At 74.3% G+C, this 44567-nt stretch carries 41 protein-coding genes (1 of these 41 only partly in view); 15 read left to right on the top strand and 26 right to left on the bottom strand.

The features are described from left to right. The 4 genes from WAB14_RS06265 to rimP form a co-directional block, all read right to left on the bottom strand. A partial coding sequence (locus WAB14_RS06265) for a translation initiation factor IF-2 N-terminal domain-containing protein (protein WP_340268438.1) occupies positions 1-300 on the bottom strand: 300 nt, incomplete at its 3' end. A gap of 88 nt (positions 301-388) precedes the next feature. Next, on the bottom strand, positions 389-709 hold the full coding sequence (locus WAB14_RS06260) for a YlxR family protein (RefSeq protein WP_340268436.1): 321 nt from the start codon (positions 707-709) through the stop codon (positions 389-391). A 137-nt stretch (positions 710-846) separates the two neighbouring features. After that, positions 847-1824: a transcription termination factor NusA gene (gene nusA, locus WAB14_RS06255; RefSeq protein WP_340268434.1), complete on the bottom strand. Its 978-nt coding sequence runs from the start codon at positions 1822-1824 to the stop codon at positions 847-849. Next, the gene (gene rimP / locus WAB14_RS06250) at positions 1824-2321 is read right to left on the bottom strand and encodes a ribosome maturation factor RimP (protein WP_340268432.1); all 498 of its coding nucleotides are present in this window, start codon (positions 2319-2321) and stop codon (positions 1824-1826) included. The genes nusA and rimP overlap by 1 nt, the downstream gene beginning before the upstream one ends. 120 nt (positions 2322-2441) lie before the next feature. Between rimP and WAB14_RS06245 the strand changes: the two genes are divergently transcribed. Beyond that, on the top strand, positions 2442-3545 hold the full coding sequence (locus WAB14_RS06245; protein ID WP_340268430.1) for a hypothetical protein: 1104 nt from the start codon (positions 2442-2444) through the stop codon (positions 3543-3545). Between the two features lie 20 nt (positions 3546-3565). Here the strand turns inward: WAB14_RS06245 and WAB14_RS06240 are convergent, their stop codons facing one another. Next, positions 3566-4390 (bottom strand): TSUP family transporter, encoded by an 825-nt coding sequence (locus tag WAB14_RS06240; protein ID WP_340268428.1) that lies wholly within the window; start codon positions 4388-4390, stop codon positions 3566-3568. Continuing rightward, positions 4387-6177: a proline--tRNA ligase gene (locus WAB14_RS06235; RefSeq protein WP_340268517.1), complete on the bottom strand. Its 1791-nt coding sequence runs from the start codon at positions 6175-6177 to the stop codon at positions 4387-4389. The genes WAB14_RS06240 and WAB14_RS06235 overlap by 4 nt, the downstream gene beginning before the upstream one ends. A gap of 199 nt (positions 6178-6376) precedes the next feature. On the opposite strand from WAB14_RS06235, the gene WAB14_RS06230 reads away from it, so the two are divergent. Further along, positions 6377-7255, top strand: coding sequence for a hypothetical protein (locus WAB14_RS06230; protein ID WP_340268426.1), 879 nt, complete (start codon positions 6377-6379; stop codon positions 7253-7255). A 106-nt stretch (positions 7256-7361) separates the two neighbouring features. Here the strand turns inward: WAB14_RS06230 and WAB14_RS06225 are convergent, their stop codons facing one another. The 4 genes from WAB14_RS06225 to dxr all read right to left on the bottom strand — a co-directional run bounded on the left by WAB14_RS06225 (position 7362) and on the right by dxr (position 12244). Beyond that, complete coding sequence (locus WAB14_RS06225) at positions 7362-8210, bottom strand: GNAT family N-acetyltransferase (protein WP_340268424.1); 849 nt, start codon at positions 8208-8210, stop codon at positions 7362-7364. Between the two features lie 289 nt (positions 8211-8499). Continuing rightward, the gene (gene ispG, locus WAB14_RS06220; RefSeq protein ID WP_340268515.1) at positions 8500-9648 is read right to left on the bottom strand and encodes a flavodoxin-dependent (E)-4-hydroxy-3-methylbut-2-enyl-diphosphate synthase; all 1149 of its coding nucleotides are present in this window, start codon (positions 9646-9648) and stop codon (positions 8500-8502) included. Between the two features lie 38 nt (positions 9649-9686). Beyond that, positions 9687-11039: a M50 family metallopeptidase gene (locus WAB14_RS06215; protein ID WP_340268422.1), complete on the bottom strand. Its 1353-nt coding sequence runs from the start codon at positions 11037-11039 to the stop codon at positions 9687-9689. Positions 11040-11071: 32 nt separating this feature from the next. Next, complete coding sequence (dxr, locus tag WAB14_RS06210) at positions 11072-12244, bottom strand: 1-deoxy-D-xylulose-5-phosphate reductoisomerase (protein WP_340268420.1); 1173 nt, start codon at positions 12242-12244, stop codon at positions 11072-11074. 128 nt (positions 12245-12372) lie between these two features. On the opposite strand from dxr, the gene WAB14_RS06205 reads away from it, so the two are divergent. The 7 genes from WAB14_RS06205 to WAB14_RS06175 all read left to right on the top strand — a co-directional run bounded on the left by WAB14_RS06205 (position 12373) and on the right by WAB14_RS06175 (position 19684). Then, positions 12373-13404 carry a trypsin-like serine peptidase gene (locus WAB14_RS06205; protein ID WP_340268418.1) on the top strand — a complete coding sequence of 344 codons (1032 nt, stop codon included), beginning with the start codon at positions 12373-12375 and terminating at the stop codon, positions 13402-13404. 68 nt (positions 13405-13472) lie between these two features. Then, positions 13473-14852 carry a 4-aminobutyrate--2-oxoglutarate transaminase gene (gene gabT / locus WAB14_RS06200; RefSeq protein WP_340268416.1) on the top strand — a complete coding sequence of 460 codons (1380 nt, stop codon included), beginning with the start codon at positions 13473-13475 and terminating at the stop codon, positions 14850-14852. Continuing rightward, positions 14849-16204 carry a transaminase gene (locus WAB14_RS06195; RefSeq protein WP_340268414.1) on the top strand — a complete coding sequence of 452 codons (1356 nt, stop codon included), beginning with the start codon at positions 14849-14851 and terminating at the stop codon, positions 16202-16204. The genes gabT and WAB14_RS06195 overlap by 4 nt, the downstream gene beginning before the upstream one ends. A gap of 75 nt (positions 16205-16279) precedes the next feature. Next, positions 16280-16666, top strand: coding sequence for a DUF2510 domain-containing protein (locus WAB14_RS06190; protein ID WP_340268412.1), 387 nt, complete (start codon positions 16280-16282; stop codon positions 16664-16666). Between the two features lie 168 nt (positions 16667-16834). Next, positions 16835-17827 carry a hypothetical protein gene (locus WAB14_RS06185; protein ID WP_340268410.1) on the top strand — a complete coding sequence of 331 codons (993 nt, stop codon included), beginning with the start codon at positions 16835-16837 and terminating at the stop codon, positions 17825-17827. A 4-nt stretch (positions 17828-17831) separates the two neighbouring features. Next, entirely contained in the window at positions 17832-18983 is a 1152-nt protein-coding gene (locus WAB14_RS06180; RefSeq protein WP_340268408.1) for a sensor histidine kinase, read from the top strand. Beyond that, positions 18980-19684 carry a response regulator gene (locus WAB14_RS06175; RefSeq protein ID WP_340268406.1) on the top strand — a complete coding sequence of 235 codons (705 nt, stop codon included), beginning with the start codon at positions 18980-18982 and terminating at the stop codon, positions 19682-19684. The genes WAB14_RS06180 and WAB14_RS06175 overlap by 4 nt, the downstream gene beginning before the upstream one ends. Positions 19685-19687: 3 nt before the next feature. Here WAB14_RS06175 and WAB14_RS06170 read toward each other — a convergent pair whose 3' ends face one another. From WAB14_RS06170 to WAB14_RS06145, 6 genes are all read right to left on the bottom strand, one after another. Further along, positions 19688-20965, bottom strand: coding sequence for a saccharopine dehydrogenase family protein (locus WAB14_RS06170; RefSeq protein WP_340268404.1), 1278 nt, complete (start codon positions 20963-20965; stop codon positions 19688-19690). Between the two features lie 12 nt (positions 20966-20977). Continuing rightward, entirely contained in the window at positions 20978-21784 is an 807-nt protein-coding gene (locus WAB14_RS06165; protein WP_340268402.1) for an ABC transporter permease, read from the bottom strand. Then, positions 21781-22725, bottom strand: coding sequence for an ABC transporter permease (locus tag WAB14_RS06160; RefSeq protein WP_340268400.1), 945 nt, complete (start codon positions 22723-22725; stop codon positions 21781-21783). Before WAB14_RS06160 ends, WAB14_RS06165 begins: the two co-directional genes overlap by 4 nt. 3 nt (positions 22726-22728) lie before the next feature. Further along, positions 22729-23901, bottom strand: a complete 1173-nt coding sequence (locus tag WAB14_RS06155) for an ABC transporter ATP-binding protein (RefSeq protein ID WP_340268398.1) — start codon at positions 23899-23901, stop codon at positions 22729-22731. After that, entirely contained in the window at positions 23898-25163 is a 1266-nt protein-coding gene (locus tag WAB14_RS06150; protein WP_340268396.1) for an ABC transporter substrate-binding protein, read from the bottom strand. The genes WAB14_RS06155 and WAB14_RS06150 overlap by 4 nt, the downstream gene beginning before the upstream one ends. 79 nt (positions 25164-25242) lie before the next feature. Beyond that, positions 25243-26715 carry an aminobutyraldehyde dehydrogenase gene (locus tag WAB14_RS06145; protein WP_340268394.1) on the bottom strand — a complete coding sequence of 491 codons (1473 nt, stop codon included), beginning with the start codon at positions 26713-26715 and terminating at the stop codon, positions 25243-25245. A gap of 147 nt (positions 26716-26862) precedes the next feature. Here WAB14_RS06145 and WAB14_RS06140 point away from each other — a divergent pair, with 147 nt between their 5' ends. From WAB14_RS06140 to WAB14_RS06130, 3 genes are read left to right on the top strand one after another with little or no spacing between them, the layout of a single operon-like run. After that, positions 26863-27348, top strand: coding sequence for an Lrp/AsnC family transcriptional regulator (locus WAB14_RS06140; protein WP_377002433.1), 486 nt, complete (start codon positions 26863-26865; stop codon positions 27346-27348). Then, positions 27345-28781, top strand: a complete 1437-nt coding sequence (locus WAB14_RS06135) for an aspartate aminotransferase family protein (protein WP_340268390.1) — start codon at positions 27345-27347, stop codon at positions 28779-28781. The genes WAB14_RS06140 and WAB14_RS06135 overlap by 4 nt, the downstream gene beginning before the upstream one ends. A 2-nt stretch (positions 28782-28783) precedes the next feature. Continuing rightward, the gene (locus tag WAB14_RS06130) at positions 28784-30166 is read left to right on the top strand and encodes an NAD(P)/FAD-dependent oxidoreductase (RefSeq protein ID WP_340268388.1); all 1383 of its coding nucleotides are present in this window, start codon (positions 28784-28786) and stop codon (positions 30164-30166) included. A 28-nt stretch (positions 30167-30194) separates the two neighbouring features. Here the strand turns inward: WAB14_RS06130 and WAB14_RS06125 are convergent, their stop codons facing one another. Next, positions 30195-31532, bottom strand: coding sequence for an FG-GAP repeat domain-containing protein (locus tag WAB14_RS06125; RefSeq protein WP_340268386.1), 1338 nt, complete (start codon positions 31530-31532; stop codon positions 30195-30197). Positions 31533-31622: 90 nt separating this feature from the next. Further along, positions 31623-33113, bottom strand: a complete 1491-nt coding sequence (locus tag WAB14_RS06120; protein WP_340268384.1) for an NAD-dependent succinate-semialdehyde dehydrogenase — start codon at positions 33111-33113, stop codon at positions 31623-31625. A 72-nt stretch (positions 33114-33185) separates the two neighbouring features. Here WAB14_RS06120 and WAB14_RS06115 point away from each other — a divergent pair, with 72 nt between their 5' ends. Continuing rightward, a complete protein-coding gene (locus tag WAB14_RS06115) occupies positions 33186-33590 on the top strand; it encodes a pyridoxamine 5'-phosphate oxidase family protein (RefSeq protein WP_340268382.1) in 405 nt (134 codons plus the stop codon). A 29-nt stretch (positions 33591-33619) separates the two neighbouring features. Here the strand turns inward: WAB14_RS06115 and WAB14_RS06110 are convergent, their stop codons facing one another. Next, on the bottom strand, positions 33620-34156 hold the full coding sequence (locus tag WAB14_RS06110; protein ID WP_340268380.1) for a DivIVA domain-containing protein: 537 nt from the start codon (positions 34154-34156) through the stop codon (positions 33620-33622). Beyond that, on the bottom strand, positions 34153-35259 hold the full coding sequence (gene rlmN / locus WAB14_RS06105; protein WP_340268513.1) for a dual-specificity RNA methyltransferase RlmN: 1107 nt from the start codon (positions 35257-35259) through the stop codon (positions 34153-34155). The genes WAB14_RS06110 and rlmN overlap by 4 nt, the downstream gene beginning before the upstream one ends. A gap of 100 nt (positions 35260-35359) precedes the next feature. Between rlmN and WAB14_RS06100 the strand changes: the two genes are divergently transcribed. Then, positions 35360-37789 (top strand): phosphoketolase family protein, encoded by a 2430-nt coding sequence (locus tag WAB14_RS06100; RefSeq protein WP_340268378.1) that lies wholly within the window; start codon positions 35360-35362, stop codon positions 37787-37789. A 234-nt stretch (positions 37790-38023) separates the two neighbouring features. On the opposite strand, the gene WAB14_RS06095 is transcribed toward WAB14_RS06100, so the two are convergent. The 5 genes from WAB14_RS06095 to rpsB all read right to left on the bottom strand — a co-directional run bounded on the left by WAB14_RS06095 (position 38024) and on the right by rpsB (position 42302). Then, positions 38024-38935, bottom strand: coding sequence for a phosphatidate cytidylyltransferase (locus WAB14_RS06095; protein ID WP_340268376.1), 912 nt, complete (start codon positions 38933-38935; stop codon positions 38024-38026). Position 38936: 1 nt separating this feature from the next. Next, entirely contained in the window at positions 38937-39494 is a 558-nt protein-coding gene (gene frr / locus WAB14_RS06090; protein WP_340268374.1) for a ribosome recycling factor, read from the bottom strand. A 39-nt stretch (positions 39495-39533) separates the two neighbouring features. Then, positions 39534-40253: a UMP kinase gene (gene pyrH / locus WAB14_RS06085; RefSeq protein WP_340268511.1), complete on the bottom strand. Its 720-nt coding sequence runs from the start codon at positions 40251-40253 to the stop codon at positions 39534-39536. 157 nt (positions 40254-40410) lie between these two features. Further along, the gene (tsf, locus tag WAB14_RS06080) at positions 40411-41241 is read right to left on the bottom strand and encodes a translation elongation factor Ts (protein WP_340268372.1); all 831 of its coding nucleotides are present in this window, start codon (positions 41239-41241) and stop codon (positions 40411-40413) included. Between the two features lie 86 nt (positions 41242-41327). After that, positions 41328-42302, bottom strand: coding sequence for a 30S ribosomal protein S2 (gene rpsB, locus WAB14_RS06075; protein ID WP_340268370.1), 975 nt, complete (start codon positions 42300-42302; stop codon positions 41328-41330). A gap of 344 nt (positions 42303-42646) precedes the next feature. Between rpsB and WAB14_RS06070 the strand changes: the two genes are divergently transcribed. Beyond that, entirely contained in the window at positions 42647-43240 is a 594-nt protein-coding gene (locus WAB14_RS06070) for a peptidoglycan DD-metalloendopeptidase family protein (protein ID WP_340268368.1), read from the top strand. Positions 43241-43660: 420 nt separating this feature from the next. On the opposite strand, the gene whiG is transcribed toward WAB14_RS06070, so the two are convergent. Further along, on the bottom strand, positions 43661-44567 hold the 3' portion of the coding sequence (gene whiG, locus WAB14_RS06065) for an RNA polymerase sigma factor WhiG (protein ID WP_340268366.1). The gene runs 26 nt beyond the window's last position; 907 of the gene's 933 nt are visible here — the last part of the coding sequence; the start codon falls outside the window, past its right edge; it ends in the stop codon at positions 43661-43663.

Here is a 44567-nt window from a genome sequence, read left to right as displayed (position 1 = left end):
GGCCGGACGGGCGCTCGGCGCCGGGGCGTCCGCGGCGGGCGCGGCCGGAGCCGGTGCGCTCGGCGCCGCCGGGGCGCTGGGGGCCTCGGGGGCGGCCGTCGGGGCAATGGCCGCCTTCGCGGGAGCCGCGGGCTTGGCCGGGGCGCCGTCGAAGTTCTCGCGGACCTTGCGCACGACGGGGGCCTCGATGGTCGAGGACGCCGCCCGCACGTACTCCCCGTTGTCCTGAAGCCAGGACAACAGGGCCTTGCTCGTCAGTCCGAGCTCCTTCGCGAGCTCGTGGACGCGGACCTTTGCCACTTCTCTCCTGTCTCGGTCCGGAGCCAGGAGGGCACACGGACCGTCGTTACCGAGGGCTGTTCATCGCAGCGCGCTCATGGGGTGCTCATCACTCGTCGACCCGCTTCCGGTCTCGTGGTGCGGGGCGGGGTCGCCCCTTGTCGTCGTGCTCCGTGCGGACCTGCTCGACCGCCCACGTGCGGGCGGTCGCCGTCACCAGGTCCGTGCCGACCGGTCCGGTCGCGCGGAGGGCCCGCGCGAACGCCTTGCGGCGTACGGCGAGCCCGGCGCAGCCGGGGTCCCGGTGGAGCCAGGCACCGCGCCCGGGGAGCCGCGCACCGGGATCGGGGACGACCTGGGGCCCTCCCTCGACCTCGGCCAGGACGAACCGGGCGAGGACCGACCTCGGCGCGGGGCGGCGGCAACCCACGCACGTGCGCACGGGTCCGGCCGACGTGGGGTCGTCCAGGGGTGTCGTGCGCTCGGGCAGGGCGGCAGTCGCACCTGTCGAGGCCTCCGCAAGTGTAGCGCCGTCCGGCTCCGGGGCCGACCGGGTCGCCGGGCGGGTCACGACGCGGGTGCGGCCTCGTCGGAGCGGATGTCGATCCGCCAGCCCGTCAGCCGCGCCGCGAGGCGGGCGTTCTGGCCCTCCTTGCCGATGGCGAGGGACAGCTGGTAGTCGGGGACCACGACGCGGGTCTGCTTCGCGGCGGCGTCGACGACCTCGACGGACAGGACCTTGGCGGGCGACAGGGCCGCGGCGACGAACCGGGCGGGGTCCTCGTCGTAGTCGACGATGTCGATCTTCTCCCCGCGCAGCTCGCTCATGACCGCCCGGACCCGTTGGCCCATCGGGCCGATGAAGGCGCCCTTGGCGTTGAACCCGGGACGGCCGGCCCGGACGGCGACCTTGCTGCGGTGCCCCGCCTCGCGTGCGACGGCGGCGATCTCGACGGTCCCGTCCTCCAGCTCCGGCACCTCGAGGGCGAACAGGCGCCGCACGAGGTTCGGGTGGCTGCGCGAGAGCGTGATCTGGGGGCCCTTGAGCCCCTTCGCGACGCCGACGACGTAGCAGCGGACCCGGTTACCGTGGCGCAGGTCCTCCCCCGGCACCTGCTCCGCCGGCGGCATGACGCCCTCGACGTCGCCGAGCCGGACGCGGATGTAGCGGGGGTCCCGGCCCTGCTGGACCTCGCCGGAGACGATGTCGCCCTCCCGCCCGCGGAACTCGCCGAGGACGCGCTCGTCCTCCGCGTCGCGGATGCGCTGGAGGATGACCTGCCGGGCCGTCGAGGCCGCGACGCGGCCGAAGCCTGCCGGCGTGTCGTCCCACTCGCGGACCACCTCGCCCGCGTCGTCGACCTCCTGCGCGAGCACGGTGACGCGCCCGGTGCGGCGGTCGAGGTCGATGCGGGCGTGGGTCTCGGCGCCCTCGGTGCGCTGGTAGGCGAGGAGGAGCGCCTGCTCGATCGTCGCGATGAGCACCGGCAGGGGGATCTCGCGCTCCTGCTCGATGAGGCGCAGCGCCTGCATGTCGACGTCCATCAGGCCTCCTCCGTCCCGGTGCGCCGGAACTCGACCTGGACGAGCCCGCGGCGCACCCGCGACCACGACAGAACCGTCGCGACGCCGTCCACCTCCACGTGCACCCCGTCGTCGTCGACCGCGACGAGCCGGCCGGTCACCGGGTCGGCGCCGTCCTGCTCGACCCGCACGAGCCGGGACCGGGCCCGCAGCCAGTGCCGGCGTTCGGTCAGGGGCCGGTCGACGCCAGGCGTCGTCACCTCGAGCGACCACGGCCCGGGACCGACCGCGTCGGCCTCGTCGAGCACGGTCCCGACGGCGCGCGACACCTCGGCGACACGGTCGAGGTCGACCGCCCCCACCTCGTCGGCGGGGAGGTCGACGACGACCCGCACGAGCCGGCGGCGGCCGACCGTCTGCACGGCGACGTCCTCCAGCTCGAGGCCGGCGCCGGAGACGACGGGCGCCAGGAGGGGCGCGAGCCGCTCCCGGTGGGAGGACGGGGACGAGGGGGGCACGGTGGACGGCTCCGGGGCTCGGGGACGGGGTGGACACACTATCCGTCGCGGCACGCCCGGACCGCCGCGCACGGGCTGCCGGAGCGCGAGGTGGTGCGACGCGTCTGCGAGCATCGGGCCGTGCCCGACGTGCTGCCCGGACCGCCGGACCGCCGCAGCGTGCTGCGGGCCGGTGCCCGGGGTCTCGTCGCCGGGCTCGGGGCGCTCGCGACGGGCGGGCTCGCCGCGTGCTCCGGTGACGTCGGGTCCCCCGGTGAGGTGCTGCGTGACCTCGGACTGCGTGGCGAGGCGGGTCCCCCGGCGCCGAGCGCCCGCGAGCTCCGACGGCGCGACCTCGTGACGGGGACGAGGGCGTGCCTCGACGCCCTCGACGCGCTCGCGGCGGCGGGCACGACGACGCTCGCCGGCCGCTGGGCCGGTGGCGGCGCCGCGACCGAGGCCCTGCGTGGCGTCCACCGGGAGCACCTCGCGCTCCTCGACCCCGCCGTCGCGGCGCCCGGGGCGGAGAGGACGTCGCCGTCGCCCGGCCCGTCGACGGCCGCCACGGGCGCGCCGACGCCGGCCGCAGGCCCCTCGACGCCGCCGGTCACCCCGACCGAGGCGCCCGACGTCCTCGCGGTGCAGGCCGCGGAGGCGACGTCCGCGGCCGTCGCGGAGCGGGCGGACGTCGACGCGGACACCGACCTCGCCGTCGTGCTCGCCCGGGTGGGAGCCGCCCGGGCCGCGCAGGCCGGCGCGGTCGGCGACGACCTGGGGCCACCGGGGTCGGGCTGGCCCACCGCAGCAGTGCCCGACAGCGCCCGCGAGCCGCTCGTCGCGACGCTGCAGCACCTGCTGGCCCAGGAGCACCGGGCGCGGTGGTCGTACGCCGTCGTGCAGTCGTGGTCGACGGACCGCGCCGACGCCGCCGCGGCGGCCCGCGGCGCGCACACGGCGGCCGTGGCGGAGCTGCTCCTCGCGGTCGAGCTGCTGGGCGCGGTGCCCGTCGCGCCGGAGGCCACGTACCCCACGGACCTCGACGGCGACCCGGTCGGCGGCCCGGCGGACGCGACGGCGCTGGCGCTGCGCCTGCAGGACGCCCTGGCGACCGCGGCGGGCGCCGTGCTCGTCGCCGCGGTCGACAGCGGCGTCGCGGACTGGGTCGCGGCCGCGGTCCGGGCGCTCGCGCTCGCCGAGCGCGGTCGCTGGTCGTGGGGCGGGGGGCCTGTCGCCTTCCCCGGCTGACGGGCTGAGCGGGGCGCCGGTCAGAGCCCGGCGACGACGTCCCACGCGAGCCGGGCCGCGAGCAGGCCCACCACCACGAGGAACACGGCCCGCACGAAGGCCGAGCCACGTGCGATGGCGGTGTGCGCACCGAGCCAGCCACCGGCGAGGTTGGCGGCGCCCATGAGCACGCCGAGGGTCCACAGGGGCGCACCCTGCAGCGTGAAGACCACGAGCGCCGCGAGGTTCGTCACGGCGTTGGCGATCCGGGCGAGACCCGTCGCGTCGAGGAACTGGTACCCCGCGAGACCGACGAGCGCGAACACGAACAACGTCCCCGTGCCGGGGCCGAAGATCCCGTCCCACACCCCGACGCCGATACCGATGCCGGCGAGGAGCGCGGCGAAGGACATCGAACGGACGCGGTGCCGCTCGACGAGGCCGAGCCGGGGCCGCGCGACCGTGACGACCCCGATGACGACGACGAGCACGAGGACGAGCGGCGTGAAGAGACCGGGCGGGACGAGGGCCGCGAGCGCGGCGCCGAGGCCCGACCCGACAGCCGCGGCGGCCGTGAGCACCCCGACGGCGCGCGGGCGCCGCGGCAGCCGGCGGGCGTACGTCACCGCGGCGGCCGTGGTCCCCCACACCCCCGACAGCTTGTTCGTCGCGAGGACCTGGACGGGGGTGGCCCCCGGCAGCGCGAGCAGCAGCGCCGGGAGCTGGACGAGCCCGCCCCCGCCGACCACGGCGTCGACCCAGCCGGCGACGAGCGCGGCGAGGACGAGCAGCGCGACGGCCTGCCAGCCGACGTCGGGCATGCCCGGCCAGCCGGCGAGGACGCCGGCCGCCGTGGCGGCGCTCACCCGAGCTCGGCGACGACGTCGTCGAGGGCGACGTCGCGGCGCTCGCCCGTCCGGCGGTCGACGACCTCGACGTAGCCGTCGGCGAAGCGCTTGCCCACCACGACGACCGTCGGGAGCCCCACGAGCTCGGCGTCGTTGAGCTTGACGCCCATGCTCGCCTTCCGGTCGTCGAGGACGACGTCGAGGCCGGCGGCGTCGAGGTCCGCGGCGAGGCGTTCGGCGCCCTCGGCGACCGCCGGGTCCTTGCCCGCGACGACGACGTGGACGTCCGCGGGCGCGACGGCCCGCGGCCACACGAGGCCCTTGTCGTCGTGGGTGGACTCGGCGATCGCCGCGACGGCGCGGCTGACGCCGATGCCGTAGGAGCCCATCGTCACGACGACGCTCTTGCCGTTCTCGTCGAGGACCGTGAGCCCGAGCGCCTCCGCGTACTTGCGGCCGAGCTGGAACACGTGGCCCATCTCGATGCCGCGGGCGGACTCCAGGGTGCCGCCCCGCTCGCCGGCGCACTGCGGGCAGGGGTCGCCGTCGCGGACCTCGGCGGCCTCGATCGTCCCGTCGCCGCCGACCTCCCCCGCGGCGGGGAAGTCGCGGCCGGCGACGAGGTCGAAGACGTGACGGCCGTCGGCGTCGGCGCCGGTGAGCCACGCGGTCCCGACGACGACGCGCGGGTCGAGGAGGTAGCGGATGCCGCTGCCGCCGCGCTCGGCGCTCGCGGTCCCGAGGACGCCGGGGCCGATGTAGCCCTTGGCGAGGACCGGGTGCTTCCGGAAGTCGTCGTCGGTGAAGGCGTCGACCGTCGCGGGCTCGACCGCGGCGGCGAGGCGCTTGGCGTCGACCTCGCGGTCGCCCGGGACGCCGATCGCGAGCGGCTCGCGCGTCCCGTCGGGGTGGACCAGGACGACGAGGACGTTCTTCAGCGTGTCGGCGCCGGTCCACGGCCGGTCGTCGCGGGGGAACGCGGCGTTCGCGTGGTCGACGAGCGTCTGGATCGTCGGCGTGCCCGGGGTGTCCTCGACGTGGGCGGCCGGCAGCGCGGCGAGCTCGTCGGGGGTCGCGGCGGGCGGGGCGACCGTCGTCACCGCCTCGACGTTGGCCGCGTAGTCGCACGCGGTGCAGCGGACGTACGTGTCCTCCCCCACCGGGCTCGGGGTGAGGAACTCCTCGCTCGCACTGCCGCCCATGGCACCCGACACCGCCTTGACGACGACGAAGTCGAGCCCGAGCCGGTCGAACGTGCGGAGGTAGGCGTCGCGGTGCGCCCGGTAGCTCGCGTCGAGGCCCTCGTCGGAGGTGTCGAAGGAGTAGCTGTCCTTCATGACGAACTCGCGGCCACGGAGGATCCCGGCGCGCGGGCGCGCCTCGTCGCGGTACTTCGTCTGGATCTGGAACAGGTAGAGCGGCAGGTCCTTGTAGCTGCTGTAGAGGTCCTTGACGAGCAGCGTGAACATCTCCTCGTGCGTCGGCCCGAGGAGGTAGTCGCCTCCCTTGCGGTCCTTGAGCCGGAAGAGGTTGTCGCCGTAGTCGTCCCAGCGGCCGCTCGCGGCGTACGGCTCCTTCGGCAGCAGCGCCGGGAAGTGGACCTCCTGCGCGCCGATGGCCTCCATCTCCTCGCGGACGATCGCCTCGACCTTGCGCAGCACCCGGTAGCCCAGCGGCAGCCAGCTGTACACGCCCGGTGCGGCCCGGCGGACGTAGCCGGCGCGCACGAGGAGCTTGTGGCTCGGGACCTCGGCGTCGGCCGGGTCGTCGCGGAGGGTGCGGAGGAAGAGGGAGGACATGCGCATGAGCACGGCGGCGAGGGTACCGGCGGGTGGCGGCAGGTCCCGGTCCGGCCACAGCGCAGGACCGGGCGGTCTGCCCGGCTGTCGACCTGCGGCTCCGCCGCCGATTTCCTGCGCCATGGCCTGTGGACGAGTGCGCAGCGCACCTTGTCCCCTTGTGGACGGACCCTCGAGTCGGCACCGGAACCCGCACGCTCGCACCGTGAGCACGCCCGTCACCGTCGTCGCCGCGCTCGGCACCGCCACGTACCCGGAGCTCATGGAGCACGTCTCACGTCGGTCGCTCCGCACCGCCCTGTCGCGGGGCGAGGTGGTGCGGGTCCGGCGAGGGCGCTACGCCCTGCCCAGCGCGACCGGCGGTGTGCGACGCGCCCTCGAGCTCGGCGGTGCCCTGTCCGGGCTGAGCGCCGCGGAGCACCACGGCTGGGGCGTGCTGCACCGGTCGAGCGGGACGGAGGTGACCGTCCCACCCACCGCCTCGCGACTCGTGCCGGGCGGGGCGACGCTCCGGTGGGGCAGGCTGTCGTCCCACGAGCGACGCGACGGCGTCACCGACCCCCTGCGCACCGTCCTCGACTGCGCCCGGACCCTCCCCGTGCCCGATGCGCTCGCTGTCGCCGACTCGGCTCTGCGCCGGGGCGACGTCCGGCGCCGCGACCTCCGCCGCGCCGTCGAGGAGCTGGCCGGCCGTCGCAGCGGGCGCGCCCGGCTGGTGCTGACGCACGCGAGCAGCCGCGCGGCCAACGCCTTCGAGTCCGGCCTGAGGGGGTGGTGCCTCGTGGCGGGGCGGAGGTCGCTGCAGCCGCAGGTCGAGATCAGGTCACGACACGGCGACGTCGCCGTCGTCGACCTCGCGGACGTCGACGCCGGCGTGGTGCTCGAGGCTGACGGCTACGACACCCACGGCACGCGTCGAGCCTTCGCCCTCGACCTCGCACGGCACGACTGGCTGCAGACCGACGGCTGGGCGACCCGCCGGTTCGCGTGGACCCACGTGATGTTCGACGGCCGCTTCGTGGTCCGTCACGTGCTCGGGGCGTACACCGAGGCAGCAGCACGGCAGCGGGGTCGTCGCCGATGACACGGCCGCGTCGGCGGCCACAGCGCAGGACCGGGCGAGCAAGTCGGCGCCTGGCCTGCGGCAGCGGCTGACGGTTCCTGTGCTGTGGCCCCTGCGGGCCCTGACATCACAGCAGGACGGTCGCGAAGCAGCCGTGCCTGACGAAGCCCACCCGCTCGTACACGCGGATCGCGCGCTGGTTGTAGTCGTTGACGTACAGCGAGGAGCGCGCCCCGAGGTCGCGGCGCACGGCTTCCACCACAGCGGCGACCGCGGGCACGGCGATGCCCTCGCCCCGCCGGTGCGGCGCCACCCACACCCCCTGGATCTGGGCCACCGCACCCGTCACCGCCCCGAGCTCGGCCTTGAACACGACCTCGGGCACGCCGTCTGCCCCTGGCTCCAGCAGGATGAACGAGCGACCGAGCGAGACCATCTCCGCGACGCCCGCCTTGTACCCGGCGCCCCCGTCGATGCCCAGCGGGGAGTAGCCGATCTCCTCGGTGAACATCGCGACGGACGCCGGGAACAGGGTGTCGAGCTCCGTCGGACGGGTCCGCCGGACCTCGGGGTGGGGCTCCACCTCGGCCCGCTCGCACACCATGAGCGGCTGCTCGCCGCGCACCTCCCGTGCAGGGCCCCACGTGCCCTCCAGCCCGGCCCACAGCCGCAGGACGTCGTCGCGCGGGCCGAACAGGGAGGAGCTGCGACGCGGTCCCTGCCGGGCCCTCGCGGCGAAGGCGTCGGCGGCCTCGCCGTGCGCCGCCACCGGCACCATGTTCGCGCCCACCCAGCAGAGCGAGACGAGGTCCCCTGCCTGGTGGTAGCCCCAGACCTCTGCCCGGCCGGCCTCCCCGAGCAGTCCCCCCACCAGCCGGGAGCTGACGAACGCGTGGGAGACGGGGTCGGTGGCGCAGAGGTCGACGGCGGCCTCGAGGTCCCGGGCCCCCAGCACGCGCACCGACGAGCGAAGCACGCCGCCATCCTCACCCACCGGCGCCCCGCAGGCGACGCCGCGGGCGCGCTCCAGGCGCGTCGCGACCGAAACGTGACCCCGTCGCCCTTTATCGCCCGGGCGTCGACCCGCGCCACGCACCGGAGGACGATCCCGCTGCGCGGAGGTGTGTCATGAGCCCGTTCGCTCACCGGACCGTCATGACTCCGACGAGGAGGTGACGGCCCACCTGGGCCCGCCGCTCCTCGACACGTCCCTCCTCGTGCTCGACCTCGCGACCCTCGCCGTGCTCGACCCGACGGCGTGAGCCTCAGGAGACGCTGACGACCGGGGAGCCCTGGGGCGCCTCGCCGCCCTCGGGGTCGACGCCCATCTCCTCTGCGATCCGCATCGCCTCCTCGATGAGGGTCTCGACGATCTGCGACTCCGGGACGGTCTTGATGACCTCGCCCTTGACGAAGATCTGCCCCTTGCCGTTGCCGGAGGCGACGCCGAGGTCGGCCTCGCGGGCCTCGCCGGGACCGTTGACGACGCACCCCATGACGGCCACACGCAGCGGCACGGTCATGCCCTCCAGGCCTGCGGTGACCTCGTCGGCGAGGGTGTACACGTCGACCTGGGCGCGCCCGCACGACGGGCACGACACGATCTCGAGCTTGCGGGGGCGCAGGTTGAGCGACTGCAGGATCTGCGTGCCCACCTTGACCTCCTCGACCGGGGGCGCGGAGAGCGAGACGCGGATGGTGTCGCCGATGCCCTTGCTCAGCAGGGCGCCGAAGGCGACGGAGGACTTGATGGTGCCCTGGAACGCGGGCCCGGCCTCGGTGACGCCGAGGTGGAGCGGCCAGTCCCCGCGCTCGGCGAGCATCTCGTAGGCACGGACCATGACGACCGGGTCGTTGTGCTTGACGGAGATCTTGAAGTCGTGGAAGTCGTGCTCCTCGAAGAGGGAGGCCTCCCACACGGCCGACTCCACGAGCGCCTCCGCCGTCGGCTTGCCGTACCTCTCCAGGAGGCGCTTGTCGAGGGAGCCGGCGTTGACGCCGATGCGCAGCGAGACGCCGGCGTCCTTCGCGGCCGCGGCGATCTCCTTCACCTGGTCGTCGAACTTGCGGATGTTGCCGGGGTTCACCCGCACCGCGGCGCAGCCGGCGTCGATCGCCGCGAAGACGTACTTCGGCTGGAAGTGGATGTCGGCGATGACGGGGATCTGCGACTTCCTCGCGATGACCGGCAGCGCCTCGGCGTCGTCCTGGGACGGGCACGCGACCCGGACGATGTCGCAGCCGCTCGCGGTGAGCTCGGCGATCTGCTGCAGGGTGGCGTTGATGTCGGTCGTGGGCGTCGTCGTCATCGACTGCACGCTGACGGGGGCGTCGCCGCCGACGAGGACGCTGCCGACCTTGATCTGGCGCGACTTCCGGCGGGGGGCGAGGACGGGTGCGGGGGCTTCGGGCATGCCGAGGCTGACGGTCACGCCCCCATTGTGGCCCCGGCTCAGCCCGTGAGCCTGATCGGGTTGACGACGTCGGCGTAGATGAGGACGACGGCCATGCCGAGGAGGACCACCGCGACGCCGTAGGCGACCGGCAGGGCCTTCGCGACGTCGACCGGTCCCGGGTCGGGCAGGTTGCGGGCGCGGGCCCACGTCTTCTTCGTGCCCTCCCACAGCGCCCCCGCGACGTGGCCGCCGTCGAGGGGCAGCAGCGGGATGAGGTTGAAGACGAAGAGCGCGACGTTGAGGCCGGCGAGGATGGCGAGGATCTGGGCGACCCGCTCACGAAGGCCGAACTCGCCCGCCGGGTCCTCCAGCGCCGCGACCTCGCCGGCGAAGCGACCGACACCGACGACGCTCACGGGTCCGTCCGGGTCCCGCTCCCCGCCGCCGAAGGCGGCCTGCCCGACGCCGACCATGTACTGCGGGAGCCGCGCCACGACCCCGACGGTCCCGACGACGGCGTCGGCGACCTGGCCGGGCACGCTCGTGAGGGGCTGCCGCACGGTCGCCTGCACCGGGGAGACGCCGAGGAAGCCCGCGCGGACGGTCGCGAAGGACCCGTCGGCCTCCTCGACCGGGAGCCCGTCCTCGTCGCGCGCGATTACGTCGGCGACGATGGGGGTCGCCTGCAGGGTGAGCTCGCGGCCGTCGCGCTCGACGCGCACGTCGACACGCCGGCCCCCGGACAGCCGGATCTGCTCGCTGACCGCGTCCCACGTCGGCGTCGGGACCCCGCCGATGGCGAGGAGGGTGTCCCCCGGGCGGAGCCCCGCCGCCGCGGCCGGGGCCGCGGGGTCCGACGGCGAGCACTCGGCGTCCGCCGGGGCGTCGACCGGCAGGACGCACCGCGACACCGTCTGCACCTGCGTCGTGAGCGTCGGCACCCCGAAGCCGCTCACGACGACGGTGAGGAGGACGACGGCGATGAGGAGGTTCATGACGGGGCCGCCGAGCATGATGACGAGCTTCTTCGGCACGCTGAGGCCGTAGAACGTCCGCTTCTCGTCGCCGGGGCGCAGTTCCTCGAGGGACTCCGCACGGGCCTGCTCGACCATGGAGGCGATGGGGTTGCTCGACGCCGAGCCGACCATGCCGGCGGGCGTGCCGGGCCTCGGGGGGAACATCCCGATCATCCGGATGTAGCCGCCGAGGGGGATCGCCTTGACGCCGTACTCGGTCTCGCCGCGGCGCCGTGACCACAGCGTCGGGCCGAAGCCCACCATGTACTGGGTGACGCGCACCCCGAAGCGCTTGGCGGGGACGAGGTGGCCGACCTCGTGCAGGGCGATGGACACGGCGATGCCCACCACCATGGCGAGCACCCCTGCCGTGTAGGCGAGCGCATGGTCCACGAGCGTCTCCCTGCTCTGCTGCCGCCCTCCGTTCACACGGGCGGGCGGACCCCCAGTGTCTCAGCCGCGCGGGCCCGTGCCCACGTGTCGGCCGCGACGACGTCGTCGACGTCGCGCGGCTCCCCGAAGCCCTGGTCGGCGGCCACGGAGAGAACCTCGGCCACCGTGTCGACGATCTGGAGGAACCCGCAGTTCCCGGCGAGGAACTGCTCCACCGCCACCTCGTTGGCGCCGTTGTAGACGGCGGGCGCGACACCCCCCGCCGCACCGGCCTCGCGCGCCAGACGGACGGCGGGGAACGTGTCGTGGTCGACCGGCTCGAAGGTCCACGCCGTCGCCGTCGTCCAGTCCAGTCCCGGCGCGGCGTCCGGCACCCGGTCCGGCCAGCCGATGCCGAGCGCGATGGGCAGGCGCATGTCGGGAGGGCTGCACTGCGCGAGCGTCGAGCCGTCGGTGAACTCCACCATCGAGTGGACGACCGACTGGGGGTGGACGACGACGTCGACGCGCTCCATTGGCACGTCGAAGAGCAGGTGCGCCTCGATCACCTCGAGACCCTTGTTGACGAGGGTCGCGGAGTTCGTCGTCACGAGCGGGCCCATGGCCCACGTCGGGTGGGCGAGGGCGGCCTCCGGCGTCACGTCGGCGAGGGAGGCGCGGTCCCGGCCGCGGAACGGACCGCCGGAGGCGGTGAGGACGAGCCGGCGCACCTCCTCGGCGCGCCCGCCGCGCAGGCACTGGGCGAGCGCGGAGTGCTCGGAGTCGACGGGGACCACCTGGTCGGGTCGTGCGAGGCGTCGCACGAGCGGGCCGCCGATGATGAGCGACTCCTTGTTCGCCAGGGCGAGGACGTGCCCGGCCCCGAGAGCCGCGAGGGTCGGCCGCAGGCCCACGGCGCCGGCGAGCCCGTTGAGCACGACGTCGGTCGGGCGCGCCGCCAGCTCCGTCGCCGCGTCCGGCCCGACGAGCACCTCGGTGCCCCGCCCCTCGGTCCGCAGCCGCGTCGCGACCGCCTCGCCGGCCTCCGGGTCCGTGACCGCCACGACGGGCACGTCGTGCGCGAGCACCTGCTCGACGAGCAGGGCGGGGTCGCCGCCCCAGGCGGCGAGCCCGGCGACAGCGAAGGCGTCGCGGTTGCGGCCGACGACGTCGAGCGCCTGGGTGCCGATGGACCCGGTGGACCCGAGGACGGTGACGCGACGCATGGCCGCGAGTGTCGCAGCCGGCTTACGCGGCACGGATCGCAGGCGGTGTCAAGACCCTTGTCAGGCTCGGACACGGCACCTACGGTCTCCCGACCGGGCGAGGGTCGCCCGGCCCCCGGAGGTCCCTCGTGCCCGCACCCCGTCCCGCCCGACGTCTCCTCGCCCTCGCCGCCGGGGCGGTGCTCGCCGCCGGGCTCGCCGCCCCCGCCGGTGCCGCCCCGTCCGACCGGGCGCCGGAGGGCGCCCACGCCCGCGCCGCCACCACCGCCGCCGAGCGCGCCGCCGTCGCCGCGTACTGGACGCCGGCGCGGATGCGGGCCGCCCTGCCCGGCGAGCGCCTGGCCCCGGTGGTGTCCCCGACCGAGGCCGCGGCCGCCGCGCCGGTCGCGCGGGGCACGACGGCGAAGGTGAAGCCGGTGCCCAAGCCCGACAAGCCGGGTGGCGGGAAGCCGGGCGGCGGCGGTGGCGGCAGCACCGACCCCGTCGTCACGGGCGCCCTGTGGACCGGTGGCACGGCGGTCGTCGCGACCACCGGCAAGGTGTTCTTCACCCTCGGTGGCAGCAACTACGTCTGCTCCGGCTCCGCGGTCACGAGCGCGAACGAGAGCACCGTGCTGACGGCCGGGCACTGCCTGCACGAGGGTCCCGGCGACTTCGCGACGAACTGGGCGTTCGTCCCCGCCTACGCCGACGGCGCCCGTCCGTACGGCACGTTCGTCGCGACGGACCTCCACACGACGACGCAGTGGGAGTCCTCCGGCGACTTCTCCTACGACGTCGGGTTCGCCGTGGTCGCCCCGGTGGGCGGCGCGACGCTCACCGACACCGTCGGCGCGCAGGGCATCACGTTCTCCGCGCCCCGCTCGGAGTCCCGCTACGCCTTCGGCTACCCGGCCGCCCGGCCGTACGACGGCAGCGACCTCGTGCACTGCGCCGGGCCCCTGAAGTCCGACCCCTACGGCGCGGACACGCTCGGCATGACGTGCGACATGACCGGGGGCTCCTCCGGTGGGCCGTGGCTGTCCGGCTTCAGCACGAGCACGGGGCTCGGGCAGCTCAGCTCCGTCAACTCGTACAAGTACTCGACGGACAAGACGTCGATGTACGGGCCCTACCTCGGCACCGACGCGCAGCAGCTGTACGACACCGCCTCACGCTGACCGTCGGCAGGGCGGATTCCGTCGCCTGGGCCCTGCCCCGGCGCGGAATCCGCCCCTATGCTGCGCCCATGACGACGGTTCCCACGGTCGCAGCACCCGCCGCACCCGCCCCCCTCGTGGCCGGTGTCGAGCAGCGCCGCCACCTGCGGACGGCGGTCCCCGGCCCCGCCTCGCTCGCGTTGGGGGAGCGGCGCGCCGCCGTCGTCCCGACGGGTGTCGGCATGGTCCTCCCGGCCTTCGTCGAGCGCGCCGGCGGGGCGGTCCTCGTCGACGTCGACGGCAACCGCCTCGTCGACCTCGGCGCCGGCATCGCGGTCGTCAACGCGGGCCACGCGCACCCCCGCGTCGTCGAGGCCGTCCGGCGGCAGGCGGAGGCGTTCCTCCACACGTGCTTCATGGTGACGCCGTACGAGGGCTACGTCACCGTCGCCGAGCGCCTCGCCGGGCTCGCACCGGTCGCGGGGCCCGCGAAGACGGTGCTCCTCAACTCCGGCGCCGAGGCGGTGGAGAACGCGGTCAAGATCGCGCGGGCCGCGACCGGGCGCGATGCGGTCGTCGTCTTCGACCACGCCTACCACGGGCGCACGAACCTCACGATGGCGATGACGGCGAAGGCGATGCCGTACAAGCGCGGCTTCGGGCCCTTCGCCGGCGAGGTGTACCGCGCTCCCATGTCGTACCCGTTCCGCGACCCGGCGGGGATGACGGGCGAGGAGGCCGCGGCGCGGGCGATCGGCAGCATCCGGACACAGGTGGGCGCGGACCAGGTCGCGTGCCTCGTCATCGAGCCGGTCCAGGGGGAGGGCGGCTTCGTCGACCCGGCTCCCGGGTTCCTGCCCGCGCTCGCGGCGTGGTGCCGCGAGAACGGCGTGCTCCTCGTCGCCGACGAGATCCAGACGGGGTTCGGCCGCACCGGCGACGTCTTCGCCCTCGACCACGAGGGGGTGCAGGCCGACCTCGTCACCGTCGCGAAGGGCCTCGCGGACGGCATGCCGCTGGCGGGCGTCGTCGGCCGGGCCGACGTCATGGACGCCGTCCACGCCGGCGGCCTGGGAGGCACCTACGGCGGCAACCCGGTCGCGTGCGCCGCCGCCCTCGCCGCGATGGACGTGCTCGTCGACGAGGACCTGTCCGCCCGCGCCCGTGGCATCGAGTCGCTCGTGCGCACGGCCCTCGAGGCGGCTCGCGCCGACGCACCGGCCATCGGGGACGTCCGGGGCCGCGGCGCCATGCTCGCCGTCGAGCTCGTCCGGCCGGGGACCACGGAGCCGGACCCGGCGGAGGCCGCCCGGGTCGCGCGCACCTGCCACCAGGCCGGCGTCGTCGTCCTCACGTGCGGCACGTACGGCAACGTCATCCGGCTGCTGCCGCCGCTCGTCATCGACGACGACCTGCTGCGGGACGGGCTCGGCGTCCTCGTCGAGGCGCTCACCGGGCGCCCGGCGTGACCGGGGTCGACCCCGCGCGCGTCGCCGCCCTCCACGCCGAGGCCACCCGCCGGTTCGAGGCGCAGCGGCCACGGTCACGGGAGCTGTTCGAGCGCGGCCGACGCGTCATGCCCGGCGGGGTGCCGATGTCGTGGATGGTGAAGTGGCCCGGTTCGTGGCCGACCTTCGTCGCCCGGGCGTCCGGCGCCCACTTCACGTGCGTCGACGGCATCGACCACGTCGACCTGTGCCTGGGGGACACGGGCGCGATGACCGGCCACTCCCCCGCGGCGACCGTCGCCGCGGTGCGGGCGCAGCTCGACCGCGGCATCACGACCATGCTGCCCGGCGAGGACGCGGTGGTCGCCGCCGAGGACCTCGCCGCCCGCTTCGGGCTGCCGCAGTGGCAGTTCACGCTCACCGCGACCGACGCGAACCGGCACCTCGTCCGCTACGCCCGTCACGTCACCGGGCGACCGAGGGTGGCGGTGATCGACTGGTGCTACCACGGCAGCGTCGACGAGACCTTCGCGACGCTCGACGCCGACGGCCGGGTCGTCGCGCGACGCGGCAACATCGGCCCGCCGGTACCACCGGAGGTCACGACGGCCGTCGTGCCGTTCAACGACCTCGACGCGATGGAGCGTGCCCTCGCCCCGGGCGACGTCGCGTGCGTCCTCCTCGAACCCGCCATGACGAACATCGGCATCGTGCTGCCCGACGACGGCTACCTCGCGGCGCTCCGCGACATGTGCGACCGCACCGGCACCCTGCTGTACGTCGACGAGACGCACACGCTGTGCGCCGGTCCGGGCGGGTGCACGCGCGCGTGGGGGCTGCGTCCCGACGCCGTCGTCGTCGGCAAGACGATCGGGGGCGGGGTCCCGGCGGCGGCCTTCGGGATGACGGCCGAGCTCGCCGACCGTGTGCAGCGTTCCGTCGAGCTGGAGGACGTCGACGTCGGCGGGGTCGGCGGCACCCTGGCCGGCAACGCGCTGTCGATGGCCGCCGTGCGCGCGACGCTCACCGAGGTCCTCACCCCCGAGGCGTTCGCGACCATGACCGCCCGCGCGGTGCGGTGGACCGAGGGCGTCCAGGCCGGCATCGACGCCGCCGGCCTGCCGTGGCAGGTCACGCGGCTCGGCTGCCGCGCGGAGTACACGTTCCGACCGACGCCGCCGCACGACGGCGCCGAGGCCGCAGCGGCCGACGACTTCGCGCTCCAGCAGCTGCTCCACCTGTGGGCGCTCGTCGACGGGATCCTCCTCACGCCCTTCCACAACATGGCGCTCATGAGTCCCGACACGACCGACGACGACGTCGACCGGCACAGCCGCTCCTTCGCGACGGTCACGCAGCGTCTCCTCGCGTGACCGCAGGGGTCGCGGACGGGTGAGGCGGCGGGGTCGGCGAGCCGACCGGCCCGGCGGGGGACGAGGCTTGCTCCCGTGACGACGCCCGTCCCCACCGCCGCCCCCGGGTGGTACCCGGACCCGTCCTCCCACAAGATGCTGCGCTGGTACGACGGCCGGCAGTGGACGGGTCAGCGCATGCCGTCGACCCCCGCGGGCCCGGGCGCGACCCCGACGGACCCGGTGCACTGGCTGCTCCCGCTCGGCCGGTCCGGGCTCGCCGTGGCCGCCGGGTACGTCGGCCTCGTCGCCCTCGTCGCGTGGGTCGTCGGGCCGTTCGCCGTGCTCCTCGGCGTCCTCGCGCTCCGCGACATCGCCCGCCGCGAGACGCACGGACGCGGGCGGGCGTGGTTCGCCGTCGTCGTCGGGTGCCTCGCGACGCCGGCGGCGGCCGTCGTCGCCGTCCACCTGCTCGCAGGCTGACCCGGCTCGGTCGGCCTCCACTCGCTCACCACGGTCACGACGGCGCTCACGGGCTGGTCGTCGCGTACCCCACGCGGGGTACGGAGGATGCCCCCGCAGGGGGACGTCCGGCGACGCCCGGCGTCCTTACCGTCCGGGCGACGGACCGGACGACCCGCGGAGGCGACCATGAGCACCACAGCCGCACCACCACCCCCGCTCCCGGCGGCGGTGCCGCAGCACCCGCGGCGCCGCGGCCTGCGCGACCTCCTGACGAGGGTGTGGCACGAGGTACGGCCCACGAGCGGCGCGGGGCTGCTCGTCTGCGCCACCGGCCTGGTGCTGGCGGGAGCGGGCGTCGCCCACCTCGGCGTGCAGGCGGTCGACGGCGGCGCGTGGTCGGGTCCGGTCTCGTGGCGCAAGCCCGTGGTGTTCGGGCTCTCGCTCGGCATCCTGCTGGTGACGGTCGGCGTCGTGCTCCGCTGGGTGTCGGGAAGCGTGCGGCGGTGGGTGGCCGGCCTCCTCGCCGTCGGCTCGGTCGTGGAGTACGTCGGCATCGCGTCCCAACGCTGGCGCGGGGTGCCGTCGCACTTCAACGAGGCCACGGCCTACGACAGCGCCGTGTTCGGGGTCATGGCGTGGGCCGTGGGCGTCATCGTGCTGGCGGTCGCGCTGCTGCTCGTCGTCACCGCCCTGCCGCGGCGCTTCACGGGCGGCGGGGCGCTGCGCGCGGCCGTCCTGGCCGGCCTGGGCGCGGTGCTCGTGAGCAGCTGGGTGGGCGGGCGGATGATCGCCGAGGGCACCGAGGTCGTGGCGGCGACCGGAGCGGTGCCCGACAGCGTGGTGTTCGGCGCGCAGGGCAGCGCCAAGCTGTTCCACGCCGTGGGGCAGCACGGGCTGCAGCTGCTGCTCGCGGTGGCCGTGCTGCTGCGCCTCAGCGGCGCCCCGGCGCGTCGCTCGCTCACGGTCACGCTCCTCGCCGCAGCGGGCTACGCCGGCGTGCTCGCCGGCGTGGGCGCGTCCGCTCTGCGGGGCGAGAGCTGGCTCGCGCTCCCCCGCTCGCTCCTGCTGCCGGGGCTGCCCGGCGCGCTCCTGCTCGCCGTCGCCGGCACCGTCACCGCGGTGCACGTGGTGCGCTGGTCGAGGGGGCTCGCCGACGAGCCCGCCGCTGTGGTGGGCTGAGCGGGTGGACGGGTCCGCGGCGGCCGGGCGGTGGACCCGCGCGCTCCGCGGGCTCGCAGAGGGCCGCCCCCTCGACGTCGCCCCGGCGGTGGTGGCGGTCCTCGCGACCGCGGCCGAGCGCCTGGCCACCGTCGCGGTGCCCGGCGAGGCCGGCGGCTCGACCGCCCGGCTGGTGGCCGCGCTCCTGCTGGCCGTGGTCGTGGGGGGCTCGCTCGCGTGGCGGCGGACGGCACCGCTCGGCTCGTACGCCGTCGGCACCGGCGCGCTCGTCGTCGAGTCGCTCGCCATCGCCCCGAGCGGCGTGTCCCCCTACGTCAACCTCGTCGCCCTCGTCTCGCTCGGCTGGTACGGGACCGCCCGACGCGCCCTCTGGGGGCCGCTCGTCGCGCTGGTCGGGATCGGCGGCTGGTTCGCGCGGCCCGAGCTGCCCGCGGTGGTGCCCATCACCGTCGTGCTCGTGTGGTTCGCGAGCTGGGGCTTCGCCTACCAGGCCGCGCGCGGCCGGGAGGCGGGAGCGCAGGAGCGGCAGCGACGCCAGCGGGAGGCCGTCCAGGACGAGCGCACCCGCATCGCCCGCGAGCTCCACGACGTGGTCGGCCACGCCCTCAGCCTCATGCTGGTCCAGGTCGGCGCCGCCCGCACGGTCCTGGACGAGCGGCCCGCCACCGCGCGGGACATGCTGCTGGCGACCGAGCGCACGGGGCGGGACGCGATGGTCGAGCTCGACCGCGTGCTCGGCCTGCTGCGCGACTCCGACGCCGTCGGCGACCCGGGGCCGGCCGACCTCGACCGGCTGGTGGCGGGGCTCGCGGACGCCGGGCTGCACGTGCGGCTCGAGCGTGGCGACGGCGTCGCGGACCGGCAGTCGCCCACCACCGACCTCGCCCTGTACCGCGTGGTCCAGGAGTCGCTCACGAACGCGCTGCGCCACGGCGGCGCCCGGCACGCCCGCGTCCGGCTGCAGCTGGACGGTGACGACCTGCTCGTCGAGGTCGTCGACGACGGCTCCGGCCCCGCGCCGGGCTGGGAGCCGGGCCGCGGCCTCCTGGGCGTGGCCGAACGGGTCGCGGTGCTCGGCGGCGACGTCGAGCACGGCGCCGGCCCGACCGGCGGGTTCCGGGTGGCCGTCCGCCTGCCGTCCCGGGCGCCCCGGTGAGCGGCACCGCGGGCGACGGGCCGGCACCCGTCCGCGTGCTCCTCGTCGACGACGACGCCCTGCTCCGCGCGGGCGTGCAGGTCGTGCTGGAGGCGGCCGGGATGCAGGTCGTGGGCACGGCCGGTGACGGGCTCGCGGTCGTGCGCCAGGTGGAGCTCACCGATCCCGACGTCGTGCTCATGGACGTGCGCATGCCGGGCGTCGACGGGGTCGAGGCCACACGACGCGTGGTCGCCGCGGGGGCCCGAGCACGCGTGCTGGTGCTGACGACCTTCCAGCACGACGACTACGTGTGGGGGGCGCTGCAGGCCGGGGCCAGCGGCTTCCTCCTCAAGCGGTCGAGCCCCGAGCGCCTCGTCGACGCCGTCCGCACGGTGGCGACGGGCGAGGCCCTGCTGGACCCGGCCGTCACACGCGACCTCGTCGCGCGATTCGTCACGTCCGGCGCTCGGGACGGCGGCGCCGCCCACGCCGACCGTGACCCCACGGCGGTCGCGCGCGTGGCGGCGTTGACCGCACGCGAGCAGGAGGTGCTCGCCCTGGTCGCCGAGGGGCTGTCGAACGCCGAGCTGGCCGGCCGTCTCGTCATCGCGGAGTCGACCGCCAAGACCCACGTGAAGCGCATCCTCGCGAAGGTCGGCGCACGCGACCGCGCGCAGGCTGTGGTGCTCGCGTTCCGTTCGGGACTGGCGGGTCGCTGACCGTCAGTCGGTCTCGGCGCGCTGCTCCGTCCCGGTCGGGTCGTCGCCCCGGGACGGCGTGCGCTCGTCCAGCCCCCACGGGGAGCCGTAGCCGTCGCGCAGCAGCTCGAGGAAGGGCACCGCGTCGAACGCCTCGGGACCGAGCACGCCCGAGCCCGTCCACGTCCCGGCGGCCAGGAGCTCGAGGGCGACGGCGGGGTTGACGGCCGTCTGCCACACCACGCACTGCGCGCCGTACTCCGCCATCGACCACTCGTTGTCGACGACGTGGTGGAGGTACACCTCCCGCGGCGCCCCGTCGGTGCCCGTTCCCGTCACCCACAGCCCGGCGCACGTGGCGCCGCGCATCCGGTCCCCCAGCGTCGCCGGGTCCGGCAGGCACGCCGCGACCACGTCCCGCGGCGACACCTCGACGCCACCGACGCGGACCTTGTCGGTGCGGTCGAGGCCGAGTGTGTGCAGCGTCTTCAGCACGCCGATGAACTCCGCGCCCAGGCCGTACTTGAACGTCACGCGTCGCGCGTCGAGCCAGCGCGGCATGAGGAGGACCTCCTCGTGCTCGACGTTGACGCACTCGACGGGGCCGATCCCGCCGGGGAAGTCGAAGACCTCGGGCTCGCTGAACGGCGCGGTGGTGAACCAGCCCCGCCCCTTCTCCCACACGACCGGCGGGTTGAGGCACTCCTCGATGGTCGTCCAGATGGAGAACGACGGGGCGAAGTCGTAGCCGTCGACGGTGAGGTTCGAGCCGTCGCGCGTCCCGAGCTCGTCGACCTCGGCGAAGAGGTGGTCGACGGCGTAGCGGGCGAACACGTCCGACAGCCCGGGCTCCACGCCCATCCCGACGAGGGCGAGCCGGCCGTCGGCCTCCCAGTGCGGTGCGGCCGCGAACTGCTCCTCGCCCAGCACGACGCCGGTCCGCTCGTACGGGCGCTCGGGGTGGGGCCGCGACAGCGACATCGCCATGTCGAGGTAGTCGGCCCCCGCGGCGAGCGTGCCGTCGAAGACCGGCATGACGAAGCGCGGGTCGACGGCGTTGAGGACGTGGGTGGCACGGTGCTCCCGGAGCAGCGCCGTGACCGAGGCCCGGTCGGAGGCGTCGACCCGCGCCGCGACGAACCGGGACTCGCCAGGGTGGCGCTCCCGGACGGCGGCGACGGTCCGCTCGGCCCGAGCGGGGTCGTGGTCGGCCATGACGACGAGCTCGGCGAAGTCGCGACGCGCGGCGATGCGGGCGAAGGCGTCGCCGACACCGCCCGACCCGATGACGCACAACCGCACGGTGACCTCCGGTCAGGGACGCCCGCGGCGCAGCGTGAGGAGCCGGCCGGCGAGGACGACGAGCAAGGACAGGGCGAACATCGCCGACCCGATGACGTAGGCCTGCGCGGGGATGCCGCGCGCGGCGGCGACGTACACGAACTTCGGAAAGGTGTCGGTGTTGCCGGAGTTGAAGTTCGTGATGATGAAGTCGTCGAAGCTGAGGGAGAACGCGAGCAGAGCCGCCGCGGCGATGCCCGGCAGCAGCAGCGGCAGCGTCACCCGCAGGAACGTCTGCGCCGACGACGCGTAGAGGTCGGCCGCCGCCTCCTCCAGACGCGGGTCGAGCGTGGCGACCCGTGCCTTCACCGTCACGACGACGAAGGAGAGGGTGAACATGATGTGGGCGGCGACGATCGTCCAGTACCCGAGCGAGGCACCGACGTTGAGGAACTGCGCGAGCAGTGACGCGCCGAGCACGACCTCCGGCGTCGCCATCGGGAGGAAGATGAGGAGGTTGATCGCCCCCCGTGCCCGGAAGCGGTAGCGCACGAGCGCGTAGGCGAGCAGCGTCCCCAGGGCGGTGGCGACGAGGGTCGCGAGCAGCCCGATCCGGATGGAGTTGCCGAGCGCCTCGCACACCCCCGGCGCGCCGCAGGGGTTGAGCCAGTTGTCCCACGTGAAGCCGCGCCACACGAGGTTGGAGCGGCGGCCGTCGTTGAAGGAGAACGCGACGACGTAGCCGATCGGGACGAACAGGTAGGTGAAGGCGAGGACGGCGAAGAGCGTGAGGAGCGCGTCCCCCGGCCGCCGGCGCACGGTCTGCAGGAGCCCGCTCATACGAGGTCGTCCGTCCCCGCGCGGCGGACGTAGACGAAGACGAGGACGAGGATCGTCGCCATGAGGATGAACGACAGGGCGGCCGCCGTCGGGTAGTCGACGATCCGGAAGAAGCGGGACTCGATGACGTTGCCGATCATCTGCGTGCGGGAGTTGCCGAGCAGGGCGGCGTTCACGTAGTCGCCGGAGGCGGGGATGAACGTCAGCAGGGTGCCCGCCACCACCCCCGGGAGGGACAGCGGCCACGTCACGGTGCGGAACGTCGTCCACGGCCCGGCGTACAGGTCCTGACCCGCCTCGACGTAGCGCAGGTCGAGCCGCTCGAGGGAGGCGTAGATCGGCAGCGTCATGAACGGGACGAAGTTGTACGTGAGGCCGGCGACGACGGCGAAGGACGTCGCGGTGAGCCGCCCGTCCCCGGGCAGCAGCGCGAGCGCCTGCAGCGTCCCGACGACGGCCCCCTCGTCGGCGAGGATCTGCCGCCACGCGATCGTGCGGAGGATGAAGCTGGTGAAGAACGGCGCGATGATGAGGACGAGCAGCAGCGCCTGCACGGTGGGGAACCGGCGGCACTTGACCGCGACCACGTAGGCGAGCGGGTAGCCGATGAGGAGCGCGAGCACGGTCGCGGCGAGCCCGTAGGCGAAGGAGCGGACGAACGTCGGCCAGTACTCCGCCAGCGCCTCCGTGTAGTTCGCGACCCGGAACGCCGGCATGAACTGCCCGATGTCACCGCCCGGCACCGGGACCATGAGCGAGGTCGAGAACAGCAGCGCGATGGGGAGGGCGAAGAACAGCGCGAGCCACCCGAGGCCCGGCAGGGTGAGGAGCCAGCCGAGGTGCCGGCGCTGCTTCGTGGCGGCGGGCTCGGGCGGGGTCGGCGAGACGGCGCCGCGCTCCTCGTCCGTGCCGGAGCCGCCGGGGGCGTGCGCGAGGGCCACGGCTCAGCCCTCGTCGTCGACGGACGTCACCGGGACCTCGTGCCCGGCGAGCACGAAGCCGTGCTCCGCCGCCCAGCAGAGGTCGACCTGCTCGCCGACGTGCGGGTCCGCGGAGCCACCGAGGTTCTGGTGGAAGACCGACAGTCGTCCGACGCCGGGCAGCTCGACGAGGTACTGGGTGCTGACGCCGGTGTAGCTGCGGTCGACGACGCGGGCGTGGCCCAGGACGTTCCCGCCCGGTGTCCCCGTGCCCGCCGCGGTGAGCACCGCCTTCTCCGGCCGCACCCCCAGCAGCACCTGCTGCCCCTCGGCGGCGTCGGCCGGGGCCCGGTCCCGGGGTGCCACGAGCCGCGCGCCACCGGCGTCGAGGACGACCTCGACGCGGTCGGCGCCGACGGTGGCGAGCGTGCCCGGCAGGAGGTTGCACTGACCGAGGAACGTGGCGGCGAACGGCGTGGCGGGGCTGTCGTAGAGGTCCTCCGGACGGCCGAGCTGCTCGATGCGCCCGGCGTTCATGACCGCGACCGTGTCGGCCATCGTCATGGCCTCCTCCTGGTCGTGCGTCACGTGGACGAACGTGATCCCGACCTCGGTCTGGATCCGCTTGAGCTCGACCTGCATCTGGCGGCGCAGCTTGAGGTCGAGGGCACCGAGCGGCTCGTCGAGGAGGAGCACGTCCGGGCGGTTGACGACGGCGCGGGCCAGCGCCACCCGCTGCTGCATGCCGCCGGAGAGCTGGCTCGGGCGCTTCGCCGAGACGTGCGCGAGCTCGACGAGCTCGAGCGCCTCCATGGCCTGGCGCCGCGCGTCGCCCACCCGGCGGCGGCGGAGGCCGAACGCGACGTTGTCGACGACGCTGAGGTGCGGGAACAGCGCGTAGGACTGGAAGACGGTGTTGACGGGCCGCTGGTACGGCTTGGTGTGGGTGATGTCCCGGTCGCCGAGGCTGATGGTGCCGCTCGTCGGGTGCTCGAGACCGGCCACCATGCGCAGCGTCGTCGTCTTGCCGCACCCGGACGGGCCGAGCAGGGCGAAGAAGGACCCCGCGGGGACGTCGAGGTCGATCCCGTCGACGGCGACGGCCTCGCCGAACTCCTTCCGCACCGACCGCAGCCGCAGGCCGCCGCCTGCGGTCGGTGCGGACGCCGCCGCCGGGTCGGCGGCCGTCTGCGTCACCGCCCGATCACCTGCTGGAAGCGGGTCGTGAAGTCGGTCTCCTCCTCGGCGGCGAGCGTCCGGAAGATCGAGACGTTCTGGAGGAACTCCTCGGTCGGGAAGATCAGCGGGTCCTCCGCGAGCTCGGGGTCGATCTCGAGCATCGCCTCGCGGGCCCCCTGGACGGGGGTGATGTAGTTGACCCACGCCGCGACCTCCGCGGCGACGGCGGGGTCGTAGTAGTAGTTCATCAGCGTCTCGGCGTTGGTCTTCCGCGGGCTGCCGATGGGGACGAGCATGTTGTCGCTCCACAGCGTCCCGCCGGCGTCGGGGATGGCGAACTCCCACCGGTCGCCGGACTCGAAGTTGATCTGCGTGATGTCGCCCGACCAGCCGATCACGGCGAGCGCGTCGCCGGACACGAGGTCCTCCTTGTAGGAGTTGCCGACGACCTGACGGATCTGACCGCTCTCGACCTGCCGCTCCAGCTCCTCCAGCGCCGCGCCGAACTCCGCGTCGCCCCAGTCGCCGGCGATGTCGACGCCCTGGTCGAGCATGATGAGGCCGATCGTGTCGCGCATCTCGTCGAGGACCTCGACGCGGCCGCGCAGCTCCGGCTTCCACAGGTCGGCGACGCTCGAGAGACCGCCGGGGACCGCGTCGCGGTTCCACGCGATGCCGGCGAAGCCGGACTGCCACGTGAGGGAGCTCTGCCGACCGGGGTCGAAGTCGACGTCGGCGAGGTTCGGCAGGATGTTCTGCTTGTTCGGGATGTTCGCCTCGTCGAGCTGCTGGGCGTAGCCGAGGCGGATCATGCGCGCGGCCATCCAGTCGGTGAAGACGACGATGTCCTGCCCGATGTCGTCGCCGTTGGCGAGCTGCCCCTGGATGCGGCCGTAGTAGGAGTCGTTGCCGTCGATGTCCTCCGAGTAGTTGACCGTGATCCCGGTCTCCTCCTCGAAGGCGTCGAGGGTGGGGTACGTGCTGCCGTCGTCGGACACGTCGAGGTAGAGGGTCCAGTTCGCCCAGTTGAGCGTGGGGTCGTCGGCGCTCACGTCCTCCGGCGGCGTGAGCGCGCCGGCCGAGGCGCCGCTCCCGGCCCCCGTGGCGGTCCCACCGGTGCCGCAGGCCGCGAGCCCCAGCCCGAGGCCGGCCACCCCCATCCCCCGCAGGACGTCACGGCGGGACGCACGGCGCCCGCCGAGCTGCGCGGCGATGACCGCGCGGGCGGCCGGGGACAGGGTGTGCAGGTCGGGACGACGACGCAGGGGACGAGCGGTCACGGGGGTATCTCCTCCGGGTGGGGGGCTGGGCCTGGCGGGTGCGTGGGCGGCCGTGGGACCTATCGGCAGGGACCGGGCGTCACGTGATGCTCGCCATCACGTGCTTGATGCGGGTGTAGTCGTCGAAACCGTAGGCGGACAGGTCCTTGCCGTAGCCGGACTGCTTGAAGCCGCCGTGGGGCATCTCGGCGACGAGCGGGATGTGGGTGTTGATCCACACGCACCCGAAGTCGAGCGCCTTCGACGCGCGCATGCCCCGCCCGAGGTCCTTCGTCCACACGCTGCTCGCCAGGCCGTAGCGCGTCGCGTTCGCGAGCGCCAGCGCCTCGGCCTCCTCGGTGAACGTCTGGACGGTGATGACGGGACCGAAGACCTCGTCCACCGTCACCTCGTCGCCCTGCCGGACCCCGGACACGACCGTCGGCGTCACGAAGAAGCCGTCCCCGAGGTCGCTCGCGCGCCCGCCGCCCGCGTCGACCCGGGCGTGGTCGGGCAGCCGGTCGAGGAAGCCGAGGACGCGCTGGAGCTGGTCGGGGTTGTTGACGGGCCCGACGTCGACGCCGGGGTCCTTCGGCATCCCGACGGTCGTGCCGCGCGCGGCCTCCGCGAGCGCGGCGGTGAAGTCCGCGGCCACCGACTCGTGGACGAGGACCCGGGTGGCCGCGGTGCAGTCCTGGCCGGCGTTGAAGTACCCGGCCCCGGCGATGCCCTCGGCCGCCGCGGCGAGGTCGGCGTCGTCGAACACGACGACGGGCGCCTTGCCGCCCAGCTCGAGGTGGACCCGCTTGAGCGAGCGGGACGCGGCCTCGGCCACCTGCTGGCCGGCCCGGATGCTCCCGGTGACCGCCACCATGTCGGCGCGGTCGTGCGACACGACGGCGCGGCCGGTGTCGCGGTCGCCGACGACGACGTTGAAGACCCCGGGCGGCAGGAACTCGGCCGCGATCTCGGCGAGCAGGAGGGTCGACTGCGGCGTCGTGTCGCTCGGCTTCAGCACGATCGTGTTGCCCGCGGCGATCGCGGGCGCGAACTTCCACGTCGCCATGTTGAGCGGGTAGTTCCACGGGGTGACCTGGCCGATCACGCCGACCGGCTCCCGGCGCACGTAGCTGGTGTGCCCCGCCATGTACTCCCCGGCGGCCCTGCCCTCGAGCATCCGCGCGGCGCCGGCGAAGAAGCGGATCTGGTCGACCGTCGGGGGGATCTCCTCGCTCGTCGTGAGGTCGAAGGGCTTGCCCGTGTCCTGCACCTCGAGCTCGACGAGCTCGGCGGCGCGCGCCTCGACGGCGTCGGCGATCCGCAGCAGGGCGAGCTGGCGCTCCGCCGGGGTGGAGTCGCGCCACCCGGGGAACGCGTCGGACGCGGCGGCGTAGGCGGCGTCGACGTCGGCCGCGCTGCTGCGCGGCGCCCGGGCCACGACCCGGGCCGTAGCGGGGTCGACGAGGTCGTCGTGCGCCTCCGCTCGCGCCTCGACGGCCTGACCGCCGATGAAGTTGCGGAGGACCGGCAGCCCGGTCGCGGTGGACGACGGGGCGTCGGTGGCAGTCGTCATGTCGCCGGACGATAACCGCTGCTGCGCGGAATCGGTAGGACCAGGCGGGTCACGAACGTGTTTCCGTCGCGTGAACGGCCCCAGACCACGGCTTCCGTCGTCCGTCTGCGTGTCGGGGGTTGCACGGTCCGACACGCCGCGGCCACCATGACCCGCGTGACGAACCGGTCGGCGGGCAACGGGACCCCCGTGCTCGACGACGTCTCCAAGCGGATCGTCGAGCTCCTCCAGGAGGACGGCCGGCGCGCGTACGCGAGCATCGGCAAGGCCGTCGGCCTCTCCGAGGCCGCGGTGCGGCAGAGGGTCCAGCGGCTCCTCGACCACGGCGTCATGCAGATCGTCGCCGTGACGGACCCCCTGCAGCTGGGCTTCGCCCGCCAGGCGATGATCGGGATCCGCTGCACGGGCGACATGCGCCCGGTGGCGGAGGCCCTGGCCGCGATGCCGGAGGTGGACTACGTGGTCCTCACCGCCGGCTCCTTCGACCTCCTCGTGGAGGTCGTGTGCGCCGACGAGGACCACCTCGTCCGCGTCCTTAACGAGCACATCCGCACCCTCGACGGCGTCGCGACGACCGAGACGTTCGTCTACCTCAAGCTGCACGGGCAGCGCTACGACTGGGGCACCAGATGACGACCACTCCGCAGGACCTCACCTCGCCGTCGGCGGGCTCGACGACGCAGGGATCGACGACGCGCGCCGGGACGCCGCGGCAGCAGGCCGCCCGCGACCACCTGTGGCAGCACTTCGCCCGGCACTCGACGTACGAGGCCGGCGGCGAGGTGCCCGTCATCGTCCGCGGTGAGGGCGCCCGGATCTGGGACGACCGCGGGCGGCAGTACCTCGACGGGCTCTCGGGGCTGTTCGTCGTCCAGGTCGGGCACGGGCGGCGCGTCCTCGCGGAGACGGCGGCGAAGCAGGCCGCCGACCTCGCCTTCTTCCCCCTGTGGTCCTACGCCCACCCGGCCGCCATCGACCTCGCCGAGCGACTGGCGTCCTTCGCGCCCGGCGACCTCGACCGGGTCTTCTTCACCACCGGTGGCGGGGAGGCCGTCGAGACCGCGTGGAAGCTCGCCAAGCAGTACTGGAAGCTGCAGGGCCGGCCCACCAAGCACAAGGTCATCAGCCGCGCCGTCGCCTACCACGGCACCCCGCAGGGGGCGCTGTCGATCACGGGCATCCCCGCCGCGAAGGAGATGTTCGAGCCGCTCGTGCCGGGCACGTTCAAGGTGCCGAACACCAACGCCTACCGCGGCCCCGAGCACGTGCGGGACGACCCGAAGGCGTTCGGGCGCTGGGCCGCGGACCGCATCGAGGAGGCCATCGAGTTCGAGGGCCCGGAGACCGTCGCGGCGGTGTTCCTCGAGCCCGTGCAGAACTCCGGCGGCTGCTTCCCGCCGCCGCCGGGCTACTTCGAGCGCGTCCGCGAGATCTGCGACCGCCACGACGTCCTGCTCGTGTCCGACGAGGTCATCTGCGCGTTCGGTCGCATCGGGTCGATGTTCGCGTGCGACGACTTCGGCTACGTCCCGGACATCATCACGTGCGCGAAGGGCATGACGTCCGGCTACTCCCCCATCGGCGCGATGATCGCCAGCGACCGGCTGTTCGAGCCCTTCAGGCACGGCACGACGAGCTTCGCCCACGGCTACACCTTCGGCGGGCACCCGGTGTCGGCGGCCGTCGCGATGCGCAACCTCGACATCTTCGAGGAGGAGGGCCTCAACTCCCACGTCAAGGAGAACGCCCCCGCGTTCCGGTCGACGCTCGAGAGGCTCCTCGACCTGCCGATCGTCGGCGACGTCCGGGGCGAGGGCTACTTCTACGGGATCGAGATGGTGAAGGACAAGGACACCCGCGAGACGTTCGACGACGACGAGGCGGAGCGCCTCCTGCGCGGGTACCTGTCGAAGGCGCTGTTCGAGGCGGGGCTGTACTGCCGCGCCGACGACCGCGGCGACCCCGTCATCCAGCTCGCGCCGCCGCTGACGATCGGGCAGGCGGAGTTCGACGAGATCGAGCAGATCCTGCGCGGGGTGCTCACCGAGGCGTGGGCGCGGCTGTAGGCGTGGGCGGGCACCGCACGCTGTCGCTGTGGCACGAGCAGGTCGCCGACGCCGGTGACCCGCTCGTCCCCGTCGACGTCCTCGACGGGGACACCGACGCGGACGTCTGCGTCGTCGGGGCCGGCTACACCGGGCTGTGGACGGCGTACTACCTCCTGAGGGCCCGCCCGGACCTGCGGGTCGTCGTCCTCGAGCAGGACGTCGCCGGCTTCGGCGCGAGCGGCCGCAACGGCGGCTGGTGCTCGGCGCTGTTCCCCCGCTCGACGAGCAGCCTCGCCGCCCGCTACGGCCGGGAGCGGGCGCTCGCCCTCCGCCGGGCGATGGTGGCGACCGTCGGGGAGGTCGGCCGGGTGGTGGCCGAGGAGGGCATCGAGTGCGGCTGGACCCGCGGGGGCACCGTCGTCGTCGCGCGCGGCGCCGCGCAGGAGCGGCGCGCCGCCGCCGAGCACGCGGAGGACACCGCCTTCGACGGCGTGGACGGGGTCGAGCTGCTCGACGCGACCGCGGCCCGGTCGCGTCTCGCCGCTGACGGGGTCACCGGCGGCACGTACACCCCGCACTGCGCCCGGGTGCAGCCGGCCGCCCTCGTCCGCGGCCTCGCACGTCGCGTCCGGGCCCGCGGCGCCCGGGTCCACGAGGGCACCCGTGTGACGTCGCTGGCACCGGGCCTCGTCCGGACGGTCCACGGGGCCGTCCGCGCCCCGCTCGTCGTCCGCGCGACCGAGGCGTGGACGGCGCGGCTGCCCGGCAGCCGCCGCGACGTCGTGCCGGTGTACTCCCTCATGGTCGCGACGGAGCCGCTGCCCGCGGAGGTGTGGGACCGCGTCGGGCTCGCGGCGCGGGAGACGTTCAGCGAGCACCGGCACCTCGTGGTGTACGGCCAGCGGACGGCCGACGACCGGCTCGTCTTCGGCGGCCGTGGAGCGCCCTACCACTTCGGGTCGGGCATCCGGCCGGCCTTCGACCGCGACGAGCGCGTCTTCACCCGGCTGCGGGAGACCCTCCACGCGCTCCTGCCGCAGGTCGCCGGGCACGCGGTGACGCACGCCTGGGGCGGCCCGCTCGGGGTGCCGCGCGACTGGCACGCCGCGGTGGGCCACGACCCGTCGACGGGCCTCGCCTGGGCGGGTGGCTACGTCGGCGACGGCGTCGGGACCGCCAACCTCGCGGGCCGCACCCTCGCCGACCTGCTGCTCGGGGTCGACAGCGACCTCACGCGACTGCCGTGGGTGCAGCACCGCTCCCGGCGCTGGGAACCGGAACCGCTGCGCTGGGCCGGGGTGAACGCCGGCCTGGCGGCCGCGACCCTCGCCGACGCCGAGGAGCGGCGCACCGGGCGCCGCGCGGTCGCCGCACCCCTGCTGGGACGCCTGACCGGGGGGTGACTCCCGCCCGGTCAGGCGATCCGCGGGCTCACAGCGGCGCGCGCTCCACGACCGGGCCCCAGCCGTAGGGGCTGCTCGTGCGGGCGAGCTCCGCCATCTTCAGGCTGCCGAAGGTGTCACGGCCGTCGCCGTCCCAGTCCCCCGCGACCGGCAGACCGTTCGTCCAGCCGAAGCGCACCTGCCGGAACAGGCGGGAGGCCGAGGCGTCGGCGGCGAGGTACCACGTGCTGGAGCGGACGAGGCCGAGGTCGTCGGCGCCGTCACGGTCCCAGTCGCCCGCGACCGCCCGGTCGCCGGCCTGGCCCCACACGACCGTGCGGGTGACGGCGGTCGGCCGCGTCGACACGCGGACGAACCACGTGCCCGAGCGGAAGACGGCCACCTCGTCGGTGCCGTTGCCGTCCCAGTCGCCGACGACGGGCCGGTCCCCGGCGCGGCCGGAGGTGAAGCTGACCTGCGGCTGCCCGCTCGTCAGCGTCTGCCGCAGGTACCACGTGCCGCCGCGGAAGACGCCGATGCCCGCGCGGCCGTCGCCGTCCCAGTCGCCCGCCACGGGCAGGTCACCGGGCTGACCGAACGGCACCGAGACCAGGCCCGAGGCGGTCCGGACCACGAAGCGGCCGCTGTGGTAGGTGCCCACCTCGTCCCGGCCGTCACCGTCGAAGTCCGCGGCGAACGTGCCTGCGACCCGCGGGATGGGGTCCGGGCACGGGGAGTAGTTCGGCGCCGAGTACGGCCGGGCGGGCTCGCCGACGAAGAACTGGCAGGGGCCCTGGTCGAACCGGGTGACGACGGTGCCGTCCCACCACGAGGTGCGCTTCCACGCGCCGTCCCACGACAGGGACACGTGGACGTGGTCGGTGTGGGGGCTGCTCCCGGTGTAGGCCTTCCACCCGCTGCGCGCGTTCCAGATCCGCTTGTTCCAGATGAGGTACTGCACGCCCATGCGGTGGGCGTTCCCGCCGGCAACCCCCCGCGGGTCCGGGCCCGTCGCCCACGCCACGAACGCGTCGGCCATCGCCTTCTGCTCGGGGACCGCGACGTCGCGCATCCAGTCGTAGGCGCGCCCCTCCTTGTGCTCGCTCTGCCCGCCCTGGCTGCACGAGCGCACGCTCCCGCCGCTGTTCGCGTAGCCGTACGTCGCCTTCAGCACCGCCCGCAGCGCGGTGACGCCCGGCTTCTCGCGGGGGTCGCACGACACCTGCCCCTGGTAGCGCGACGGCGCCTCCGGCAGCGTCGAGAAGGTGAATGCCGGCCGCGGCTCGGCGGGGGCGGCGCTCGCGGGCGCGGCACCGACGGCGAGCACGGCGACCGCCGCGACGGCACATGCCACGAGCGCGCGCAGGCGGGGTCGGGTCGAGGTCATCGGTGTCCTCCGGCGTGGTCGGGGGCGAACGGACCCCTGGTGACTCGGCACGTCACGGGCGTCACTCAAGCCCCGCTGCCGACGCGTCGGTCAGAGCGCGAGCCCGACGTACTTCGTGTCGAGGTACTCCTCGATGCCCTCGGCACCGCCCTCGCGCCCGAACCCGGACGCCTTGACCCCTCCGAACGGCGCGGCAGGGTTCGACACGACGCCCTGGTTGAGCCCGACCATCCCGAACTGCAGTCCCTCCGCGACGCGGACGGCGCGGGAGACGTCGCGCGTGTACACGTACGCGACGAGGCCGTACTCGGTCGCGTTGGCGGTGGCGACCGCGTCGTCGTCGTCGGTGAAGGTGCCGACGGGCGCGACCGGCCCGAAGATCTCCTCCGTGCGGATCCGGGCCTGCCGAGGCACCTCGGTGAGGACGGTCGGCGGGTAGAAGGCGCCGGGTCCGTCGAGCGGCTCCCCGCCGGTGAGCACCCGGGCACCGCCCTCGACGGCCTCGGCGACCAGTGCGTGGACGTCGGCCCTGGCCTCGCGGGTGATCAGGGGTCCCACCTTGCTGTCGGGCTCGGTGCCGCGCCCGACGGGCATGGCGGCCAGCCGCTCGGCCAGCCCGCGTGAGAAGTCCTCCGCCACGTCGGCGTGGACGAGGAAGCGGTTGGCCGCGGTGCACGCCTCCCCGATGTTCCGCATCTTCGCGAGGACGGCGCCCTCCACGGCCGCCTCGACGTCGGCGTCGCGGAAGACGAGGAACGGCGCGTTGCCCCCCAGCTCCATGGAGACCCGCTGGAGGTTGTCGGCCGCCTGCGCGACGAGGCGCTTGCCGACCGGCGTCGACCCGGTGAAGGTGAGCTTGCGCAGGCGGGCGTCGGCGAGCAGCGGCGCCGTGAGGTCCCCCGCGCTCCGGGTCGTGAGGACCTGCACGACACCGTCGGGCAGCCCGGCGTCGAGGAGGACCTGGGCGAAGGCGAGGGCGGTGAGCGGGGTCTGCGCCGCCGGCTTGAGGATCATCGTGCAGCCGGCCGCGAGGGCGGGACCGATCTTGCGGGTCGCCATGGCGAGGGGGAAGTTCCACGGCGTGATCGCGAAGCAGGGCCCGACAGGCTGCTTCATCGTGAGGAGCCGGCTCGCGCCGTTGGGTGCCGTGGACCAGCGGCCGTAGGCGCGCACGGCCTCCTCGGAGAACCACCGGAGGAACTCCGCGCCGTACGCCACCTCGCCCCGGGACTCCGCCAGCGGCTTGCCCATCTCCAGGGTCATGAGGAGGGCGAGGTCCTCGGCGCGCTCGGTCGTGAGCTCGAAGGCGCGCCGCAGCAGCTCCCCGCGCTCGCGCGGCGCGGTGGCGGCCCAGTCGGCCTGCGCGGCGACGGCGGCGTCGAGCGCTGCCCGGGCGTCGTCGGCGGTCGCGTCGGCGACCTCGGTGAGCGTGCGGCCCGTCGCCGGGTCGTCGACCGCGAGGGTCCCCCCGCCGGAGGCGTCGCGCCACGCGCCGGCGACCAGGAGCCCCGTGGGGACGGCGGCGACGACGTCGCGCTCGCGCTCGGGGGTGACGGCGGCGGGGGTGGCGTCGGTGCTCACGTCGCGGACAGTACTGCGACCGCCGGACGCTGTCGCGAGCCCCCCGCGCCGAGGCGTGCCACCCTGGGCGCCGTGGCCCTCGACCCGCGTGCCCTGCCACCGGCCGCCCTCGACTTCCTCGCCGAGCGTCACCTCGCCACCCTGTCCGGGCTGCGCGCCGACGGCACGATCCACACGGTCCCCGTCGGCTTCACGTGGGACGACGACGCGGGCCTCGCCCGCGTCATCACGAGCCCCGGTACGCAGAAGGTCCGCAACGTCCAGCGCGGCTCCCGGCTCACCCTCTGCCAGGTCGAGGGGTGGAGGTGGCTGACCCTCGAGGGCACCGGCGTGGTGACCGACGACCCGGACCGGGTCGCCGAGGCCGTGCGGCGGTACACCGAGCGGTACCGGCCGCCGCGCGAGCGCCCTTCGCGCGTCGCCGTCGAGATCAGCGTGGACCGGGTCCTCGGTCTGCTCGAGCTGCCCGGACGGTGACCGGCCGTTCCGCGGCACGCGCGCGCAGGTCAGCCGGAGCCGCGCCTGCGCATGACGTCGACCACCCGGTCGAGGTAGGCGTCGACCGGCGCCTCGCGGTAACCGCGGGAGCCGCGGGACCCCCGGAACACGGACGCACGGACGTCGTCGACGTGGAGGGACTCCCCCAGCACGAGGTGGCCGCGCACCCGCTCGCACAGGGCGTCGACCTCGTCGACGCGGTAGCCGAGGCGCAGGCCCCGCCCGCGGGGGAACCGGTGCCCGTCCTGCCGCTCGAGCCGCGCGAGGACCGCCTCCTCGGTCTCGCGCCACGACGTCGGCCCGGCGCGCTCCTCCCGCTGGACGAAGGCGTCCTCGATGCGGTCGAGGGCCTCGTCGACGGCGGCGACGTCGTACCCGCGCCTCCGCAGGTCGAAGCCGACGGTCCGCACGTGCCAAGAGGTCACGGAACCGGGCGGGCCGCCGTCGTCCCACACCTGCTTCGCGCGGTCGAGGAAGTCCTCGACCTGGGAGCGGTCGTAGCCCTTGCGGAGGGCCCCGGCTCGGTGGAACAGCTCGCCGCTCACGCGCCGCCGCCCTCTGCCCCGGCGTCCTCGCGCGGCTGGACGAGGTCCTGGGCGGCGAGCTGCCCGCACGCCCCGTCGATGTCGCGGCCGCGGGTGTCCCGGACAGTGGTGGGGATGCCCGCCGCGCGCAGCCGCCGCACGAACTCGTGCTCGACGCGGGGGTCGGAGGCCGTCCAGCGCGACCCCGGCGTGGGGTTGAGGGGGATGGGGTTGACGTGGACCCAGCCACGACCGCGGCGGTTGAGCTCCTTCGCGAGCAGGTCGGCGCGCCACGCGTGGTCGTTGACGTCGCGGATGAGGGCGTACTCGATGCTGACGCGCCGCCCGGTCACCTCGAAGTAGTGCCGGGCCGCGTCGAGCAGCTCCCCGACCTTGTGGCGGGTGTTGATGGGGACGAGCTCGTCGCGGAGGTCGTCGTCCGGGGTGTGGAGGCTGACGGCCAGCGTGACGGGGAGGCCCTCGGCGGCGAGGCGCTCGACCGCCGGGACGAGGCCGACGGTCGACACCGTGACGTGGCGGGCGGAGATCCCGAGCCCCTCCGGTGCGGGGTCGGTCATGCGGCGCAGGGCCGTCACGACGGAGCCGTAGTTCGCGAGCGGCTCCCCCATGCCCATGAACACGACGTTGCTCACACGACGGCCGGTCGCCGCGGATGCGCGGACCACCTGGTCGACGATCTCGGCGGCCGACAGGTTGCGGGTGAGACCCTGCTGGCCGGTGGCGCAGAAGGGGCACGCCATCCCGCAGCCCGCCTGGCTCGACAGGCACAGCGTCGTGCGGTCGGAGTAGTGCATGAGGACGCTCTCGACGAGGGAGCCGTCGAAGAGCCGCCACAGCGTCTTGACGGTCGCGCCGTGGTCCGCCTCCAGGCGGCGCACCTGCGTGAGCAGCGACGGGAGGACAGCGGCGACCACCGCGTCGCGCTCGGCCGCCGGGAGGTCGGTCATCGCGGCGGCGTCGGAGGTGAAGCGCGCGAAGTAGTGGCGGGACAGCTGCTGGGCGCGGTACCGGGGCAGCCCCGCCGCGACGACGGCGGCGGCGCGCTCCTCGCCCGTGAGGTCGGCGAGGTGCTGCGGGGGCTTGCCGCGACGCGGTGGGGCCATGACGAGCTCGACGGGCACGGGCCCAGTGTGCCGTGCCCGGGCGCCTGCCCGGACCTACGTCCTGTTGTCGCGGGGGCGTGCCCGGGGTTCGCTGGTCACCGTGAGCCAGACGAGCGAGACGAGCGAGACCACCGCCACCGTCGACCTGCGCGAGCCGTACCTGCCACCCGAGGAGCTCGAGGCGCTCCAGGCGTGGTGGCGCGCGACCAACTACCTGTCCGTCGGGCAGATCTACCTCATGGGGAACCCGCTGCTGCGGGAGCCGCTCGCGCCGGAGCACACCAAGCCGCGGCTGCTGGGGCACTGGGGCACCACGCCGGGACTCAACTTCATCCAGGCGCACTGCAACCGCGTCATCCTGCAGCGCGACCTCGAGATGATGTACGTCATGGGGCCCGGCCACGGCGGACCGGGACCCGTCGCCGCCGCGTGGGTCGACGGCACGTACAGCGAGGTCTACCCCGACGTGCCGCAGGACGAGGCGGGCATGCGGCGGCTGTTCACGCAGTTCTCCTTCCCCGGCGGCATCCCGAGCCACGTCGCCCCCGAGACGCCCGGGTCGATCCACGAGGGCGGTGAGCTCGGGTACGCGCTCTCGCACGCGTTCGGGGCGGCCTTCGACAACCCCGACCTCGTCGTGACGTGCGTCGTCGGCGACGGGGAGGCCGAGACCGGGGCGCTCGCGACGAGCTGGCACTCCAACAAGTTCCTCGACCCCGTGCACGACGGGGCGGTCCTCCCGGTGCTCCACCTCAACGGCTACAAGATCGCCGGACCGACCGTGCTCGCGCGGATCCCCGCCGAGGAGCTGCACGCGATGCTGCGCGGCAACGGCTGGGAGCCGTACGAGGTCGCCGGCAGCGACCCCGACGCCATGCACCACGCGATGGCCCGGACGATGGACCGCTGCCTCGACGAGATCGCCGACATCCAGTCCCGCGCCCGCACCTCCGGTCGGGACGGTCGCCCGCGCTGGCCGATGATCGTCCTGCGCAGCCCGAAGGGCTGGACCGGACCGAAGTCCGTCGACGGGAAACCGATCGAGGACCACTGGCGCTCCCACCAGGTGCCCTTCTCCGACGCGCGCTCGGACGACGGCCACCGCCGCGTCCTCGAGGAGTGGCTGCGCTCGTACCGCCCCGAGGAGCTCTTCGACGACGACGGGGCACCGGTCGAGCTGGTCCGGCGCCTGTCGCCCGCCGGGGAGCGGCGCATGAGCGCGACGCCGCACGCGAACGGCGGCATCCTCCGTCGCTCGCTGCGCCTACCGGACTGGCGGGACTACTGCGTCGACGTGCCGTCCCCCGGCCGCAGCACCGCCGGCGCGACCGCCGTCCTCGGCGAGTTCCTCCGCGACGTCATGGCGAAGGACCTCGAGAAGGCCCCGCCGGAGCGCGCCTTCCGGGTCTTCGCACCGGACGAGAACAACTCCAACCGCCTCCAGGCGATCCTCGAGGTGACCGGGCGCGCGTGGCAGGAGGAGGTCCTCGACACCGACACGGGGCTCGCCCCCGACGGCCGGGTCATGGAGATCCTGTCCGAGCACACGTGCCAGGGCTGGCTCGAGGGCTACCTGCTCACCGGACGGCACGGCTTCTTCAGCTGCTACGAGGCGTTCATCCACATCGTCGACTCGATGGTCAACCAGCACGCCAAGTGGCTGAAGACGACGAACGAGATCGAGTGGCGCCGGCCCATTGCGAGCCTCAACTACCTCCTGACCTCCCACGTGTGGCGGCAGGACCACAACGGGTTCAGCCACCAGGACCCGGGGTTCATCGACCACGTCGTCAACAAGAAGGCCGAGGTCGTGCGGGTCTACCTGCCGCCGGACGCCAACACGCTCCTGAGCGTCGCCGACCACTGCCTCCGCAGCCGCCAGTACATCAACGTGATCGTGGCGGGCAAGCAGCCGTCGCCGCAGTACCTCGACCGGGAGGCGGCCGAGGTCCACGCGACGAACGGCATCGGGATCTGGCGGTGGGCGAGCACCGACGAGGGCGTCGAGCCCGACGTCGTCCTCGCGTGCGCGGGTGACGTGCCGACGATGGAGGCGCTCGCCGCCGCCGACCTGCTGCGCGGCTGGTTCCCCGACCTCCGCCTGCGCTTCGTCAACGTCGTCGACCTCATGCGGCTGCAGTCCGACCGGGAGCACCCGCACGGGCTCTCCGACGCCGGCTTCGACTCCCTGTTCACCACCGACAAGCCGGTGATCTTCAACTACCACGGCTACCCGTGGCTCATCCACCGGCTGACGTACCGGCGGGCCAACCACGACAACATCCACGTGCGCGGCTACATCGAGGAGGGCACGACGACGACGCCGTTCGACATGGCGGTGGTGAACCACATCGACCGCTTCCACGTCGCGATGGACGTCATCGAGCGGGTCCCGCGCCTGCAGGCGGTCGGCGCCCACGCCCGCGAGGAGCTGTACGCGAGGCTCGTCGAGCACAAGCGGTACACCCGCACGCACGGGGAGGACATGCCGGAGGTGCGGGGCTGGGTGTGGGGCGGCGAGGAGCCCTGAGCACGCGTCGTCACGTGTACGTGACGGCGCGGTGGCCCCGAGCAGCAGGGCGAGGAGCAGCGCGTCGAGCGGCCAGGGTGCGGGCGACGGGTGCGGCCAGGGGGTTCATGGCTCCTCCACGAGCTCGGTCCGACTACGTGGAGAAGCCGAGCGCGCGTGGTGGGCGAGGTCCGTCGGCCGGAGGACGGACCGGATGCCGGCTCGCCGACACCGGCCCGGTCGGGCTCGTCGCGGTCAGGGCAGGGGCACGAGGAGCGTCAGCAGCACGTAGGCGACCGGCGCGGCCGGCAGCAGGGAGTCGAGGCGGTCCATGATCCCGCCGTGACCGGGCAGGAGGCTGCCCATGTCCTTGATGCCGAGGTCCCGCTTGAGCAGCGACTCCGACAGGTCCCCGACCGTCGCGGTGACGACGACGACGAGGCCGAGCAGCGCCCCGACCCACCAGGGACCACCGAGGCCGAGGACCACTCCCAGGACGCCGAGGACGACGGCGAACACCGCCGAGCCGAGCAGCCCCTCCCACGACTTCTTCGGGCTCACGTTCGGAGCCAGGGGGTGCTTGCCCCACACCGAGCCGAAGGCGTAGCCACCGACGTCGCTGCCGATGGCCACCATGAGGAACGCGAGCACCCGGTAGGCGCCGTCCGGCGCGGCGAGCATGAGCATGGCGAAGCCGGCGAGGAACGGCACGTACGCGGCGGTGAAGACGCCCGCCGTGACGTCGCGGACCGGGTTGGGCCCGTCGAGCACCCGCCACAGCAGGACCGCGAAAGCCGTGAGGGCGAACGACACGAAGAGCGCCTCGGCGCCGGCGAGGAAGGCGGAGGCGAGCATGCCGACCGCCCCGACGACGACGGGGACCACGGGGATGCGGATGCGCCGCGCGCGGAACGCGTTGGCGAGCTCCCACAGCGCGAGCACGATGGCCGCCGCGGTGAGGACGACGAACGCCTCCTTGCGGACGAACAGCGCGAGGGCGACGAGCGCGCCCAGTCCGGTGCCGACGGCGACGGCGGCCGGGAGGTTCCGCCCCGCCCGCGAGGCGCGGGGCCGGGTCGTCGCCGAGGTCGGTGCCGGTTCGGGGGTGTCGGGGACGACCGCGACGCGCCGTGGCCCGGCGCCGCCCGGGCTCGTCGGGACGCTCACCTCACACCTCCAGCAGCTCGGCTTCCTTGCCCTTGAGCAGCTCGTCGACGAGCTCGACGTGACGCTTCGTCACGGCCTCGAGCTCCTTCTCCGCGCGGGTGCCCTCGTCCTCGCCCGCCTCGCCGTCGCGGACGGTCCGGTCGATCTCCTCCTTGGCGCGGCGGCGGATGTTGCGCACCGACACCCTCGCCTCCTCCGCCTTGGAGCGTGCGAGCTTGATGTAGTCGCGGCGCCGCTCCTCGGTGAGCTGCGGCAGGACGAGGCGGATGATGTTCCCGTCGTTGGAGGGGTTGACGCCGAGGTCGCTGTCGCGCAGCGCCCGCTCGACCGCGCCCATCGCGCTGCGGTCGTACGGCGAGACCAGGACGATGCGCGCCTCGGGGATCTGGAAGGACGCGAGCTGCTGCAGGGGCGTGGGGGCGCCGTAGTAGTCGACCATGATCTTGGAGAACATGCCGGGGTTCGCCCGGCCCGTCCGGATTCCCGCGAAGTCCTCCTTCACGACCTGGACGGCCTTGTCCATCTTGTCCTCGGCCTCGAGCAGGGCCTCGTCGATCACGTCGGGTTCCTTCCGTCCTGGGCAGGCGTCATCGGCGGGTCAGCCGGTGACGAGCGTCCCGATCCTCTCACCCACCAGCGCGCGCGTGACATCGCCCGCGCCCTCCATGCCGAAGACGACCATCGGCAGGCGGTTGTCCATGAGGAGGCTGAAGGCGGTCGCGTCGACGACCTTGAGGCCCTCGCGAAGCGCGTCCCCGTACGTGAGGTGCTCCAGCCGGGTCGCCGTCGGGTCCGTCCGCGGGTCCGCGGTGTAGACGGCGTCGACGCCGTTCTTGCCCATGAGGACGGCATCGGCCTTGACCTCGAGCGCCCGCTGCGCCGCCACGGTGTCGGTCGAGAAGTACGGCAGACCCGCACCGGCGCCGAAGATGACGACCCGGCCCTTCTCGAGGTGGCGGATCGCCCGGCGGGGGATGTACGGCTCGGCGACCTGCCCCATGGTGATGGCCGTCTGGACGCGCGTGTCCCGGCCGGCCTGCTCGAGGAAGTCCTGCAGCGCCAGGCAGTTCATCACCGTGCCGAGCATGCCCATGTAGTCCGCGCGGGAGCGCTCCATGCCGCGCTGCGACAGCTCGGCGCCGCGGAAGAAGTTGCCGCCACCGACGACGATCGCGATCTGGACACCGCGCGCGGCGGCGTCGGCGATCTCGCGCGCGACGCGGGCGACGACGTCCGGGTCGACCCCGACCGCTCCCCCGCCGAAGGCCTCGCCCGACAGCTTGAGGAGCACGCGGCGGCCCTCCGGTCGGACGCGCAGCGCCTGCTCCTGCGTGGCGGGCGCCGTGGTCGGCCCCGTCGTCGTCGTGGTGGTCACGTCGGCCCCGTCCTGCTCGGTGTGCTGCCCGTTGTACCAGCAGCGGCGCGACCCGAGGAGCCGGGGCGCGCCGCCGCTGGGTGGTGCCGGGTGCTGCTCGTCAGGCGCCGACGCGGAAGCGCGCGAAGGCGGAGACGCTGAGGCCGGCCTCGGAGAGGACCTGGCCGACGCTCTTCTTGTTGTCCTTGGAGAAGGCCTGCTCGAGCAGGACGTTCTCCTTGAGGTAGCCCTTGAGCCGGCCCTCGACGATCTTCGGCAGCGCCTGCTCGGGCTTGCCCTCGTTGACGGCGGTCTCGTGGGCGATGCGCCGCTCGGCCTCGAGCTGCTCCTCGGGGACCTCGTCGGTCGTGAGGTAGCGGGGGGACATGGCGGCGGTGTGGAGCGCGACGTCGCGGGCCGTGGCGGCGTCGTCGCCGGAGAAGGCGACGAGGACGCCGATCTGCGGGGGCAGGTCGGGGCTCGTGCGGTGCAGGTAGCTCGCGACCTGGTCGCCCTCGACGCGGGCGACCCGGCGCAGGACGAGCTTCTCCCCGATGGTGGCGTTGCCGTCGTCGAGCAGCTGCTGGACGGTACGGCCGTCGCCCGCGTCGACCGAGGCGAGCGCCTCGGCGTCGGCGGCGCCGCTGCTGACGGCGGCGTCGAGGACCTGCTGGGCGAGCGCCTGGAACGTCTCGCCCTTCGCGACGAAGTCGGTCTCGCAGTTGACCTCGACGAGGACGCCCGTGCCGCCCTCGACGTGCGCGGCGACGAGGCCGTTGCTCGCGCTGCGGCCCTCGCGCTTCGTCACGCCCTTGAGGCCCTTGACGCGCAGGATGTCGACGGCCTTGGCGGTGTCGCCCTCGGCCTCGTCGAGCGCCTTCTTGACGTCGAGCATGCCGGCACCCGTGCGCTCGCGCAGGGCCTTGATGTCGGCGGCGGTGTAGCTGGGCACGGACTCTCCTCCGGTGGTGTCTGCGGTGGGGGTGGCCTCCCGGGGCTGGGCGCCGTCGTGCGGTGCGTCGCCCCGGGAGGATCAGGTCAGGACTGCGAGGGCTGCGCCGCCGTGGTGCCGTCGGCGGCCGCGGTCTCCGCGGTCGGGGTCTCCGAGACCGGCGACTGGGTCGCGGGGGTCTCGTCGGCGGGGGTCTGGGCGACCTCCTCGGCGGCCTCGCTCGCGTCGGGCTGCGCGACGGGGGCCGCGGCCGCCTCGATGCCGCCGGCCGTGGCGGGCTCGCTCGCGGCGGCCTGGGCGTCGCCCGTGGCGAGGAGCTCGCGCTCCCACTCGGCGAGCGGCTCCTCCGCGGTCGCGGTGTCGCCGCCGCCGGAGCGGGCGACGAGACCGTCGGCGACGGCGTCGGCGACCACGCGGGTGAGCAGCGCGACGGAGCGGATCGCGTCGTCGTTGCCCGGGATCTTGTAGTCGACCTCGTCGGGGTCGCAGTTGGTGTCGAGGATCGCGATGACGGGGATGCCGAGCTTCTTCGCCTCGCTGACGGCGAGGTGCTCCTTCTTCGTGTCGACGACCCACACCGCGCTCGGGATCTTGCTCATGTCGCGGAGACCGCCGAGGGTCTTCTCGAGCTTCTCCTTCTCACGGCGGAGCACGAGGAGCTCCTTCTTCGTGAGGCCGGAGGCGGCGACGTCGTCGAAGTCGATCGTCTCGAGCTCGCGGAGGCGCTGGAGGCGCTTCGACACGGTCTGGAAGTTCGTCAGCATGCCGCCGAGCCAGCGCTGGTTGACGTAGGGCATACCGACCCGGGCGGCCTGCGTGGCCACCGGCTCCTGGGCCTGCTTCTTCGTGCCGACGAACATCACCGTGCCGCCGTGGGCGACGGTCTGCTTGATGAAGTCGTACGCGACGTTGATGAACTCCAGCGACTGCTGGAGGTCGATGATGTAGATGCCGTTGCGCTCGGTGAAGATGAAGCGCTTCATCTTGGGGTTCCAGCGACGGGTCTGGTGCCCGAAGTGGACGCCGCTCTCGAGGAGCTGGCGCATGGTGACGACGGCCATGCCGACGCACTCCTTCCGGCGCCCGCGGGCGCCCGGTCCGGTTGTCCCGCGACGCCGGTCGGCGTCGCGCCTGGCGCCCTGGGTGGTCCTCCCGCTCCCCTGGCGGGGGGCGGACCGGGGACCTCCCCCGACCGGGCGACTCAGCGTGTGGGCTGCGGGCACGGTGCGGACGAGGGCGCGCGAGCTCACCGGGCGGACCCGGTGGCAGGTGCGATGGTACGGCCCCGCCGACGGCGCTCCAAACCGTCGTCGTGACGTCCCCACAGGCCGGCGCAGCGGGGACCCGTCCACAGCGGCCGCGGAGCGCACGACGGGCGGCGAGCCCCTCCGCGCAGGCTGGGGCGATGTCCTGGTCGCTCCTGCCCGCCCTCGTGGTCGCCGCGCTCGCCCTCGGGTCCGCGCCCGCGGCCCCGGTCGGTCCCGCCCACGCTCGGCTCGTCCCGGTCGGCGCCGCCACCGCCGTCACCGGCGCGCGGGTGCCGCCGGTGGCGGGTGAACGGGTGCGGCCGTTCGTCGCGCCACCGCACGAGTACGGCCCCGGGCACCGCGGCGTCGACCTGCCGGCGGCCGGGGGCGCGGAGGTCGTCTCCCCCGCGGCGGGGGTCGTGACGTTCGCAGGCGCCGTCGCGGGTCGTGGCGTGGTCGTCGTCGCCTCCGCGGGCCCGGGTGGCCTCGTCCAGCACTCGCTCGAGCCGGTGAGCGCGGTGGTGCCGGTGGGGGCTGTCGTGGCGGCGGGCGAGGTCGTGGCGACCCGTTCGCCGGGGACGGTGCACCCGGGGTGCGGGTCCGCCTGCCTGCACTGGGGGGTGCGGGTCGCCGGTCGCTACGTCGACCCGTGGTGGTGGCTGGGTCGGACCGGACCGGTCCGGCTGCTGCCGCGGGGCCCGGACACCCGGGACGGTGCGACCGCCGCCGGCCGGTCGCTCAGCGTCCGGTGACGGCGTACCTGGTGGTGGTACCGGACACCTCGTTGCCGACGACGCCGTTCGCCGCCAGGTCGCCGGCAAGGTCCTTGGCAGTGACGTCGTCGACGACGGTGGCGGGTGTCGACGGAGCCGTTCTCCGCGTTGTCCGCGTCGAACGCGTCCCGCGGCAGCTCACCGGCCTCGACCAGGTCGTCGATGATGCGCTGGACGTCGTCGCCGGAGTCGGACACCGCGCGTCCGGCGGCGTCGCGGACGGAGAAGGACCGGGCACCGAAGACGTCGATGCGGGTCACGAGGCCCTGCTCGTCGGCGTCCGCCCCGCCGAACACGGTCGGTCGAGGTCGAGGTCGAGGTCCTCGATGCGGACCTCCCCCGGTGACGTCACCCGACGCGCGACGTGGGTGACGCGACCCGGGTTGACGCGGAGGCGCGTCAGCCGTCCCCGGCCGCGCTCAGCTTGGCGCGCAGCTGCATGACGGCCTTCGTGTGCATCTGGCAGATCCGCGACTCGGTCACCCCGAGGACCCGGCCGATCTCCGCGAGCGTGAGGCCCTCGTAGTAGTAGAGCGTCACGACGATCTTCTCGCGCTCGGGCAGGAGGTTGACCGCCCGGGACAGCAGGAACTTCGTCTCCTGCGTCTCGAACGCCGCGACGGGGTCCTCCGCCTTCGCGTCCTTGAGCGTGTCGCCGAGCGTGAGGGAGTCCCCGCGCTCGCTGCCGGCGTGCATGAGCTCGTCGAGCGCGACGACGTTGGCGTACGAGACCTTCGAGAAGATCTGGTGCAGGTCGGTGATGGCGATCCCGAGCCGGTCCGCGACCTCCTGCTCGGTGGGGCTGCGGTGCAGCTCGGCCTCGAGGGCGGCGTAGGCGCGCTCGACCTCGCGGGACTTGCTGCGGACCGACCGGGGGATCCAGTCGATCGACCGCAGCTCGTCGATGATGGCGCCGCGGATGCGGGAGATCGCGTACGTCTCGAACTTGATGGCCCGCTCGGGGTCGTACTTGTCGATGGCGTCGATGAGCCCGAAGACGCCGTAGGAGACGAGGTCGGCGTGCTCGACGTTCGCCGGCAGCCCCACCCCGACGCGACCCGCGACGTACTTGACGAGCGGCGAGTAGTGGAGGATCAGACGGTCCCGGACGGCGCGGTCGCCGGTGGTCTTGTAGTCCTGCCACATCGCACGGACGACGGCCTCGGCGTCGGCCTTCGCGTCGGCGGCTGCTTGCGCCGGGTCCTCGGTCGCGTCGAGGTCCGCCTCGAGGTCCGCGTCCAGCTCCTCGCTCGACTCCCCGTCCGGGTCCCCGTGGGCGTCCGGGTCGTCCTCCGTCCCCGCGAGG

The sequence above is a fragment of the Aquipuribacter nitratireducens genome (genome assembly GCF_037860835.1).
GTDB classification, from domain to species: Bacteria; Actinomycetota; Actinomycetes; order Actinomycetales; family JBBAYJ01; genus Aquipuribacter; species Aquipuribacter nitratireducens.
The sequence above is the reverse complement of the archived record's forward strand: the minus strand, read 5'-3'. Positions and strand labels throughout refer to the sequence as shown.

Excerpts from the sequence above, each read along its gene's own strand:
- WAB14_RS06235 (WP_340268517.1), bottom strand. The coding sequence starts at position 6,177 with ATGCGCATGTCCTCCCTCTTCCTCCGCACCCTCCGCGACGACCCGGCC.
- WAB14_RS06165 (WP_340268402.1), bottom strand. The coding sequence starts at position 21,784 with ATGAGCGGGCTCCTGCAGACCGTGCGCCGGCGGCCGGGGGACGCGCTC.
- WAB14_RS06135 (WP_340268390.1), top strand. The coding sequence starts at position 27,345 with ATGACGACCACTCCGCAGGACCTCACCTCGCCGTCGGCGGGCTCGACG.
- WAB14_RS06070 (WP_340268368.1), top strand. The coding sequence starts at position 42,647 with ATGTCCTGGTCGCTCCTGCCCGCCCTCGTGGTCGCCGCGCTCGCCCTC.
- WAB14_RS06185 (WP_340268410.1), top strand. The coding sequence starts at position 16,835 with ATGAGCACCACAGCCGCACCACCACCCCCGCTCCCGGCGGCGGTGCCG.
- ispG (WP_340268515.1), bottom strand. The coding sequence starts at position 9,648 with ATGCCCGAAGCCCCCGCACCCGTCCTCGCCCCCCGCCGGAAGTCGCGC.
- rpsB (WP_340268370.1), bottom strand. The coding sequence starts at position 42,302 with ATGGCCGTCGTCACCATGCGCCAGCTCCTCGAGAGCGGCGTCCACTTC.
- nusA (WP_340268434.1), bottom strand. The coding sequence starts at position 1,824 with ATGGACGTCGACATGCAGGCGCTGCGCCTCATCGAGCAGGAGCGCGAG.
- WAB14_RS06125 (WP_340268386.1), bottom strand. The coding sequence starts at position 31,532 with ATGACCTCGACCCGACCCCGCCTGCGCGCGCTCGTGGCATGTGCCGTC.
- rlmN (WP_340268513.1), bottom strand. The coding sequence starts at position 35,259 with ATGGCCCCACCGCGTCGCGGCAAGCCCCCGCAGCACCTCGCCGACCTC.
- gabT (WP_340268416.1), top strand. The coding sequence starts at position 13,473 with ATGACGACGGTTCCCACGGTCGCAGCACCCGCCGCACCCGCCCCCCTC.
- dxr (WP_340268420.1), bottom strand. The coding sequence starts at position 12,244 with ATGCGTCGCGTCACCGTCCTCGGGTCCACCGGGTCCATCGGCACCCAG.
- WAB14_RS06140 (WP_377002433.1), top strand. The coding sequence starts at position 26,863 with ATGACCCGCGTGACGAACCGGTCGGCGGGCAACGGGACCCCCGTGCTC.
- WAB14_RS06145 (WP_340268394.1), bottom strand. The coding sequence starts at position 26,715 with ATGACGACTGCCACCGACGCCCCGTCGTCCACCGCGACCGGGCTGCCG.